A 57,671-nucleotide genomic window follows, 5' to 3' on the forward strand; every position below is an offset into this window, starting at 1 on the left:
TATGATAGTAGGTTGCCAACAGTTGCAAAATAACCCAACGGCGCATACGTTTATCTGTGTATTTGCTGAATAAGTGGTTTGCCAACAACATTTCATTCATGGTAGATGGTGCTTCAACGAAATACATGGAAGGACGAGTATTCATGATGCGTTGATTTTTATTGGCCAAATAGAAATGTCCAGCGTGTCCCAATTCATGTGCTAGGGTAAATACATTCCGCATTGTGTTTTGCCAAGTAATTAAGATATAAGGGTGTGCCCCATACGGGCTTGAGCAGAAGGCACCAGTTGATTTTCCGATGTTATCAGAAAGATCACACCATCGTTCGGTCAAACCTTTACTCATAATCTCACTATATTCTGGTCCCATTACTCGTAAAGCCTCAAGGATCATTTCACTAGCTTCTTCAAAACTAACTTGCGGACTGAACTCCGGATCAAGTGGAGCCTTCAAATCACAGAACAACACTTTATCTAGTCCAAGGACGCGTTTTTTGAGTTCAGCGTACCGACGCATATGAGGAGCAAGCTCTTTTGTAATGATATCAAGTTGGTTATTGTACATTTCTTCTGTAACTTGTTGCGGTTCTAATAGCATCTCTGTTACAGACTCATAGTTTCGTAAGCGGGAGAGAGCAACTTGCTTTTTAACCTCTGTTGCATAAGTTGCTGCAAAAGTATTTTTATATTGTTGTAAAGTTTGTACGAACGAAACATATGCTTTACGGCGTAAGTTTGTATCGGGTGAAAACTCATAACGCGTTTCAAATAGGGAAAATGAGTTTGGTAGTTCGTTGCCATTATCATCTTCAATTGACGCAAATTGCATGTCGGTCAGTTTGCTCATCCCGAAAATTTGATAGGGTGCGTTTAGCACTTCACCTAGAGCCGCAAGAGCTTCTTCTGTTTCAGGCGAAAGGGTATGTTTCTTCTTATTAATCAATTCTAGAAGGTTTTTTTCAAACGGCTTTAAGGCAGTCTCTTCCGTTATGTAGGTTTCAATTGTCCCATTTGGTAATGAGAGTACTTCGGAATCGATAAACGATAAAGCAGCACTGACCTTTGCTCTAAGAGCGGCAAGTCTAGCGGAGTTTGCTTGATTGGTAGGGTCCGTTCCGTCAGCCGATTGCTTTAAGCTAGCATAAGTCCCTACTTTAATGAGTTTCATACTAATTTGCTCTTGGGCAATTAAACAGGTAAGTAACGCATTTGCTCCTTGATGGAACGTTCCCTTGAATTGGGCAATATCCTTTATTGATTCTTCCATTTGAAGTAACTCTTGCTCCCAATCCTCTTCTGTTGCAAACAATCCCGTTAAATCCCAGGTTAACTCCTCTGGCACCTCAGAACGGGCAAGACGTCTCTCAATCGTTTTTTCCATAAGCCAATCCCTCCTTATAAATCTATCTTTATTCTATATTATTTGAAAATTTAGTGAAAGAAAATTATTTCGGAAATAGAAAGAAACCCCTTTAAATTCTGTAGGACAGTCCCCAAGTTTTTTAAAACACTAAAGCATTAAAGTGCGATAAAAATGTTTTTTCTTTATAGCGCTAAAGGTGGATTTTTTGTTTTGTCTACAAATTATGACAAATTTTCCATTATGTTGTGTGTCATAATGGTCAATAAGTTAAATGTGTGTTAATATTATTTATAATCAGATTATTTTAAAAATATAGAATTATCGGGCAGGTGTAAACGTGAATAAAGATTCTATTCTTCAAATAAAAGATTTAAAGGTTTCTTTTCAGGCTGGAAAGAAGCTTGTTCCTGCAGTAGATGGAATTAGTTTTGATTTAAGAGAAGGTGAAATTTTAGGAATCGTGGGGGAGTCAGGAAGTGGAAAAAGCGTCACTTCACTTGCGACAATGGGGTTGATTCCTTCACCACCAGGAAAGATCGAAAACGGAGAAATTCTCTTTGAGGGAAAGGATTTGAAGAACCTTCCTGAAAAGAAATGGCGGGAAATTCGTGGTAATCAAATATCAATGATTTTCCAAGAACCGATGACTTCATTAAACCCGTTATTCACGATTGGTAATCAGCTGATGGAAGCGATTCGGTTACATACTGACCTTTCTAAGTCAGAAATAAAAGTAAGATGTATTGAGCTACTTAAGCTAGTTGGAATCCCAAGGGCAGAAGGAATATTAAAGGAGCATCCACATCAGCTTTCTGGTGGAATGCGACAACGGGTCATGATTGCGATGGCAATGGCCTGCAATCCGAAGGTTCTTATTGCGGACGAGCCTACGACAGCACTTGATGTAACGATTCAGGCGCAAATTCTAGCCCTTATGAAGGATTTAAATAAAAAAACAGCAACGTCGATTATCCTCATCACTCATGATTTAGGAGTAGTTGCCGAAATTTGTGAACGGGTTATCGTTATGTATGCTGGTCAAATAGTTGAACAAGGGGATGTTCGAACCATTTTAAAGGATCCGAAGCATCCTTATACAAAAGGACTTCTAAAATCTGTACCTGATTTACGGGGCAAAAAAGACCGTCTTTATAGTATCCCAGGAAGCGTACCTCGTCCAGGAACCATCCATAAGGGCTGTCGTTTTGCGGCCCGTTGTGAAGAAGTTTTCGGTAAATGCCATGAAGAATCACCAGATTTATATAAAATGGGGCGAACAGGCCATGAGGTCCGATGTTTACACCATAAGTTAGAAGAAAGGAGTGACAAGTATGTCGGAGTTACTTCTTGAGGTTAATGGGTTAAAAAAATACTTTCCTATCACTGGCGGAGTATTTGGTCGGAAAATCGGAGAAGTCAAGGCAGTTGATGATGTTTCTTTTTATGTGAAAAAGGGGGAAACACTTGGGATTGTTGGAGAAAGTGGGTGTGGAAAATCAACCACTGGCCGGCTGTTAATGCGCTTAATTGAAGCGAGTGACGGAAGGATTGTTTTCGAAGATAAAGAGATTACCAGTATGTCAAAATCAGAGCTGCGTAAAACGCGCCGCGATATTCAAATGGTGTTCCAGGATCCGTATGCTTCACTTAATCCGCGCCATTCCATTCAGGAAATCCTTGAGGAGCCACTCATTGTTCATGGAATTGGGACGAAAGAGGAACGCAAAAAACGTGTTCTGGAAATGCTAGAGGTCGTTGGTTTAAGTAGCTATCATGCTAGAAGATACCCTCACCAATTTAGTGGTGGTCAGCGCCAGCGGATTGGGATTGCCAAAGCCTTAATGACGAAACCGAAGCTTATTATCGCCGATGAACCGGTTTCGGCACTTGATGTTTCGATTCAAGCACAAGTATTAAACCTGATGAATGACATTCAAAAAGAATTTCAGCTAACCTACATTTTTATTGCCCATGATTTAGGAGTCGTTCGGCATATTAGTGACCGTGTTGGCGTAATGTATTTAGGTAGATTAATAGAATTAGCTGATAGTGAAGATTTATATGAAAATCCGAAACACCCTTATACGAAAGCGCTGCTTTCAGCAGTACCAATTCCCGATCCAGATATCAAACGGGAAACCATTCTAATTGAAGGAGAGCTTCCGAGTCCAGCAAACCCTCCTTCAGGTTGTGCCTTCCATACGAGATGCTCCGAATGTATGGACATTTGTAAAACAACTAGGCCAACGGAGCGCAATTTAAATGGTCATTATGTAGCCTGCCACTTATATAACGAGTAGGTGAGCCGCATTGATGATAGATAAAAAATATATAGGGGGTAACAAGGCTTATGAAGAAAAACACCTTTAAAATGCTATTGACTGCGCTACTTGCCATCAGCATGTTCCTTGTTGGTTGCAGTAACAAAACAAATCAAAGCAGCGACGACGGCAAAAAGGAACCGAAACAAGAAGAAGCAACACCTAAGAAGGACACACTTGTGTACGGACGTGGCGGGGATTCCGTTTCTCTTGACCCAATCACTACTACAGAAGGGGAAACTTTCAAGGTAACGGAAAACATTTATGAAAACCTTGTCACTTTCGGTGAGCAGGACACAACGATTCACCCAAGTCTTGCTGAAGACTGGACAGTAACAGAAGATGGATTAACTTATGAATTTAAGCTTCGTCAAGGTGTTAAATTCCATGATGGAACTGACTTTAATGCAGATGCGGTTGTATTTAACTTTAACCGCTGGATGAATGGTAATGAAGACCAATTCCCTTACTACACAATGTTCGGTGGCTATAAGGGAGAGGAAGGTCATGTTATCAAAGAAGTCTCAGCAGTTGATGACCATACGGTTAAATTTGTGTTAACTAGACCACAAGCTCCATTCTTAAAGAACTTAGCTATGTCTCCATTCGGTATCGCGAGTCCGGCTGCTGTTGAAAAATATGGGGATGATTTCCGAAAAAATCCAGTTGGAACTGGACCATTTAAATTTGTAAGCTGGGTTGAAAATGACACAATCACTTTAGAAAAGAACCCAGAATACTGGCAAAAAGGTTTACCAAAGCTAAACAAAGTTATTTACCGTGTGATTCCTGAAAACACGGCTCGTCTAAACTCTCTTGCTGCAGGAGAAATTGATGTGATGGATGGATTAAATAACTCTGATGAAGCAACCGTTTTAGCAAATCCAGACCTACAAGTAATCGAACGTCCTTCCATGAACGTTGGTTACATTGGTTTAACAAATACACACAAGCCGTTTGATAACAAGCTTGTTCGTCAGGCTATCAACCATGCGATTGATAAGCAAGCTCTAATTGATGCATTCTATGGTGGTAAAGCTGAGCCAGCTAAAAACCCAATGCCACCAGCAATTTCAGGTTACAATGATGACATTGAGCCATACCCTTACGATTTAGAAAAAGCAAAAGCATTATTAGCTGAAGCAGGCTATGCAGACGGATTTAAGATTGATCTTTGGGCAATGCCGGTAGCACGTCCATATATGCCTGAAGCAATGAAGGTTGCGGAGGTTATCCAAGCTAGCTTGGCTGAAATTGGTGTAACGGCTAACATTCAATCTGTTGACTGGGCAACTTATTTACAAAGAGCTAAAAATGGCGAGTTTGATATGTTCATGTTAGGTTGGACCGGTGACAACGGGGATGCTGATAACTTCATTTATACATTATTAGATAAGGACAGCATCGGAAGTAACAACAGTGCAATGTATAGCAGTGATGAGCTTCATGAAGTGTTAATTCAAGCTCAAACAGAAACAGATGAAAACATACGTATTGAGTTATACAAAAAAGCTCAAGAAATTGTCCATGAGGACGCTCCTTGGGTTCCATTAGTACACTCTATTCCATTACTAGCTGCACATAAGGATGTATTAAATTACAAGCCGCATCCAACTGGTTCAGAATGGTTATTAAATGTAGAGTTTGCAAACTAATTTTATAAAAAATGCCTGCAAGGGGAGGGGTCAATCCCTCCCCTTGTTGACTATATTATTTGACAAAAAGTAGGTGGAGAGCATGTTTAATTATACGGTCCGCCGTTTGTTTTCATTAATACCGGTACTGTTTGGAATGACCCTAGTTGTATTTGCGATTATCCATGCCATTCCTGGAGATCCAGCACAAGTCATTCTTGGTCAGCGAGCAACTGCGGATTCAATTGCAGCATTAACGAAGCAATTAGGGCTGGATCGACCTTGGTATATCCAGTACTTTGAATACTTAGGAAACCTGCTGCAAGGTGATTTAGGAATCTCACTTCGGACAAGGGGTCCGATTAACGAGGAGATTTGGCCGTTTTTAGCAGCGACATTTGAATTAACCCTAGTGGCAATGATTATTGCGGTTATTATTGGTGTTAATGCCGGCATCATTAGTGCATGGTTTTCGAAATCATGGTTTGACTATGTTGCGATGGTCATTGCGTTAATTGGTGTATCGATGCCTATCTTTTGGTTAGGATTGATGCTGCAATGGGCTTTTTCTATCGAATTAGGTTGGTTACCTACGACTGGAAGGAATAATGTTCGGGATCCGATTGAGTCTATAACCAATTTATACTTAGTTGATACGTTAATACAGGGCCGATTTGATCAATTTACGATCGCATTTAAGCACATCATTTTACCAAGTGCTGCGCTGGCGACAATACCAATGGCAATCATTGCACGGATGACACGGGCAACCATGCTTGAGGTTATGAAATCGGATTATATACGGACTGCAAGAGCAAAAGGTTTAAAAATGTTTTGGGTTGTCTACAAACACTCATTAAAGAATGCAATTATACCCGTTTTAACAGTTATTGGTTTACAAACTGGACTTTTATTAGGTGGAGCGATTCTAACCGAGACCATTTTTGGTTGGCCGGGTATTGGAAGATATATTTATGACGCGATTAATTATCGTGATTATCCAGTTATTCAGTCTGGAATCTTAATTATCGCAGCGATTTTCGTATTAATTAACTTAGTCGTGGATTTACTCTACGTCGTGGTTGATCCAAGAATTAAATACAACAAATAGAAGGAGGGGACGGTTGTGGCAGAACTGGTGAAAAAACAGATTGACATTAAGGCAATACCAGTTGAAGAAGAAGAAAAGCTATTACCTCCTTGGAAGGAAGCATGGCTAGCTTTTTGTAAAAATCGAATTGCCCTTGTTGGTCTGGCGATTGTTCTTCTTTTCATTTGTATAGCCATTTTGGCGCCGTTGATCGCACCATACGAATTTGATAAGCAAAATTTAAAGGAGCGATTCATAGCTCCTTCAAGTGAACATTGGTTTGGTACAGATGACTTTGGTCGAGATATTTTTTCTCGAGTCGTCTATGGGGCAAGAATTTCCCTATGGGTTGGATTTTTCTCAGTGCTCGGATCAGTGATTTTTGGAACAGCCCTCGGAATTATCGCAGGATATTATGGTCGTTGGGTGGATGCCATCATTTCACGAATTTTTGATATTATGTTAGCTTTTCCTAGTATTCTCTTAGCTATTGCTGTTGTGGCGATTCTGGGCCCATCTCTACAAAATGCTTTAATAGCGATTGCCATCATTAATATTCCAAACTTTGGACGATTAGTACGCTCCAAGGTATTAAGTGTTAAGCAGGAAGAATACATTATGGCAGCACGAGCAGTGGGTATGAAGGATTCAAGAATTCTCATGCGTCATATTTTACCGAACAGTATTTCACCTGTTATCGTTCAGGCCACATTAGCGATTGCAACGGCGATTATCGAAGCAGCAGCTCTAGGGTTCCTTGGAATGGGCGCACAGCCACCAGCACCGGAATGGGGGAAAATGCTATCTGATTCGAAAAACTACATTATGAACGCACCATGGACACTATTTTTCCCGGGGATGGCCATTATGCTGACTGTTTTAGGATTTAACTTAATGGGTGACGGTTTACGTGATGTGCTTGATCCGAAAATGAAACAATAAAAAGGGACTCTTTGGGGTCTCTTTCATTTTTGATTGTATTTTATTCCGAATTTTTAGTATTATGAAGGTAATTACTATAATAAAATGTGGAAGTGTGGTGTCGCTCATTCAACCGAGAATTTTAATCGCTGAGGATGAGGAAGTTTTACGTGATTTGCTAGTTAAATATTTTCGTAGGGAAAATTATTTAATTGAAGAAGTCGATAATGGTGTCGATGCAGTAGAAAAAGCTATGATCAATGAGTATGATTTAATTATTCTTGATATATTAATGCCTAAGATGGACGGATTGGATGCACTGCAGGAAATAAGAAAGACAAGGGAGACACCTGTAGTTATTTTATCTGTAAAAGGCGGCATTTCCGAGAAGCGGGAAGCCATTAAAATGGGGGCAACGGATTATATTTTGAAACCATTTAGTCCCTCTGAATTTGTGAAAACAATTAAAGTAATTTTGTCTTCAGGGATGACCTAAAGACCGCTAAGCTTTTAATTAAGCTTTAAGCGGTCTTTTATTTTTTTTATTTGGATAAACTTGTAAAATCATTTGCATAATAAAACCATATTGATTTTTATTGAGGTGGAATATGGGGCTTATTCATGTCATTCAGCAAGTGCGTGCAGGTTTATATGATGATTTAGTTAGCGGGAGGAACGGGGAGGATAGTTGCCGAGATTGCGATGGTTTAGGCTATTATTATGATGGTTTTGAACTTTCGTTTATCAACAACTTTCATAAATGCGATAGCTGTAATGGCAGCGGAATTTGTTGAGAGAAAAGCAAAAAAAAGCTATTTACAATTAAGCTTCCCGGGAGTATGATAATGTTCATTCATAATTCCAAATCGCTTAATCCGTATGGAACGGGGGAACCAAACTGTGATCTTACTTGGTCGCTTGGGGTGAATCCTTGGTTTATCACTAAGGTAGGGCTACTCAAAAGGCCCGAATCCGTCAGCTAACCTCGTCAGCGTTTATTGAGGGAAGGTGCAGCTAATGAGACATGTGATGTAATGTCCACTAGGGCTAGACTTTGCCTTAGTGGGCATTTTTGGTCTGTAAAAATTGTTAGTACTTTTGAATGATGAGGTGTTCCATCTATGCCATCCACTATAAAGCGGATTCTCATTGGCCGTCCATTAAAGTCAAATGCACTTGGTGAACAAAAGTTAAATAAGTTTAAGGCGTTAGCCATTTTATCTTCAGATGCTTTATCTTCGGTTGCATATGGACCGGAGCAAATCTTGCTGGTCTTAGTTACGGTAAGTACGCTTGCCTATTGGTATTCGCTGCCAATTGCACTGGGGGTCTTAGTGTTATTGACAGCTTTAATCTTATCGTATCGGCAAATTATTTATTCATATCCACATGGTGGTGGAGCTTATGTTGTCTCAAAAGAAAATCTCGGTGTGAATCCTGGTTTAATTGCTGGTGGTTCGCTGTTGGTCGATTATGTTTTAACGGTAGCCGTAAGTGTTTCAGCTGGAACGGATGCCATCACCTCAGCAGTACCTGCCTTACATTCGCACACTGTCATCACTTCGTGCCTATTTGTTGTTTTTATTACTATCATGAATTTGCGTGGAGTCACGGAGTCAGCTTCCTTTTTAGCTTACCCAGTTTATTTGTTTGTATTGTCGTTAGCTATTCTAATCGTTGTTGGTCTTTATAAAATGGTAACAGGGCAAATATCACCGGAAATGCATGCCCCAATGGGAACACCAATTGCAGGAATCAGTTTATTTCTCTTACTAAAAGCTTTTGCCTCCGGAAGCTCCGCATTAACGGGGGTGGAGGCCATCTCCAATGCCATTCCAAATTTTAAGGACCCTGCCCCAAAGAATGCGGCTAAAACGTTGGCAGCGATGGGCGTGTTGCTAGCCTTTATGTTTTCAGGAATCGTTTTGCTAGCTTATTTTTATGGAGTATCACCGAAAGTGGAGGAAACCGTTGTTTCACAAATCGCTTCGGCAACCTTTGGAAGAAATATCGTCTACTACTTTATTCAAGGGTCTACGGCGTTGATTTTAATATTAGCAGCAAATACAGGGTATTCAGCGTTCCCAATGTTGGCCTACAGCTTGGCAAAGGATAAATATATTCCAAGAATGTACACGATTAGAGGTGATCGCCTTGGGTACTCCAATGGGATTATCACTCTGGGAGTTGCTTCGATCTTTTTGATTATCGCCTTTCAAGGACATACTGAGCAATTAATTCCGTTATACGCAGTCGGGGTGTTTATCCCGTTTACCCTTTCGCAATCGGGAATGGTTATAAAGTGGATTCGTGAAAAGCCTAAGGGATGGGTATGGAAACTATCTGTGAACTTTACAGGCGCATTCATTAGTTTTATTGTTTCGCTCATGTTTTTTTTAACAAAGTTTACCCAAGTGTGGGCTGTTTTAGTTTTTGTACCAATCATGGTCATTATTTTTCATCGTGTTAAGGGGCATTATGAAACAGTCGGGGAACAGTTGCGAATAAGTGCAGATGAGCCAGTAAAGGCAATAGAAGGGAACGTCATTATTGTTCCTGTGGCGGGAATAACGAAAGTGGTCGAAAACTCCATTAATTATGCGAAGTCGATCACCGATCAAGTTATTGCTGTATATGTTGCCTTTGAGCGTGAGGATCAAAGGATTTTTGAGGAAAAGTGGAAGAAATTCCATCCAGAGATAAGACTAGTTACTCTACATTCCCAGTATCGAAGCCTACTACATCCGTTAACGAAATTTATCGATACGGTAGAACACAAGGCAAGTGAATCTGGTTATTGGGTGACCGTTCTTATACCACAGTTTATCACTAAAAAAAGCTGGCACAATATATTGCATAACCAGTCGAGTTTATTAATTAGGACATATTTAATTTTTAAAAGAAATATTGTAATCGCAACAGTACCATATCATTTTAAAAAATAGCCAAGAAGTAAAGCGGGGACCATTCAATTGGCCCCTGTTTTATTTTGTATAGCGATTTGCGTAGGTTGAAGCAACAAAGGCATTTGGTTTAATTTTCGGCTGGAGTCCCATAGATTCGATTCTCTCGACCATTTCGCTTACAAATGCACTAGTCTTGTTCCGCTTCCCTAATCCTATATCTATATGACCCTCCATCGTAAAAGAGGACCCTTGGTAAATATAAGGGAGGATAAGGTCAATCAATTCTGTTTTCCGTTCCTCTGAAAACATCGCCACAATTTCCTCGGTTAGGCTCAATTCCAATGATATCCGTTCATGTAAGTGTAGCATTTTTCTCGGGATGATGACCCTTCGGATACATGCCCAAACGCCCTTTCCCTCATTTTGAATGACAATTCCGGTTATAAAAACAGTATGCTTCCGATGTACTTGTGAATCAGTTCCAACCATAAGCCGAAAATTCCCAACAGGGTTCAGCTTGATAAATTTTTTAATCCTTTCAAAAACATCCTCAAAACTCATGTTTTTATCCTGAAGGTTTTGAAAATAATAGTCGATCATTTGATAGCACCACAGCTTTCCATTAGCCTTTCTAATATTTTATGGAAAGGGTATGGCCGTCGTGCTAAATGTTGCGGAAAAACTAGTCTAGGATAACATTATCTTTTTGAGTGCTGGCAGCTTTATCATATTTAAAAAACCATCGATGAGACCATTTGGCCATATAGAGGGTAAGAAAGATGGTAATCCAAGAGACATACCACGCCCAATGGACGTAAGTAACTAAATCGGTATATTTTTCAATTAAAACTTCTGGAATAACAAGGCCAGTGGTAAATATTGTGGAATAGACAAATCCAACCACCTTCCGGCTTGATTTCGGGTAAAATAGGACAAAAAATGCCGATATAACAGGATAGACAAAGAATTCAAAGGTGAAGCTTGTTTTATTGACAGAAGCTAATTCACGATAAGGATATTCTAGTAAGCCTAATTCGACCGTTATTAAACCTAAAAACCAGGTAAAAAATTGCTGAAATAAAAAAATAATACTCGCCTCTCTCAAACGTTTTTTAGGTAAATAAACGACTGAAATGAGGGTTATCCCCCAAACGGAATAAAGCATGGTAAGATTTGATATCATCATCGATCACCCGACTTTTTGTAAAGTTGTTTTTTTCAACAGCCACTGGACATATAGTTTGCAGAGCCAAAGTTCAACTGTAAAATTAAAGTAACTTCGAATAAGTGCGTTTACACTTACTTTAGATAATAAATTTGTGTATTTCCCGAGTAGAAACATAATTAGAATAAACCCGGAAACAGAAAAAAAGTAATGCCAAGCTCTTCTGAGTGATGTGGCTCTTTCAGGGAACCATTTGTAAAATAACACCGCTGCAGTAGGATAAACCAAATATTCCATTGTAAAGCCAATCTTTGTCGCATTAGGGAATAAACGGATTGGAAATGAAAGTAGATCAAAGGCTGTTAAAGTAATACTAAAAAGCCAGGTTAAGGTTTGAAAAATGAAAAAAACGGCGATAAATTCTCGAATTCGATAGCGAGGGACAGTTATTAATAGTATGAAAGGGCAAATAACCCATAATGCCAAAATGACCAAATAGTCGAAACTCATAGAATCCCCCCTTAATGAAATAATATGAGCAATACTTGTTTACAATATTCGACAGAACGCTATTTTTAATAAAAAAAGACTCCATGAAAAAAATGGAGTCATAGTGTAGTTCTATTCTCTTGTTAGGCGAATAAATTCTTCAACATCTTTTACGGATAAGGCAACGCCCTTTTCCCAGAAAGATTCTTTCGTAATATCTTCACCCAGATGCTTCATGGCTAAATCTTCAGCGGTCATAGAGGCTGTATCACGCAGTAAAGCCATGTATTTTTCCTCGAATCCTTCACCTGATTCTATGGCTTTCGCATAGATGCTGAGTGAGAATAAATAGCCGAATGTATAAGGGAAGTTATAGAATGGTACATAAGTAATATAAAAATGTAACGTCGATGCCCAAGTTCTTGGATCATACTCCTCTAAAGCCCCCGCATAAGCTTCCTCTTGAGCCTGTACCATTAATTCATTTAGTCTAACTGCGGACACCATTCCCTTTTTACGTTCTTCATAAAATCTTGTTTCAAAAAGGAAACGGAAATGAATTCCCATAAAGAAAGTGATACTGCGCTTAATTTTTTCTTCGAGAAGGTAAATTTTCTCCTCATTGGATTTAACTTCTTTCACTGCAGCATCAAAGACAATCATTTCGGCAAAGGTGGAAGCCGTTTCTGCGACATTCATCGCATATTGACGATTTAGACCATGAACGGGACGCATAGCATAAGAATGGAAGGCATGGCCTAATTCATGGGCTAAGGTAGCCATATTGCCAATCGTACCACTATAGGTCATAAAAATTCTTGATTGTTCCGATATTGGAAGTCCAGTACAGAATCCACCGACGCGTTTGTTTGGACGGTCCTCGGCTTCAATCCAGCCATCTTCAAAGGCTTTCTGAGAGAAGTTTTTCAGCTCGGATCCGAATTGACCAAAATGTTTTAAGATAAATTCGGCTGATTCCTGGAAGGAAATTTTTTGTGTACTCTTAGAGATAGGCGCTAGCATATCTTGATAGGACAATTTCTCTTTACCAAGTAATTGAGCTTTTTGATTTAAGTATTGAACAAATGGTTGCTTATGTTTGGAGATAGCGCCCCACATAGCATCTAGAGTTTCTTGCTTCATTCGGTTATATTGAAGGGGCTCTTTTAGGACATGATCCCATCCGCGTTTTTTATACACTTGTAGCCGGAATCCGGCAAGGTGATTAAGAATTTTAGCGAAAAGATCTTCTTTTTCTTTCCAGGCGGAATCCAAGGCATCGTAGGCTTGTTTCCTGATGGTTTCGTCTTGATTCGCTTTTAAATTATTAGCTTGTCCAACCGATAAAAGTTTTTCTTCTCCGTCTAATTGGACTTTTACTTTCATATCCCCAACAACAGAATTGTATAAATTTCCCCATGCCTCGTACCCGTCGGAGGTTAGGGCGGTAATAATCGCTTCCTCTTCTTCGGAAAGCTTTTGTCTGGATTGGTCACGCCATTCATTTAAGACAAACTGAAACGGTTGGAGAGATTCGGTTTCTAATAGTCCGCTCCAAACATTATCATCCGTTTTGGTTAAGGTTTTTTGTACTTTTTGCATAGAGGTATTAAAGCGGGCTTGATGTGTTGTAACCTCACCCTGCAGCAAAGACGCCTTTTTGTCAGTTGTATTTTGTGCTAACAAGCAGCCGATAAAGGAACGGGCTTGTCCAATATGGTTTCTTATATTTGTAATTTCTTCTAGGATTGCAGCAATCTGAACAGCATCAGCAATGGATTGTGGTACTTGAAAGTTCTGCACATTTTGTTCAAAGCTTGAAAGTATTGGTACTAATTGATCTAAGTGCTCACGAAGCTGTGGAGATTCACTCCCGCCTGGGAATATGACCTCCAAATCCCATACTTCGGGATACATAACCTTTGTCATCAAAAGATCCCCCTATATTTTTAAAAATTTCTGAATACATCAACTAGTATATCATACACTCCATGTATTTCGGTATTCTAAATATTTTCATTCCCCTATTAAACCTAAATTCCCCAATATATCCCACAAAAAATGAAAGAGGAAAAATTACATCGAGAGTCGAAATAATAAATGATTAGTATTAAGGTAAAATGTGAAGGGAGAAAATTTTATGAGTAAACCTATATTAGTTTATCGAGGCGAGTATTTAGAAAGTACACATGAAGTCCATATTGCTGTCGTCGATGCGGAAGGGAACCTATTGTATTCATATGGTAACCCGGACCGTTTAACATTTCCACGTTCTTCAATGAAACCATTCCAAGCTGTTCAACTTCTAGAGACAGGGGCAGCAGATGCTTTTCATTATTCAGCCGCTGAAATCTCTTTAAGTTGTGCTTCACATAGCGGGGAGACATACCACCGGAGCACTGTGTTAGATATTTTAAACCGTGTTGGACTTGAAGAAGACCACCTTCAATGCGGAACCCACATACCGAGGGATATGGAGAGTTATAAACAACTGATTCGCGAAGGGAAGGAGCTTACACCTGTATTTAGTAATTGCTCTGGCAAACATTCGGGGATGTTGGCATCTGCCGTTCATATGAACGAAGATGTTTCCAGCTATCGGGATATCCATCACCCTTTACAGCAGCGAATCCTGGAGGTCATCGAGGATGTCTGCAGTTTTCCAAAAGAGCAAATCGAAATCAGTGTGGATGGTTGCGGGGTTCCCGTTCATCAATTGCCCCTACGAAACACGGCACTTGGCTTTGCACGGTTAGCTAAGCCTGAAGTTTTTTCGAATCGAAATAGGGCAGAAGTATTGAAAACGATTCGCGATGCAATGATCAAGCATCCAGAAATGGTTGGGGGAACCAATCGTTTTGATACTGATTTAATGAGAGTGTATAATGGTCGCTTAGTAGCTAAAGCAGGGGCTGAGGCAGTTCAATGTATTGGCGACCTTGAAACAGGTATTGGTATTGCGATCAAAGTAGAAGATGGTAGTCCCCGTGCAACTAGTGTTGTGGCTATGGAAGTGTTAAGACAGTTAGGAATTGGTGATGAAGAGTTGTTTACAAAGTTAGATGAATACGTTCATGCACCCGTACTTAATGCACGCAATGATAAAATTGGCGTGATAAAGGCGAATTTTCAACTTGAAAAAGCTGCTGTCCAATTAAGCTAATAAGTAGAGACACACCTTATGTCGGTGTGTCTCTTGCTAATTTTTCATTTCTCGAGATTTTCCTCACTGACGCTTCATTACTTCAAAATTATCAGACATTCTTGTCATCAATGCCGCCATTTGAGCGCGGGTTGAGTTTGCTCCCGGACGAAATGTCCCTTCCTTATAGCCTGTAAGAAAACCTTGTTGGCTAATGGCTAAGATATTATTGTAATGGCTATTATTGGGTGTGACATCGGTAAATGGGCTTATCTCATCTGAAGGGGCTGCATATTTGAAAATATTATTAAGCATCGATGCCAATTGTGCCCTTGTGACTGGAGCATTTGGGTCGAAGCGAGTTGGACTAACCCCTCTAACCATGCCAAGCTCTCTGGCCACTTCAATTTCCCTCCGAGCATTATGCTTTACTGTATCCGAGAATTGGTAATTAGAAGGCGTTACGTCTTCGTATCCAAGGGATCTTACTAAAATTTGAGCAGCCTGTGCTCTTGTGAGCGAAGACCCTGGAGCAAAAGAGGTGTTCGTTCGTCCGTTCATCCAGCCTTTTGTGGAGACATGCATAATCTCATTTTCCGCCCAAAATCCATTAGGGACATCGGTGAAAAATCTTTGATTTAGCCAGCGGGTGTAGTAATCCCATGTATCCTCGGTTTCATGATATAGCGCCCAAGATCCTGTCCCTTTAATTTGGTATTTGGTCGGTAGACGGAGCTTTGCTTTTAATGAACGTTCATTTTCATACCAAATCACATAGTTTCCTTCGGTGAGTTTTAATGTGCCGACAAATTCGTATTGATTTTTCGGAATGGTGAATGTTGCATATGGAGTTTGAGATTTTTCCTCAAAATAATACGTTCCATTGAACTTGCTGACAAGTGGATTAACCCGTGTACTAGAAAGTCCTCGTCCAGTTACTTGATGCCCTTCCGTTGTAGGTCCGTCTAATTTCCATAACCGCCCATAAAAAGGCATGCCATAGACAATTTTATTTTTGGGAACACCTTGATTGATTGCATACTGAATCGACCGTTCTGAAAATGACAAACTGGCAACGGGACCAATCGGGCTATCTGGGGCCTCCCAGCTTTCGTCATAGGCCATAATCATTAAATAATCGGCATAATTGGATAAGGTTTTATAATCGTAAAAGCCGTGCCAGCCAGTTTTATAGTTATTTGGATTCGCCGCAACAGATACCGAAACTTCCTTGGCTTTAGGAATCTTTTCCCTAAGAAGTCGGATAAACTCATTATGGTCATTTCGATAATCTGCTCCTACCCCTTCAATGTCGACATTAACTCCATCCAGATTATATTGTTCAATGGCATCAGCGATGTCACGGGCAAGTTTTTCACGATTTAGTAATCCGTTGATTCCGGCTGTCCGATGCCAATGGTTGGCTAAGAAGGGGACAACCTTTACGCCACGTCGATGCATTTCATTGATAAAGGATGTTTGCAATTTCCAGGTAACTTCTAATTCTCCCTTGTCATTTACATCGAAATAATTGGGGGAGACAACGTGTAAGCTTCCTTTTGTTTTATTCACCTGACCTACATAGGTGCTTGGGCTTCCAAAATAAATATAGGACATATTAAATAGTCCTGAATTTGCATCTATTTCTGAATAGGATGACGGGAAAAGAATCAATCCGAATAGAAAGAGGCTAAGGATGAATTTTTTCAATTTATTCGCCTCCTTGGGAAACCGGATAGCGAGCTTTAAAGGTAATCCAGTTTTCTGTGGTATTTACTTCATATAAAAGGCCCCCATACGAAAAGGTCCGGTCGGTTAATTCTTCTAATTGTGAATTAGGACCAACCCCTATTTCTGAAAAAATTGCATCAATTTCGTGAAAATCAGTTCCTGGATTGGTGATTAAAAAAACCTGCCACCAACTGGTTAACATTTTAAGAAAATCGCTGCTATTCTGTCCTGTACCGTTAATGATAATCTCCGTAATTTGATTTTCATCCAACGTATGTATTTCCAATTCAAGATTTTTCTTCAACAGCGTGACGAAATGCAAGGGATTATCCTTAGCTGTAAATTCTTCTATATAGTTATCCCCAGTTTGCTCATCAGAAATAGCGTTCCATCTTTCTTTAAAATCAGTCATAAATAGCGGAAAAACATCTGATGTAGGTGGATTATTAAGAGATGGAGGCTCGTTTGCTAACCTTAGATAACCCCCGTTTTGTTCAGTATTGTTTATCTTTTTGTAGTCGGTTTCTTCCATATCGTTTCGATTATTTTGACAGCTACATAGTAAAATAGTTAAGAGAGATAAGTATAGCAACCTTTTTAACATGTAAAATGACCCTTTCTCTTTGAGATATTGTTGTTATTATTAGCGAACTTATCGAAAGTAATGTACCTATACAAATTTGAAACAGGAGGATAAACTAGGGATAACCGACTTGGAGGGGAGAGGAAGAAATGAAAGTGGAAGAAGGATTTGCCCGGGTCACCGGCGGAAAAGTATGGTTTCGGAAGGTAACTGCCGAAAAAGAGAAGGGTGCCCCATTGTTAGTGTTGCATGGCGGACCAGGGTTCTCTTCCTTACCATTGCATCGTTTAGATAAGCTGGCGAAGGAAAGAACGGTCATTTATTATGACCAGCTTGGAGCTGGGTATTCAAAAGGTCCAACAGACACAACTTTGTGGAATTTGGACCGATATGTTGTGGAGTTAGGACAGGTTCGCGAAGAATTAGAATTGAAAGAGGTTCATATTCTGGGGCATTCTTGGGGTACGACATTACTTGCCTCTTACCTGTTAACGAAACCTACTGGCGTGAAAAGTGCGATTTTTTCAAGCCCTTGTTTAAGTGCTCCTCTATGGGCAGAAGATGCTAAACGTTTATTAAAACAATTGCCAGAGGAAGTGCAAGAGGTAATTTCCCGTAGTGAAGAGGAAGGTACAACCGATACAGAGGAATATAAAGCGGCGATGAAGGAATTTTCGAAACGATTTATTTGCCGAATTGAAGTTGCTCCAGAGGAAAGAGCGAAAACATCCGAGCTTGGAAATTTAGAAGTTTACAATACAATGTGGGGGCCATCAGAATTTTGTGTGACTGGCAATCTAAAGGAATTTGATTGTACGCCGCGTTTACATGAAATTCGTACACCTTCCCTGTTTCTTTGTGGGAGATATGATGAAGCGACACCGGAATCGACCGCTTATTTTAGTAACTTAGTAAAAGGTTCGAAACTGCATGTTTTTGAGGAAAGTGCTCATTCTCCATATCGCGAGCAGCCAGAAGAATATATTAAGGTTGTTAATGATTTTTTAATAACGAATGAATAATAAAAAACTGCCACAAGAGAAAACTTGTGGCAGTTTTTTATTATTGTTCAGTAATGGCTGATTCAAAATAGTGATATTTGCTTCGATCAATCGGAGTAAAACCGTCCGGTGTATAAAAACGCAATAAGTCACCATTTACGACTTTGTCAGAAAGCAATAATTTTTGTTCGACGCTCTTTTGAAACTTTTGTGCTTCTTCTAATTTGTCCTCGGCTAATTCTAAGCCGGTAGTCGAGTCGTAGAACTTGTCGTCTATAGAAGTAATCGTAGAGCTTACGAAATTTCCATTACGGAATGGTACAAGATCATCATGTTGTTCTGATAAAAGGTCAGTTCCAAATTGAACATATTCTTTCGTATTGATTCCTAATAAATGAAGAAGGGTTGGTAGAATATCCACTTGACCACCATATTCATGGTTGATGCCACCTTCTACACCCGGTACACGGATAAAGAATGGAACGCGCTGTAAGCCTGTGTTTTCAAATGGTGTAATTTCCTTGCCGATAACCTGTTCCATCGCTTTTTTATGATTTTCGGAAATTCCATAATGGTCCCCGTACATAATGATGATGGAGTTATCATAAAGTCCTGATTCCTTCAGGTATTCGAAAAATTGTTTCAATGCCTCATCCGCATAGCGAGCTGTCTGGAAGTATGAGTCGACTGATTTATCTCCTGTTGTATGAGGAGCAATGGTCGCTAATTCTTCCTTAATCGGATAAGGGAAATGGTTCGAAACAGTAATAAATTTAGTATAGAACGGTTGAGGTAACGATTCTAACATTGGAATCGATTCTTGGAAAAATGGCTTATCCATTAAGCCGTATTCAGCAAGGTCCTCAGGTTTCATTTCATAGTAATTGGCGTCAAAGAAATTTATATAGCCAAATGATTTATAAATTTCGTTACGATTCCAGAACGTTCCGGAGTTGCCGTGGAACACAGCAGATGAATAACCGTGTTGTCCAAGAATTGCCGGAGCTGCTTGATATGTGTTCAAGCCTTTTGTTGTAAAAGCTGAACCTTGTGGTAATCCAAACAACGAGTTTTCTAACATGAATTCCGCATCAGCGGTTTTCCCTTGGGCTGTTTGATGGAAAAAATTGTCGAAATACATGGTATTCTTTTCGTTCACTAAGGAATTAAGGAAAGGAGTAACTTCCTCGCCGTGCAACTTATAGTTAATTAAAAAGTTCTGCATAGATTCTAAGTGTAAATAAATTACATTCATGCCTTTACCTTTTCCAAAGTAAGCTGGATTTGGCTCAGCATAGTTGGATTTTGTAAAGTTGATAACTTCTGTAATGTCATTGCTGTCTGCTAATACACGTTGTGCAGAAGCTTTTGTACTTTGGACTGCATCATAAATGGTATAGTTGTACATCCCTAAATATTTTACAATATAATTTCGGTCAAAGCCTCTTGTTAATAATTGTGGACGGTCGGTCTCGGCTAATGCTAAATTCACACTTGAGATCGCAAGGGCAAATGAAAATAAAGCCGCAACTTTGAAACGATTCATATCCGCAACTTCTTTTTTTACTACTCGGAAAACAATTAATCCGAGTAAAATAAAGAAATCGAGAAAGAATAAAATATCATATGGTTTTAATAGAGAAACCACACTGCCACTAACGTCACCAAAATTCTGTGTTTGGGTTAAGGTTGGCAACGTTATAAAATCATTAAAGAACCGGTAATATAAAATGTTAGCATATAAAAGAAACGACATGAGAAAGTAACTGATTAATAGCCAAGTATATTTTTTACGGCCTTTAAAGAAGAACGCCAACCCTAAAAATAACAATGACGATCCTAACGGATTTAAAAATAATAGAAATTGCTGCAGACCGTTTTCAATTCCCAGATTAAATTGAGTTAATTGAACGAAATATGTTTTCATCCAAAGGAAGAATACCGCAACAAAGAAAAAGCCAATATATTTATGAAAAATACCTTGACCTCGTGATAAAAAGTTATTCATATATTGCACCTACCTTCTAGCACACTATTATGACATAGATTTAAATACTTTCCTATAAGATATTTGTACCAAATTTTCCATCTAACCACTTTACTGGAAAACTTCAACAAACCAAATAACAGCATCAATCCAAATGAAAATGATACCACCACCAATAGTAAAATGTCAATACACTTTAGCGCTTTAAAGGATGTGGGGACAGTCCCCACATTCTTTAAAGCGCTAAAGTTTTTTTGTTTGTTTAGGAGGAAATTCGGATGTGTTTGGTAAATTATAGTTATGAAAAGGGGGATTGACTAGTGGGAAAAAGGCATGAGGTGTTATTTAATCAGTTAGAGAGTTATCGCAGTTATATCTTGGGTGTGGTGGATAGCGTTACTACTGAACAGGCAGAGGTGGTACCATCCGGGTTTAAGAATAATATCCGTTGGAATTTAGGACATATTTACCTAGATCAGTATTTATGGATTCAAGCGGTTACAAAGGAAAAGGCAGCCGTTCCAGAACAGTACCAAGCATGGTTTGGTTATGGTAGTTCACCGGCAAACTTCTCAAATGAAACTCCAAGCTTCGAGGAATTAAAGGAATTGTTGAGAGATCAACCAAGGCGCATAAAGGAAATGTATGGCCATAGACTGGAAGAAGAATTTGCCCCAACGGAAATGGGGATGTTTACGATCGAACAAGTATTGATTCGAACCATATTCCATGAAGGCATGCATCTTCAAACGATATTAGATATTAAAAAGCTGTTATAAAAGTCAGAGACATGCTCACAATAGGTATATAGGAATAGTTTCTTTGAAGGGGTAATGAATATGAGACGAAATGATAAAGATAGAGAACCTATGTTTCAAAGTGGTGAGGAAATCAGTCGGTTGGAAAAGGGGCTATATGGACTTGACCCAGAAACCAGTCTTCTTTCCGTAAACTTTGCAACGGAAGAAAATTCCTATCTAAATGAGCATTATAACGGCGGAGAAGATTTTAATCATTAAAAAGTATTCCCAAAATCCAAGTTATTGGATATAATACCAATAATTTTAAATAGTTAAAAACAGTGAAGAGAAAAAGTAAAACGACCTTATTTTAAGACAGAGAGCTTCGGTAGCTGAAAAGAAGCTAAAATATTCGTTTGAAAAATGGCCTCTGAGTTCCGTACTGAACGATTTAATAAAATCAAGTAGGCTGCGGCGAGTGTTGGTACTCGTTATAAAAACCACAGTATCAGAGTTTAGAAATGTGTAAACTTTCGTACTTGCTGAGGCTAATAGTGTGAACTATTGGTGAAAAAAGGTGGTAACACGGGAATATACCCTGTCCTTTTCTATTTATATATAGAAAAGGACGGGGTTTTTTTATTTTTAAAAGGGGAGGAATTGGAATGAGTGTATTTATTGGAGGAGCATGGCCTTATGCAAATGGCTCATTACATCTTGGGCATATTGCGAGTCTGCTGCCAGGGGATATATTGGCACGCTATTTTCGGTTAATAGGCGAAGAGGTTTTATACGTTTCGGGAAGCGATTGTAATGGGACACCAATCGCTATCAGGGCGAAACAGGAGGGAGTTACTGCGGTTGAAATTGCTGACCGTTTTCATGAGGAGTTTGCTGACTGTTTCTCAAGACTGGGATTTTCATATGATTGTTATTCAAGAACAGATGGCGAGCACCATCATAAAATCGTTCAACAGATTTTTTTAAAGCTGCTCGGGGAAAAATTACTCTATAAAAAGGAAATGGAGCAGGCTTATTGTGAAGTGGATCAGCAATTCCTTCCGGATCGTTACGTTGAGGGAACCTGTCCAAATTGTGGAGAAGCAGCACGTGGTGACCAATGCGATTATTGTTCAGCTATTTTAGATCCGTTGGATTTGCTAGATAAAAAGTGCAAGCTTTGTGGGAATGAACCGGTTATTAAAGGAACTGAGCATTTCTATTTCTCTTTGAGTTCATTCCAAAAGGATTTGGAGGAATATGTAACGAAGGTTAGAGAGGAAGGGGGATGGCGTCAAAATGCGATTGGACTAACCGAACGGTATCTCCAAGAGGGTTTACATGACCGGGCAGTTTCAAGAGATTTGCCACTTGGTGTGAGTGTACCGGTTGCGGGATACGAGGATAAGAAGATTTATGTGTGGATTGAGGCCGTTTCAGGTTATTTCTCCGCTAGTAAGCTGTGGAGTAAAGAAACAGGGAAAGATGATTCCACTTTTTGGTTATCGGATACAAAAACGTATTATGTCCATGGAAAGGACAATATTCCATTTCATACCATTATATGGCCGGCAATTCTAAAAGGAATCGGTAATCCAGGCCTTCCGAAGCATATTATTTCAAATGAGTACTTGACACTTGAGAAAAAGAAAATTTCAACAAGTCGAAACTGGGCTGTTTGGGTTCCTGAATTTTGGAAACACTATAATCCGGATTCGATTCGCTATTTTTTAACCATTAATGCTCCGGAAAAGAGTGACTCCGATTTCTCTTGGCGCGAGTTTATTTTTAGCCATAATAGTGAACTCCTTGGTGGGTATGGAAATCTAGTGAATCGAAGCTTTAAATTTATTGAAAAATCTTTTGGTCGGAAAATGGATGGTTTTGCAGTTGATTCGGTTTTTGAAAAAAGAGTAGAGAGCCTTTATGGAGAAGTGGGTACCTTGATTGAGAACGGCTCATTAAAACTGGCGTTAGAAAAGATTTTTGAAGTTGTCCGAGGAGCCAATAAGTATTTTGATGAGAGGCAGCCTTGGAAACAAGTCAATATGGACCTAGAAGGATGCAAGGAAACGCTTGGTACTTGCGTTTTCATTATTGCTAACTTGTCACAGCTACTTTCACCATTTATACCGTTCTCAAGTGAAAAGGTAAGAGATATGCTAGGAATTTGTGATTTGAGCTGGAATATGGTGAACATTACATCAGTGGAACTCCGAACGATCGAGCCATTATTCCAGCGAATTGATGTTAGTAAAATCGCAGAAGAATTAGAAAACCTAAAATCACAAATTAATAGTTGATTCATTTTGATGGGAAGCTATGTAAAATAGCTTCCTCCTTTATTTGTAATAAAATCTTGCCAAACAATGGAAAATAGATTATATTTTAATTGACCAGTGTTCAATGAATGGAGTTGAATAAATTGTCCCCTAGAAAATCAGCACAGAATGAACTTTCCAAGACAGTCATTCTTGATGTCGCCCGAGATATGTTTGCCAAAGAAGGCTATGCCTCACTTTCCATGCGGAAGATTGCCCAAAAATTAGGATGCAGCCATGGAGCTATTTATTACCATTTTAAAAATAAGGCAGAACTCTTTTTTGAAATTATTAAAATTGATTTTGAAAAATTGGATAGAGTGCTTGATGACGTTATGGAAAATAAGAATCTTTCTAAGGAAGAAAAGCTTTTCCAATTACTATATCAATACATTAAGTTTGGCCTTACCAATCAAAATCATTATGAAGTAATGTTTCTTGTTAGGGACGATGATGTGAAAAGCTATCTTGAAGAAGGTCCGAACAAAAGTCTTCAGTTGTTTGGTGAAGCGGTTACGTCATTAGTTATTAGACCGATCACAACAAAGGAAATCTATTCTTTGTTTTTGAGTCTTCATGGATTTGTGACTCATTATTGCCGGTCCGAAACAAGGTTTGATGATATCGAGATTCTGGCAAGGGCGCATGTACAATTTTTAATAAAAGCTTTGCAATAATGAAGAAATGACTTTCTGGAGTCATTTCTTTTATAAACAAATTTATTGAACAGTGGTCAATAAAAATCGGAGATGATGATAAATGAAAAAAGCTTTAGTATTAGGAGCTACAGGTGGGATGGGGTTTTCTTTGGTAGAGGAGTTAGTCAGTCGCAATATTGAAACGATTGCTTTTGCAAGGTCAAAAAATAAACTGGAGCAATATAGCCGAGAATGGGGTACTTTAGCCTCTATTTATGTAGGAGATGTCTTGGATCAAGCTCAGCTAGCTGATGCTATGTCGAAAGTGGACCTTGTCATTCATAGCATTAATATACCTTATCAAAATTGGGATCCGACTTTAATGCAAATCCTAACGAACGTCTTAGTGGAATGCGGCAAGCAGAATAAACCATTCGTCTATGTTGATAATATTTATGCATATGGTGCTCAGAAACATAAGGTCCAAGAAAATACAGAAAAAATCCCCAATACAAAAAAAGGAAAATTGCGCTTACAGCTGCAGGAAAAGATTGAATCCAGTGGCGTCCCATATCTAATCGCCCATTTTCCAGATTTTTATGGACCGAAAGCTGAGAGTACCATCCTTCATTATACGTTTGGACAAATGCAAAAGAAAAACTCTGCTGGCTATATAGGTCGACCAGACCTGAAAAAGGAGTTCATCTATATTAAAGATGCTGCCAAAGCCTTAGTTGAGCTCGCATTAAGAGAAGATGCTTATGGAGAAGAGTGGACGATTCCGGGTGCCGGGACCATCACTGGCAACGAAATTGCCAAGATTGCCTCAGAACATCTAGGTAAAAAGATTAAACTAAAACCAATCCATCGCTGGATGATTAACTTAATCGGACTATTCAACCCGTTCATGAGAGAATTTTCCGAAATGATGTACCTAAACGAAACTCCTGTACACCTAGACGGCACCAAATACGAAACTCGAATCGGCACACTCCCCCGCACTCCATACCAAACCGGAATCAAAAACACACTAACACTTTAACGCGTTAGCGCTTTAAAGAATTCGGGGACTGTCCCCACATGCTTTAAAGCGCTAAAGCGATTTTATTTTATTTTTAGGATTTGGAAGTGTTGTTGGGCTAGGTCTTTGAATTGGTCAGGTTGGATGTCTTGTTTGTTTAGGTTGCCTTTTTCCCATTGAGTTAGGGCGTTGTTGGTAAGAGTGATGTTGCCGTCAACTGTCAATTTGGTTATTAGTGGTGCCTTATTTAAGGATGATAATGGACTTTCGTTAATCAGTTTTTGAACCTCGTTCATTTCTGAGATGTCTTTGATTGGTTGATGGGAGAAAAAGGCATAGCCATTTTTCCATTCGGTATCTTTATGTCTTAATTTCATTTCGAACATGAAGTTTCCATGTTCGCTTTCTAGTTTATCAATACGAAACTCCCCATTAAAGGAACTCACCATTTCGCCGCTTAATGGAACAGGTCTTAAAGGAAGATTACCCCCAAACCCTGTATCAACAACATATAATAGCCCTCCATGATTTAAAAGGACAATGACGTGAGTACGACCAATTGCCGCGAATTGTCCCTTATTTTGGTCAAAGACAATAGCTCGGGCAATTTGAACATCAAACCCATTTTCACGAAGAAAATAATAGAGTATCGTATTTAGCTCATAGCATAAGCCGCCTTCGTTACGAACTAGAATTTTCTGGACCAAATTTTCTTTATTAATATCGGCCGGAGTTTTAGCGATGACTTTTAAATTCTCAAAAGGAATGGTTGTAGCGATTTTTTCAAGAAGTTGCCCAAGTGTTTCAAACGTTATTGTTTCATCCATTAATAATCCAATCCGTTTCCGAAATAAATCGTTTAATTGATTCATTTACAATCCTCCCCACGAAAATTCTTCTAATATGTTACTCCATTCTAATAGTTTAATAAATCTTTCGATATAATAGAAGAAACAATTCCAAAAAGGATGCGATTACCATGTGTTTAGTATTATTTTCCTATCAAACTCACCCCACCTATCCACTAATCGTCGCGGCAAATCGCGATGAGTTTCTTAAACGTCCAACAGCATCGGCTCATTTTTGGGAGGACCATCCTAAGATTCTGGCCGGAAGGGATTTAAAGCAAATGGGGACCTGGATGGGAGTCAACACTTCTGGAAGATTCGCAGCATTGACCAATTATCGGTACCCAAAGGAGATTACAGAGGGGAAACGCTCACGTGGCGAGTTAGTGGGCAATTTCCTAAATTCTGAAATAAACCCGAAAGAATATATGGAAAAGCTAATGGATTTGCGTGACCACTACCCAGGCTACAACCTTCTAGCTGGTACAATCGATGAACTTTACTATTACTCCAACATTGGAAATCAGGTTCAAAAAATAATGCCGGGCATTTATGGAATTAGTAATCATTTAATTGATACGGACTGGCCAAAAGTGCAACGGGGTAAACAAGGATTACGTAATCTGACATCGTCAACAAAAGATGAGATGAGCGAGCAACTGTTCACTTTGTTGCAAAATAGTGACCCTGCACCAGATGAACGCTTGCCTAGAACCGGGGTCACCTTAGAGTGGGAAAGAATTCTGTCACCAATTTTTATCAGTACGGATGGTTATGGAACACGTAGTTCAACTGTCTTAATGGCTACAACTAGGGAGATTTTTTATAAGGAGCGTGTTTACACAAACGAAGATGTTAGTGACTCCGAATTTTTCATAAACCTTTAATATTATCGAACAAGCTCCAATATAATAGCGAAAAGGAGTGAGCAAATGAGTCAGCCTATTCTAGATATGGATGCAACAACCTTAGCAAAAAAAATAAAGTCTAAAGAAATTACGTCTGTCGAGGCAACAAACACCTATATTGAACATATCAAAAGGGTTAATCCGACCTTAAATTTTCTAGTAGAAGACCGATTTGATCAAGCACTTAAAGAAGCCGCTGTTTATGACCGTCTCCTCGAGGAAGGGAGGGGAGGAGGGAGGCTTTTTGGCGTTCCCATTTCAATGAAGGAATGTTTCGATGTCCAGGGAATGAAAACGACAGGTGGTTTAGTTCGTTTGAAAGACCATATTTCGGAAGAGGATGCACGAGTTGTGGCCAAACTTCGAGCAGAAGGGGCCATTATATTAGGTAAAACGAACACGCCAACGCTTTGCTTTTGCCAGGAAACCGATAACAAATTATACGGCCGAACGAATAATCCTTGGGATAGTACACGGACGACGGGCGGTTCAAGCGGTGGTGAGGCTGCTTGCATTGCGGTAGGGGGTGCTGCGGTCGGACTTGGTTCAGATATTGGCGGCTCGATTCGTTTTCCGTCCCATTTTAACGGAGTGATTGGCTTTAAATCAGGTGCTAAGCAAGTCTCACAAGTAGGGCATTTCCCAGCGGTAACCGACCCTTACCAAGAAAAAATGCTCGGTATTGGCGCCATTGCAAAATCGGTCGAGGATGCCGAAATAATCAATGAAATTATTGCAGATGCAATACCTACTGAAATGGACATGTCTTCGTTTACCGTAATCATTCCGCCTATTCATCCGAAAGTTCCTGTGGGCAAAGATACATGGGAGCTTGTTGAAAAAGTCCAAGCCTGTCTGTCTAAAGAGTTTTCGATATCTTCTACCTTTCCACCTTATTTTGAAAAATTGGCTACCATGTGGCAATTGGTCATGTCTATTGACGGTGGAGTGGGAGTGGCGAAACATGCCTTTGGTGATAATAAACCGCGTCCAATCCGAGAGTTTACTAAAGACCTAGTTTTCAAGGATGCTGAAATTCATCGATATTTAACCTGGGGATTAATTGGTGTGAATCTGTTTAAACCTAAAGGCAAGGTGCTGGAGCAATTGAAAACGGACCTGGCCGATGCCGAGGAACAGTGCCAGGCGTATTTTGAAAACAAGGTGCTCATCGTTCCCGTTTATCATGAACCTGCACTTCCTCATGGAAAGGTGTATGGAGAAATCTTTTCGATTCGTAAGACATATCAGCAATATATGCCTTATGTCGCCATTGCTAATACACTCGGATTACCTGCGCTAACCATACCGGTCGGAGAAAATGAACATGGCTTGCCGATTGCTGTCCAAGTAATTACTTCGGTCGGGCAGGAAAATGCTCTATTTCGCGTAGGAAAAATCTTGGAGGGGAACTTTCGGGGATATAAGAGATGTGTTTAGATAAAAAGTGGAAAATAGCGGACATTAAACTCTGTCCGCTATTTCTTTTGAGCGGTTTTTTACTAAGGTTTCAATATCACCTTAATACAATCATCCTCATGTCCATTAAAAATTTGATAGCCATGACTAGCTTCAGAAAGAGGAATCTTGTGGGTGATAATTTCCTTCGGATCAAATTTATTTTCGACAATCATTTTATATAATTCAGGCATAAAATGTCTTGCTGGGGCCTGTCCCATTTTTAGTGTAATATTTCGCGAAAAAAATGCCCCCATTGGGAAAAGATTGTAATTTCCTCCGTAAACTCCAGTAATCTGAACAGTCCCGTATTTACGAACAGCTTTTGTCGAAATTTGGATAGGACCGAGCGTACCCCCTTGAAGCTTTAATTTTTGCTCCAGCCACTCCAATGGCGATTTTTTTCCATCCATTCCGACACAATCGATCACGATATCGGCCCCACCTTTGGTAATCTCCTTCAAATGCTCGCCCATATCTGGATACTCGGTAAACTCAAAGGTCTCGACTTTATTCATTTTCTTAGCATGATCTAACCGATAATTTAAGTAATCAACGGCAATGACCCGGGAGGCACCCTTCATCCATGCAAACTTTTGTGCCATCAAACCAACAGGTCCGCAGCCCAATACCACAACTACATCCCCTTTTTTCACTCCTGCATGCTCAACACTCCAGTAGGCAGTTGGCAAAACATCAGATAAAAAGAGTAATGATTCGTCCTCGAGCTCACAAGATTCCGGTATTAAAAATGGTGTCGCATTCCCAAAAGGGACCTTTAAATATTCTGCTTGTCCACCAGGATGGTTACCGAATTTCTCAGAATAACCAAAATAGCCTCCTGAATCATAATGTGGATTTGAGTTATCACATTGACTCTCCATCTTATGCTGGCAATAATAGCATTGGCCACAGGTTACCGTAAAAGGGATAACAACGCGATCGCCTCTTTTTACATAAGTGACACCTGGTCCAACCTCTTCCACAATGCCCATTGGTTCGTGACCAATAATATAGCCAGGTGGGAGCGGGAAGTTGCCTTGATAGAGATGTAAATCAGACCCGCAAATTGCAGTGGAAGTAATTTTGACAATAATATCTTCTTTATGCTCAATATTAGCATCCTCAACTTCGTCGACGACAACATGATTAGGTCCTTGATAGGTTACTGCCTTCATATACACACTCCTTTAAGATAAATACTCCTTTATTAATGTTTCCAAATGGTAATTTAATCATCCTAGTTGAGATCAGTTGTATTTACAATAGTCGTTCAAAAATTGGACAAACAGGACTGTAAATATGCTTTTTTTGACACTATTGGGATGATGTAAATCACTAAACAGGGCGCTCAAAAGTGCTATTTTATATATGAGAAACATTTTCAGTGAAAATATGCCATCCAATCCTGGAGGAGATAACAAATGAGTGAAATCATTAATAATCGCGAACAAGAAACCTATATAAATACAGAAAGACTGGATCAACTAAGGCAAATCTTTAAAGACCTTCACAATGGAAGAAGCTTAGATGAGGTGAAAGCGCATTTTAATGCTTTTATTGGAAAAGTGACGGTGGAAGAAATCTCCCAGCTCCAGCATGATTTTCTGGAAGATGAAGGGCTTTCCATTAAGGATGTACATCAGATGTATGCTGACCATTTAGATTTTTTTAAAGGAAATGTTGAAGAAGAAGGTCAAAATAAACAGGACCAAGAAGACCAACCAGGGCACCCTGTTCACACGTTTAAGCTAGAAAACCGTGAACTGGAAAAACTCGTTCAAACAAAATTGCAGCCTCACCTAGAGCAGTTTATTAAGGAAGACAATGCTGAAATTATATTTAAACTATTAGAGGATATAAATCTCTTACTTGATATTACGAAACATTTTAGCCGTAAAGAAAATTTAATTTTCCCTTATTTGGAGAAATACGGGATATATGGACCAACGAATAATATGTGGCGAATTGATGATTTTATTGTTGATGCCATTAAAGATGCTCGGCAAAAGTTAATGAATGATCAAGGTGACAAACAAGCTATTGTAGCGGTTCTCCATTATGTTAGTGAGCAGGTTATTTCAATGATTTATCGTGAGGAGAATATCCTTTTCCCGATGGCACTAAATAATTTTACCGAAGATGAATGGGTGAAGATTGCTCATGAAAGTGATGAAATCGGATATTGCTTGATTGGACCAGCCACTGTTTGGAAACCGGAAAGAAAGGCATTGGATGAGAAGGCGATTTCAGAAGGTTATATTAAAATGGAAACAGGAATTTTATCATTAAAGCAGTTGGAGTTATTGTTAAATCATTTGCCTGTTGATATTACGTTTATTGACCAGGATGATGTGGTTCGCTATTTTTCACATGGTAAGGAGCGGATTTTTGCGCGAACGAAGGCGGTAATTGGCCGTACGGTACAAAACTGTCACCCACCAAGAAGTGTACACGTAGTGGAAGAACTATTAGCGGATTTCAAATCAGGTAGAAAGGATAGCGAAGATTTTTGGATAAAGGTTCAGGACAAATTTGTCTATATTCGTTACTTCGCGGTCCGTGACGAAAACGGCGAATATATCGGTACCCTAGAATTTACCCAAAACATCGATTTGATTAAAGCGATTGAAGGAGAGAAACGAATCCTCTCTTAAGAAAAAAAGTCACCATTTCGGTGACTTTTTTCTTATAGACCTAGAATTTCTGCAATTCTAGCTTGGTTAAAGCCAAGAATGACTTCCTCGCTGTTGTCATCTTTAATAACAGTAGCCGGCGTTGCCGCTGCGCCAAGGGCGATTAATTCTTGTAAAAATTGGTCATTTTTACGGATATCGCGTTCTTCAAATTCAACCCCGTTTTCCTTTAGCCATAGTTTTTCCGCATGACAAGGTGGGCAAGTTTCTTGTGTATAAATAATCACGTTTTTCATCTCGATACCTCCAATTCCGATTGAATATGTCTATTTTACATAAATGGAGAAAAAATATCCCTAAATTTGCCTGCAAAACCCTTTCTCGATAAGAGCTTGTTGTAAATGGGAATAGGTTTTTATTTTTGTAAAGTCTAGTCCGAGTTTAATAATGGTTTGGGCAATTTCCGGACGAACGCCAGTGAAAATGACTTTTATCCCAATAAGTTCTAATGCCTGAGCGATTTTGAAAAATTGATCAGCCACAATGGTATCAAGCATTGGGACACCAGATAAATCAAAAATGATACAGGATAAACTTAGCTTATCCCCTTCTGATAAGGAAACTTCCATAATTAATTTTGAACGGTGGATATCAATTTCTCCAACTAAAGGAATGACTGCAATATCATTTACGATAGGGACGACAGGGACAGAGCGTTCATCTAGGGCAGTATTGGCCACTTTTATTAGCTGTTGATTATGCTTTTCAAATATTTCCCCATAGATACCAAAGATTTGATCAATTAACGGGTCGATAATCTTGGACACATCTAGCATGGTAATAGCTGCAAAGTGTTTTTGCTCCAGTTCCTCTGTGAAGACATCCCAGATGACCGTTCGGTAGGCAGATATGGCTCTAAGTGCCTCTGCTAGTGGCACCTCATATTGAATGGCTAGTTCGGCACCTCTTATACTCCACTGTTCGATATTTTTTGTGACAATCTCAATGTCCCCATAAAGTGCCTGACCAAAATAATGGATTAATTCTCTTCGATAGTCTAGGCGTTCTGTAAGTGGAGATCCTGCTTCGTTTAGTTCCTTGGTGTATTTCGAATGATGGTGCATAGCGATACTTTTGGCGATGGCTAAATCATTTTCAATGATTTTTTTTCCAATATAACGAAGTTCTTCTTTCACGTTTCTTCCCACCCTAATAAGATAGTGTCTATATACTAAATATATTATCATGAATTGATTCTCTAAATCTTTTAAACGTTTCATGCTAAAATAGTTATCGAGAAGATTAAGTTTTTCGAAAGGAAGAAAAAGGTTTGAAAAAATTCAGATTGGTGATCCCCATTTCCTTATTTGTGGCCTTTTTAGCCTTGTGGATGCTCGCAAAGGAATATGCAGAAATTGACCTAGGAATCAGAATTATCATTGCTGTGGGTGCCGCGATTTTATCAGGTGGGATATCGTTTTTATTATTTAGCTTGGATAAGGAAGACCGAAAATAAAAATAGCCATCAAAAGTCACTATACTTTTGATGGCTATTTTGTTGGAGATTAATCATTGAATTTCGGGTTCGGGCCATATTCATTCTCGTAAGGATCGCTATCTAAGACGGTAAAGACAAGGAGAACGATGGCTCCGATTATTGGAATCAAAACAATTAATATCCACCAACCGCTACGATTTGTGTCATGCAGCCTTCTTACGGTGACCGCAAGGGAAGGTAATAAGATAACTAATGAATAAAGACCGGTTAAAACGGAAGCTAATCCAATAGTCCATTCCACAATAGACAGAATAATGGAAATGATTAAGTTAACCAGGTAAAACATCCAGTATTCTTTTCGTCGCGCCCTGCCGCTAAAGCCAACATAATTTTGCATGACTTTCAAATACCATTCCATAAGATTCCTCCTTTGTGTGATAGTATTTCCTAAAATGTTTCTTTAAAAAATAACTTTTTTAGGGGATTACATCCTAGATTGGAGTAGTTTTTATGTTTTAACTACTCTTTTTTTTATATTCTGGTTTTCATGAATTGATGCCTAGAGGATTAGTTTTAATTAAATAAATATAATCCACATCTAACACTTTAGCGCTTTAAAGGATGTATATTTTTTAAAACACTAAAGTGTTTTGTTGATTGAGTTGAGTTGGTGGATTTTTTGTTGGTGAAAGTGTATTTTGTGATGTAACTTTTTTTGAAGATCGGTGCAAATGCAGGAGCCTAGAAGTAAAGCATGATAGTTCATTCGAAAGATGTGCCATTTTAAGGAAAATTTCAAAAGGATAGACATAAATAACCCTCCTAAACTTCATTTGCTATAACCTTCGCAATAAGCCGTAACTTTCTGGGGCTTGAATTTTTTTACCGGCGTGTAATGTTAACCTATTATAATATTTGGTTGACAATAAAAAAAAAAACTATTACTCTTGGATTATTGAATTATTAGGAGTGAGAAATGAATGAGATTTAAGACAATTGATTTAACATTAGTAGGAATGTTCGTTGCTTTAATGGCGGTTGGAGCGAATATTACTTCATTTGCACCGTTTATGGTTGTTGGGGGAGTACCGATAACTTTACAAACTTTTTTTGCTATATTAGCGGGAGCAATTCTAGGTAGTCGCATCGGATCCATTGCCATGATTGTCTACATGCTTGTCGGGTTAGTTGGTGTTCCGGTTTTTGCAAAATTCGGCGCTGGTATATCGACCTTTGTTAGTCCGACATTCGGGTTTATCCTTTCCTTTATCCTAATCGCCTTCTTTGTTGGAAAGATCGTTGAAAAAAAACGCAGCTTGAAGGCATTTATTATGGCTGCTCTCATAGGATTGGTCGTAAATTATTTGTTTGGGACCAATTGGATGTATTTCGCCTATAAAATTTGGGCAGCAGCGCCGGAAGGGTTCACCTACGAAATGGCTTGGTTATGGATGGTGCCACCACTACCAAAGGATATTATTTTAGCCGTATTTGCAGGTGTGATGGCATATCGTTTAGAAAAAACGGTTCTCTCTAAAGGGCAATTTAAACACTTGAAAAATGTTAGTTAAGTAACAGACCTATCTTAATGGAACTGAAACTTCCACCAAAAGATAGGTCTTTATATGTGTTTATACCTGATACCTATCATGTTTATCTTGTAAAATCTCCCATCTATCTCTAAAATATAGATTAAGTCAAGTACTAATGAAAGGGATTAATCCTATGGGAATGAACGGCTCTAATATACTTACTCAACTTGAATTAAGGGTTTTATTAGATAAGTATGTCAAGGAACTTTTATGTCATTACCAAGTGATCATAGAAAATAACCCTGATGCCTTTTTGGTAATTGACCGGGAGGGTTATTTATCGTTTCTAAACCCTGCATGTGAAAAAATGATAGGTTTTTCTTTAGATGAACCATGGACAGTTACATATAATCAGATTCTTACTACTGACGCTTGGGGTAAAGCGAACAGATATTTTCAACAATCCCTAGAAGGAAAAGTCGGCAATTTTGACAGTTCCTTTTTATCAAAAGAGGGGCAACGTATCGAGGTTAATATTACGAAACTTCCCATTAGTGTCCAAAATGAAATTATTGGTGTAGTAGTGATTGCAAATGATATTACCCAATTAAAGTTAAATAAAAAAAGCTATCGGGATGCACAACAAGTCTATAATTTCCTCGCACACAATTCATTGGATCTGATTACGAAAACAGATCTAAAAGCAAAGTTGAAATTCGTTTCAGCTTCGTCCTTACATATTACTGGCTATTCGCATGAAGAATTAATTGGAAAGTCCTTTTTTGAATTGGTACATCGGGATGATCGTGATTTAGCGAAACAAAACTACTTTAACCTATTAAATAGTGGATTTAAGCGTGATACCTTTCGTATCCAGAAAAAAGAAGGTACCTATATTTGGATGGACGTTGAGTTTGTCCCAATTATTGATGATGATACTGAACAGTTAAAAGAAATTATTAGTGTCGCTAGGGATATTACTGAATTGAAAAAAGCCGAAAATGCTATTAGTGAAAGTGAACAACGGTATCGCAATTTGGTTGAGTATTCTCCTGATGCAGTCGTTATCATACGCAATGGCCTTATTTTATATATCAATGACACCGGTGTGGAATTGTTTCAAGTAGAGAGTCGTGATGTGATGATTGGTAAGGATTACTTTGAACTCCTTGAACCAGAAAAAAATAACATGCTGGAGAAAAAAATGGCTAAGAAACACCTGGCCATTGATTTTATGGAGCAGAGATTAATTTTACCAAATGGTAATCTATTAGAGGTTGAAGTGAAGGGCATCCCCACGATCTATCAAAACGAATCAGCTATTCACCTTATTATCCGCGATATTTCCGAACGCAAAAAAACCCAGGAGTTGATGATCAACTCGGAAAAATTATCGGTAGCGGGAAAGCTAGCTGCTGGGATAGCCCATGAAGTTCGCAACCCATTAACGGCAATAAAGGGATTTATTCAGTTGATTGAGCATAAATACCAAGAAGACCACACCTATTTTGATATCATTTCTTCAGAAATTAACCGAATTGAAATTATCCTTAATGAACTCCTTATATTGGCGAAACCACAAAAGTTAAAGTTTGAAAAATGTCGCCTAAGAGTCGTTTTGGATCATGTCGTTACCCTAATCAATACGGAAGCAATTATGAATAATGTTGAAATTGATACTCAATACGAATTTAAAAATCTCTGGATCAATGGCGACGAGAATCAATTAAAACAGGTTTTTATTAATATCTTAAAAAATGCTATCGAGGCAATGCCTAAAGGTGGAAAAATAACCGTTGAGGTTAAAGAGTTTGAATATAAAAAAGTAAAAATCCAATTTATTGATTGTGGTATAGGAATTCCGAAGCGGTTATTAGATCGAATTGGTGAGCCGTTTTTTACAACCAAACAAGGTGGAACGGGCCTTGGATTAATGATTAGCAAAGAAATCATTGAAAATCATAATGGAAGTTTTTCTATACAAAGTGGGGAAAACGGAACAACGGTTGAGATTGCTTTACCAATTTTATAGACAAAAGGCGAACAGTGAATTTAGAAGCTGTTCGCTTTTCTATATGGGGAACAGAAGTTGCTAATTATCATAGTCTAAAAAAGGGATACTTCGTGAATAGTCAATAAAATGAAACGGGTGATCATGATGAAAAAACCAATCATCGGGGTAACAGCGCATGTGGAATTAGATTATAAACATAGTTTGGCGAGCGACTATATAAAGGCGATTATCGGGGCAAATGGGGTGCCAGTGATATTACCGATTTGGCTAGATCATGATGTTAATCAGTTGGTTGATACGTTAGACGGGGTAGTCATAACGGGTGGTGGAGATATTGACCCTACTATCTTTGGGGAAGAACCTCATCCGCAGTTGGGAACGATTTCCCCCGGAAGAGATAGCTTTGAAATGGCAATCATACAATCTTTTTTAAAAAGAAATAAGCCGATTCTAGGAATTTGCCGTGGGATGCAAATTTTAAATCTTACCTTTGGTGGCGACATGTTTCAGGATATTTACAGTCAAATTGATCAACCTTTACTACAGCATAGCCAAAAGGCAAATCGAACTCACCGTGCTCACTATGTAGAGGCTCGGGAAGGCAGTCTAATGGCCAGATTAGCAGGAGAGACCAAGTTTATGGTGAATACGTTTCATCATCAAGCCGTTCGAAATGTCCCTTTACCATTAACAGTGTCAGGGGTAGCATCAGATGGTGTGATTGAAGCAATTGAAAGCAAAAAGCATCGGTTCGTGCTTGGGGTTCAATGGCATCCTGAAAGCTTGGCAGTAGCAGGGGATGAGATGAATCAGCGGATATTTACTGAGTTCGTAAATAACTGCAAATAATAAAAATGGAAGCGAACAGCACCTGGTACTGTTCGCTTCTGTGTTTTTTATAAGTAAGGACTTTCGTGTTTTGCTTTTAACTGTCTCCAGCGACGTTCAATCTCTTCATCGAACATTTGGAGCATTTCCTGGCTATTTTCGTTTAATAAATGCTTCGTTTTGCCCATCAGTTTCAGCCACTCGCTAGATTGAATCCGTTTGTTTTTCTCTTCAGGATCATAGGTAATCGTTGTCATTCCACGCTCTACCTCATAGAGTGGGAAGAAACAGGAATTAACCGCAGCTTCCACGATTGTTTGACCTAGTTCTTCTTTAGACTTCCAGTTAAGTGGGCATGTGATTAAAATTTTACCATACACCATCCCGACGTTGTTTGCATACCATTGGGCTTTGGCAGCCTTTTTCAATAAGTCGCGGTCGAATGCTTCAGACCCGGTAAATACATAAGGAATATGGGTTGCAGCCATAATTTGCGCAGTATCCTTATGATGGAATGGCTTTCCGTTTTGGAAGCTACCGACATTTGAGGTGCTCGTCATATGACCCATTGGAGTCGAGTAGGAAAGTTGACTACCCGTATTCATATAACCTTCGTTATCATACTCAAGAATAATCATTTTATGATTGCGCAGCGCTGTACCAATCGCTGGCCCCATGCCAATATCCATTCCGCCGTCGCCGGTAATCATTACGAAAGTAAATTCATCACTTAATCCAAGTTTATCAAATTCACCGCGGCGCTTACGTTCATGGAACATTTCCACTAGACCTGACATGGTTGCTGATCCATTTTGGAATAGATTATGGATATAAGTCGCTTTATGAGAACTATAAGGATAGCCCGTCGTTACGACCATTGCACAGCCAGTGTGGAAAAGGGCAACGATATCACCTTCAATTCCTTTAAAGAACAATTCAAGTCCAGAAAAAATTCCGCAGCCTGGACAAGCACCATGGCCCGATGCCAGACGCTTTGGTTTTTTCGTTAAGTTCCGCAGTGGTGGGATTTTCACATTCAACTCGCCCGTCTCCTCATTTGGAGTGACTGTGATAAGACCAGTATTTAAGTCTTCTTTTTTCAGCGGATTAAGTACTCGTTTTGGTGCTAAATCTTTTCTGCCAGGTGTATGACCAAAATAGTCAAATGGCTTTTCAACAAAGGATTGTTCTGCTGCCTCTAATGCAATTTGGAAAAAGTGCTCCGCATCATCTGCATAGAAATCCTTACCGCCTAATCCATAGACGCGGTTAACAACTTTAGTCGTCACATTTCCATAAGTTTGTAATGCAGCTCTAATTTCCAGCGCCATGTTTCCACCGCGAGCTCCATAAGAGTCAGCACGGTCACCAATCGTTACGGCCTTTATGTTTCGTAAAGCCTCTACAATTTGCTTTTGCGGGAATGGGCGAATCATATTTGGCGAGATGACTCCAGCTTTAATGCCCTTCGCACGAAATGCGTCGGCGACATCCTTACAAACCTCGGCTGCTGAGTTTAGCATAAACACAGCAATTTCTGCGTCTTCCATGCGATATAAATCAAGGATTGGGTATTCGCGGCCAGTAAGCTCTGCATATTCCTTCGAGATTCTTTCAAAAACTTCTTCCGCTTTGTACATTGCTTCCGATTGCTGATAGCAGTTGTTGATATAATCAGGTTCATTCATGTAAGGTCCGATGGTGACTGGATTTTCACGATCTAAGGCGTGAGCGAACTCAGTCGGAAGTTCACCAATAAACTTTTGAACATCAGCACGGTTTTTAATGACTTGAACCTTCCGCTTTTGGTGAGAAGTAAAATAGCCATCAAATGAAACAATGACAGGTAAACGTACTTCAGGGTCTTCTGCTAGTTTAATTGCAAGAATGTTCATATCATACACAATCTGTGGGTCGCGGGCCATTAGGATTGGCCAACCGGTATTAAGCGCAAAATACAGATCGGAATGGTCACCGTGAATATTTAATGGTCCTGAAACGGAACGGTTTACTAGGTTTAATACCATCGGGAAACGTGTTCCTGATTGCACCGGCAACTGCTCCAGCATATAGAGGAAACCGTTCGCACTAGTCGCGTTAAAGACACGGCCACCGCCTGTTGAGGCACCGTAGCATATTCCAGCTGAACCGTGTTCACCATCAGCCGGGATTAACACGATATCATGCTCACCCTTAGCCTTCATTCCATCTAGGAACTGGGCAACCTCAGTTGAAGGGGAGATAGGAAAATAACCCATGACATGATAATTAATTTGATGGGCAGCATAAGCAGCCATTTCATTTCCAGATTCAAATACAACGGTTTGTTCAACCGAACCAGTAGGAACGGTCAGTTTTTCACTTGTTAATTCAATCGACATAAGGTTCCCACCTTTCATTAATTTTGTGCTACTAAATCAAATATATGAGGTACGCGATTTTGTTCAGCGTAGCCGTCATTGTATTCTCTTTCACTAGAAAGCGCTTCCACAGGACACGCAGTTACACACTTCAAACAGCCCTTACAATATTGATAATCAATTCCTTTTAAGAACATTTGTGGTCTACCACGCTTATCAGCTTTTTCTTCCCAAACGAAACAGAAATCTGGGCAGGCGGTGTCGCAGGCAGCACAGTTAATACATTTATCCTGATGAAAATGCGGCAGCATCCCCGCGCGTGAAATACTTAAATCTTTTAAAATACTATTTCCCGGATTCGTTATCATTCCGCCAAGAGGCTGTGTTTCGTATCCGAGAATGGGCTCTGGTCTTGAAAATGGCTTTGGTTCCGTTCCCGATTCCGGAAGGTAAGTCTTAAATTCTACTTCATTATAGCCACGGTCAAAGGTTCTTAGATTCGGTTCGACAAGGTGAGGGTACTTTTTCTCAAATGTTTTCTTAATCGTATTCCTCATGGACTCTGGGTCTAAGAAATCTAAAATTCGGTATAGAGCACCGAGCATGGCAGTGTTAACCTTTGTTTGTTCCTCCAAGGCAATTTCAGTTGCGTTCACAACAGCAATCGTTCCGCCTAAGATATTCATTTGTTTTTTGAGTTCTTCAGGAGTTTTTTGTGAGTTTACTAGGATGGTACTGTCTGGATAAATCCCGCTTGTACAATTAACCGTTTTAAAAAGGGCATCATGGAAAATGCCTACAACATGAGGACGTTCAATAGGTGTGGTATCTCGGATGTTCGTCTCCGGTTCACAAAAACGAATATGTGCTTTAACAGGGGAGCCTTTTTTCTCAGAACCGTATGAAGAAAATCCTACTCCGTTCAATCCATTGCCGACAACCCCATCTTCTGAGAGCAGTTTACCCGCTAAATTGGCTCCCAATCCGCCAATTGATTCAAGACGAATTTCATAGAACCCTAGTTCATTTACTTTTGGTAGCTTCGCCAAAAGGATTCCTCCAATCTGTATCAGTTTTAGGTAGAAAGAATAGTATAAATTTTCTATAAATTTATATGTTAAATTGTAACAGGGTATGAAAATAATTACAACAGTAATTCCAATACAAGAAAGATTTAGAGGTTAATTACTGAAACGAAAGGGGTTCTAGCTGAAAACTGATATATTACAGTATATGATTTATTATATAACAGTAAAGATAGCCCTACTATTCTTATAGTGACAATCCCCCTCAAAATAGAGTAAAATTATTCCTTAAAGTAAGGGGGAATAAGTATGAAGAGTAGAACTTCAGTTATGATCAGTATCGTTTTAGCGATGCTAGTAGCATCCATCGATACGACAATCATGAATACAACGATGCCTGTAATTGCCAAGGAATTAGGCAGACTTGATTTATATGCTTGGTCGTTTGCTGCATATATGATTGCAACCACAATCTTCTCACCGGTAGCAGGACGTCTGTCCGATTTATTCGGGCGGAAAAAGGTATTTGCATCCGGAATCATCATCTTTCTAATCGGATCACTCCTCTGCGGATTATCCGCCAATATGGTTCAATTAGTTATTTTCCGCGGGCTTCAGGGAATTGGAGCAGGGTTCATGATGCCGTTTCCTGCGATTATTGCCGGAGATTTATTTTCAATTGAAAAACGTGGGAAAATTCAAGCTCTATTTACGGGTATGTGGGGACTTTCAGCAATTCTTGCGCCAATGTTGGGGGCGTTTTTCGTGGAGGTTCTGACATGGAGATGGATTTTCTATGTTAATCTGCCCATTTGCTTAATTGCCTTCCTCATGCTGCTACCGTATGATGAAAAATACGAGCCGAAAAAGGCAAGTGTTGATTACATCGGAGCTATCTTATTTGGGGTTGGGGTAACCTCTTTGCTTTTAGTAACGGTCGTTAAGAGTAGTCAATGGATTTATTTTATTTTTGGTGCATTAGTGCTTGTCGGCTTTTACTTTTTTGAGAAAAAACAAATTTCACCAATTGTTCCATTTTCGATGTTTAAAAATCGAACAATTGCCTGGATAAACACAAATGGATTTGTCGGGAATATGGCCTTATTTGGAACTTCGAGCTATATTCCACTGTTTTTGCAAAACGTCGGGAAACTATCATTATTTATGAGCGGTGTTGCCCTTTTAAGTTCTGCCATCGGTTGGATGGCGATGTCGGTACCTGCAGGGAAGTGGATTTTAAAATATGGTTACCGAAGATTGTTTATTATTGGAAATGCCCTCTTGCTTATATCCGGTTTTTTCTTGATGCAGTTAAATGAAAATCATGGCTTTTGGTATGTGTTTTTCGTGTTAATTATACAGGGTGCGGCATTTGGTCTGTTATCAACAGTTAGTGTCATCGGCGTTCAGCAGCTGGTTGGTCCACATGAGAAAGGAATTTCAACTTCTTTCCTTATGTTCTGCCGGAATACAGGAACGGCAATTGGCGTAACCATAATGGGAGCCTTATTAATCAGTGGTGGATCCGATTATATGGAAGGCATCCATCGATTATTCTTATATGGATTTTTTGGTAGCATTTTAGCTGTCTTCACATCGTTTTTTATAAAAAACGATAAGGCTGGACAGGGTGAAATAGTTGTGAAAAGTAAGTTAGGGTAATGAATGGGATGTCCGTTAAAGGGCATCTTTTTTATTAGGATTTGTGAAGGAACTTTGTACTGTTCATTCATTCCAATCAAAATAGTTTAAATTTTGCTATAATAATATTTAAATTATTAAGGTTTTGAAAGGTGATTTCATCGTGACTAGTATTTTGGCTCGCAATAATGTAACGATAATAGGAGAAGGAGATAAAACCATTATTTTCGGCCATGGATTTGGCTGTGACCAAAATATGTGGAGATTGCTAGTACCTTATTTTCAAGATGAATATCGATTAATTTTATTTGATTACGTTGGTTCGGGTAAGTCCGAATTAAGCGCTTATAATCTTAAACGCTATGGCAATCTTGTCGGGTATGCACAAGATGTTTTGGAAATTGTTGATGCATTAAAGTTAGAAAAGCCCATTTTTATCGGACATTCGGTTAGCTCGATGATTGGCATGCTGGCGTCTATTGAACGACCAGATGTTTTTGAAAGTCTTGTTATGATTGGTCCATCCTCTTGTTATTTGAACGATTTGCCAGCGTATGTGGGTGGGTTTGAGAAAAAGGAAATAGTAGAGCTACTCGATATGATGGAGATGAACTTTATCGGTTGGGCAAGCTATTTGGCACCCATTGTCGTGAATAACCCCGAACGACCGGGGCTTGCTAAGGAGGTAGCGACAAGCTTTAGCTCATCTGATCCGGCCATTACACGTGAATTTGCTGAAGTGACCTTCTTTTCTGACCATCGAGAGGACCTGGAAAAGTCTGATGTTCCAACATTAATATTGCAATGTTCAGATGACAGTATCGTTCCAATCGAAGCAGGGGAGTATTTGCATCTAAATTTGAAGAATAGCACGTTTCAATTAATGGAGGCGAAGGGCCATTATCCTCATTTAAGCCATCCTGAAGAAACGGTCTATTATATTAAAAAGTTTCTATCATCCTATTAATAGTAGAGGAGGGGCATAACTAAATGGAAGAGCGTTTGGAGCATGTCCCTTGTGGTTTTGTATCAATCACAAGTAAAGGCATCATAACCTTGGTAAACCAAACCTTTTTGGATATGGTTGGCTACGAGAAAAATCAATTATTGAACCAGCATATTGAATCAATTATGTCAGGGGCTAATAAATTTCTATTCCACACCTACTTTTATCCTTACATTCAATTGTATGGTCATGTTGATGAACTGTATTTGACGATTAGGAATAGTAAAGGTGAGGATTTACCCATTCTTCTAAACGGAAAACGAAATCGGATAGGGGATTCTGAGTTCATTGATTGTGTATTTGTTAAAATGGACAAACGAATCGATTACGAAAATGAACTTCGAAATGCTAAAAGGCAAATTGAAGAGGCTTACCGTGCAAAGGATGAAGCACTTGCAAAATTAGAAGTCCTCCATAAGGATGTCGAAGCGAAGCAAACGGAATTAATGGCCTTAAATAAGGAGTTAGTAAGATTAGCAACATCCGATCCCCTAACTGGACTGAAAAATCGCAGGTTTCTCTTTGAAACCATAGATAAGTATATTGCAGAATTTACAGTAACAAGTACCCCATTTTCTATACTTATCATTGATATTGACTATTTTAAAAATGTCAATGATACATGGGGGCACCTGGTTGGTGACCATATATTACGCGAATTGGCAAAGATTATGCAGGCAGGATTACGAAAAGAAGATATCCCCGGTCGCTATGGTGGAGAAGAGTTTATGATTCTGTTACCGAATACTAACGCTGAAGCGAGTAAAATGATAGGAGAGAAAGTTAGGCTTGCCGTCGAGACGGCCGTTTGGGACCAATGCTCTGTGACGGTAAGTATTGGTGCAGCCACCTTCAGTCCTGAAGATACCAATCTAACCATCATTTCAAATGCTGATAAAGCCCTTTATACCTCGAAAGCGAATGGGCGAAATTGTGTTACCCATTCACTTGAATTGTTTTAGCGTCTAGGAAAGGGAACAGCCGGTCACTGTTCCCTTGAATGATTATCTTAAAAAGATAAGTATTTATGATGGTCAATTCGATAGACTTCTTTGGGACACCTATCTATCATCGCTTTACATAAAACTTTATTATCATCTCTTTCTACAAAGTCAAACTACACTGCTAACCTCTTAAACGGCTTCGTCAACCTTTATTAATGCTAAATAAGGCATCTTCCCACTAAAAATAATTCCAGAATAATATTATTCAGAAAATTGTTGAAATCATTTATAGTATTCCATATAGTTGAAATTAAAGAAATGTTCCAAAATATTTCCGAAAATGAATATATTAATAAGTAAACTTATAAATGAGGTGCTGTTTAGTGGATTCGCAGATTTCGAAGTTAGTAGAGGACCTATACCCTTCAATGGTTGAGTGGCGACGTGATTTGCATAAGCATGCTGAATCTGGGTGGCTCGAATTTCGAACAGCTTCATTAGTTGCAGCCATGCTTGATAGCTGGGGCTTTGAAGTGAAGGTAGGGCGTGAGGTGATTAAATCAGAAGCACGCATGGGTGTTCCATCTGATAAAGTATTGAAGCAGCATTTTGATCGAGCTTTACAACAAGGGGCAAACCCAAACTGGCTCCCTGCTTTTGAAGGCGGTTTTACAGGAGTAGTGGGAATTTTAGACACGAAACGCTCCGGACCAACCATTGGAATACGCTTTGATATGGACGCCCTAGACCTGTATGAATCTGAGGAGGGTGAACATTTTCCTGTAGTAGCGGACTTTGTTTCTATTAATAAAGGAATGATGCATGCTTGTGGCCATGATGCCCATACGTCTATTGGGTTGGGTCTTGCCAAAGTGCTAATAGAGATGAAGGATCAATTAAACGGGAGAGTGAAAATCATTTTTCAACCAGCTGAAGAAGGGGTTCGTGGCGCGAAATCAATGGTGGAAGCTGGCGTTGTCGATGATGTTGATATTTTTGTAGCGTCACATATTGGAACAGGAGTCCCATTAGGTGGATTCATCAGTGGTACGAAGGGATTTTTATCAACATCGAAAATGGATGTGACCTATACTGGGGTGGCAGCCCATGCTGGAGGAAAACCTGAAGATGGGAAAAATGCCTTGTTGGCAGCATCAACTGCTGTATTAAATTTGCACGGTATCTCTCGGCATAGTGAAGGAAACTCTCGTATTAATGTTGGAGTTTTACAAGCAGGAAGTGGTCGCAATATTATTCCTGCAATCGCCCAGCTCAAAATAGAAACAAGGGGCGAAACATCCGAGGTGAATGAATACATTTTAAAAAATGCCATCCAGATTATTAAAGGAGCCGCCGTGATGTATGATGTGGATGTCTCCTACGAAATTGTTGGTGAAGCAAGATCCTGTGATTCGAGTGAAGAGCTGATGGCCTATATTGGTAGAGTAGCAGAAAACGTGCCAGAGATTGAGTTTATTCAAAATGATATGCCATTTGCAGCGGGATCGGAGGATGCAACCTATATGATGGAAAGAGTAAGGCGGAATGGTGGGGTAGCCTCTTATGCCATCTTTGGTACGACCCTAGAAGCGGGGCATCATCATGAACGTTTTGATATTGATGAATCGGTTATGAAGATAGCCGTCAAAACCTTAGCAATGGTAATAGCCAATAGTGATCATTTAGAAAAATAACTTGATGTCGGGGTGAATTTAATGAGAACAGCAGATTTAGTTTCGGAAATGAACGAGTTAATCGAGAAGAAAAGAGACCGTTATATTGATATTAGTGATAAAATTTGGGCTTGCCCGGAAACGAGATTCCAAGAGTACCAGTCATCGGAAATACTATGTCAGGCTTTGGTTGCTGAAGGTTTCCAGGTTGAAAGAGAAGTTGGAGGGATTAAGACGGCTTTTATAGGGACCTATGGTTCTGGAAAGCCCGTTATCGCACTTCTTGGAGAATTTGACGCTTTATCTGGATTAAGTCAAAAAAGCGGGGTAGCGGAAAAAGAGGCTTTAGTAGAGGGTGGAAATGGCCATGGTTGTGGACATAATTTATTAGGGACTTCGCCGTTAGCCGCTGTGGTTGCGATTAAAGAATATATGAAGGAACATCATCTTCAAGGGACGATTAAATATTTTGGCTGTCCAGGGGAAGAAGGTGGCTCTGGAAAAACCTTTATGGTTAGAGAACATTTATTTGATGATGTTGACTGTGCTCTTACTTGGCACCCAAATTCATTTAATGGCGTATTTACAGTATCTTCCTTAGCCAATTATCAGGTTTATTTTAAATTTAAAGGAACGGCGTCACACGCTGCTAATTCTCCTCACCTAGGCAGAAGTGCACTAGATGCTGTGGAGTTAATGAATGTGGGTGTGAACTATTTGCGTGAGCATATCATACCGGAGGCAAGAGTCCATTACTCGATTGTCAATGCAGGTGGAACGTCCCCAAATGTGGTTCAAGCGGAGGCAGAGGTATTGTATTTGATTAGGGCACCAAAATTGGCAGAAGTGAAAAGCATTTATGAAAGAGTGGTAAAAATTGCTGAAGGTGCGGCTCTTATGACGGAAACAACCGTAGAGGTAAAATTTGATAAGGCCTGCTCTGACTATAACCCTAATACCGTACTTGGAAAAGTGGTGCATAGCCAGTTAGAATCTGTGGGTGAAACTACCTATACAGAAGAGGAAATCCAATTTGGCCGAAGTATTCAACAAAAAATTACAAAAGAAGATGTAGAAAACGCCTTACAGGAAATGAAGAAAACGTCTGTAGCATTATCAACCCATAAGAAGAAAGAATTGCAGGAGTTCCCGTTTTGTGTGGATGTGTTGCCTTTTAAGGAAACCGACGCGATTCTGTTCGGATCAACCGATGTGGGTGATGTCAGTTGGGTCGTTCCAACGGCACAATTCTATAGTTCCTGCTTTGTGTTTGGGACTCCATTACACACTTGGCAGCTTGTTTCTCAAGGGGCGACTTCGATTGCTCATAAAGGAATGCTTCAGGCAGGTAAAGTATTGGCAGCTTCAGCAATTGAATTATTTAAGGATCCATCAATTATTCGACAAGCAAAAGAGGAGCTTGATTTGAAATTGGCGGAATCACCGTATTTCTGTCCGATTCCTGAGGGAGTAGAGCCTTCACCGTTAAGATAGATTAAATGAGTACTGCCGGAGAATCATTGCTTTGATTCCCCGGCTATTTTGTTAAAAAAAGTTGAGTTAGTTGGAAAAAGAGATTTAAGCGAGATATGATAGAAAAAATATCTTTTGGGTGATGCTTATGTTTTTAAAACGAGTAACATTATTGCGGGAGAAAGTATCGACCTTTCGGATGTATCCTTTTTCCATACCAGCCATTCGAGGGTTGGAGGAGCTAGAAATTCCTAGTAATGTCACGTTTTTTGTCGGGGAAAATGGGTCAGGTAAATCGACCTTACTAGAAGCAATTGCGGCACAAATTGGTTTTAATAAAGCGGGCGGGGGACAAAACAATCGGTTTGAAATAACGGACACAGTCTCTCCTTTGGGTGATTATCTGCGATTATCCTGGCTACCTAAGATAAGTAACGGTTTTTTCTTGCGGGCGGAAACATTTTATGATTTTGCTTCCTATTTGGAGCAACTTCAACAGGATAATCCGGGTGACGACGTTTTTGCTGCTTATGGGGGAAAATCATTACATGAACAATCACATGGGGAATCATTTCTATCCTTATTTAAAAACCGATTTGGCCAAAAGGGTATCTATTTATTGGATGAGCCTGAGGCGGCTCTGTCACCTGCAAGACAACTGGCTTTGCTTAAAATCATCCATGATTTAGAAAAAGAAGGAGCCTCACAATTCATCATCGCTACCCACTCACCAATACTATTAGGCTATCCAAATGCAACCATCCTTCAATTCGATCACGAAACGGGAATAACAAAAGTAGAATACGAAGAAACCGAACACTACCAACTAACCAAATACTTCCTCACCAACCGACAAGGAATGTTAAGACACCTATTCCAAGACTAACAAGATACCGCTTTAACGCTTTAAAGCATTCGGGGACTGTCCCCTAGTGTTTTTAAAAAAATACACGTGCTTTAAAGCGCTAAAGCGGTTTCGCTGTTTTAGTCTTCTAGATAGGTAATTTTGCCTTCTTCGAGTGTTTGGATTCTGGCTAGTGATTCTACACGAAGTCCTTTTTCACGAAGCTGTTTTCCTCCTGGCTGGAAACATTTTTCAATTAAGATCCCAATCCCAGCAATTTTTGCACCTGATTGTTTCACAATATCAACTAATCCAAATGCTGCTTGGCCATTGGCTAGGAAATCATCAATAATGATGACGCTATCTTCCGATGAAAGGAATTGTTTAGACACGGAGATCTCGTTCGTTTCATTTTTTGTAAAGGAATGAACAGACGAGGTTAACAAACCTTCTGATAGAGTCAAAGACCTTCTTTTTCTTGCAAAAATAACTGGGACTCCAAGTTCAAGCGCCGTCATTAATCCAGGGGCAATTCCGGATGATTCAATGGTTACTACTTTTGTTACGTTGTCGTCTTTAAAACGTTGGGCAAATTCCTTCCCAATTTCAAGCATAAGTTGAGGATCTATTTGATGATTAATAATCGAATCAACCTTTAAGACATCTTTAGATAGTACCTTTCCTTCCTTTTCTATCCTTCTCTTCAATAATTCCATGATGTTCCTAACCCCCTCTTAGTGTAAAAAGAAAAAACCTAAAAGTCATTGCACTCTTAATCTATCGAGTGAGCCATGACCTTCAGGTTTTATAGAAGGAACGGAATTACTATTTCATCATGAAATGAATGAAATTCCACATTGCTCACTCATAGTCAGAGTATTTACGGTACTCCGGTAGAAACTTGCTGGCCATATCCCAGCGATTATATGAGTGAAGTATTCTAATATAGTTTTGAAAAGAATTATAGGACCTAATGCTTCATTTGTAAACCAAATAATACTGGCAATATCCTTTAGTGCTTTAAAGCGTGTGGGGACTGTCCCCTAGGTTATTAAAACACTAAAGCGCTAAAGTGATGGTTGTCATTTTTCTGGTTTGGTCATATAATGAATAATAACAATTTTGAAATTTTTAAGGAGGTGGAATTGAGATGAGTCGATCTGTTGGTTTGCAAGGACAATATTTAGAGTTTATCTATATTTGTCGTGCAATTTTTCATGATGTGGTTAATAACGGGACCAGTCTGCCCTTTTTTAGCCAAATGAATATGAAAAACCAACAGTAAGAGGTCTCAATTCCTAACTCGATGAATAAATCGGTGGCAAAATGAGAGCTATTTAGCTCTTTTTTTGTTAGCTTGCTTTTGCATCCCATAGAAAGATCCTGCCTTGAACAGGGGATATCTATCTTTTTTGCTAAAGCGCAATGATGTTATCGATAAGCCATGGAAGGCGTCTACTCTTCCATGGCTTTTTTATTTTTTGCCTCTTACTGAAAACTAATGAATCGGAAGGAAGAGGAATATGATTTTATGTAGTGTTCAACAATTAACCAAGATGTTCGGTGGCAATATCATTTTTGAAAATTTATCGCTGGAAATTCAAGAAAAAGACCGTATTGGCCTTGTAGGTCGGAATGGCAGTGGAAAAACGACAATTTTTAAATTGTTAGCAAATGTGGAAGCACCTGATACTGGGCAAATTCATCTGAAAAAAGGAGCAAAGGCTGGCTATTTGGCGCAAATCCCGCAATATCCAGAGGGAACCACAGGTCAGGATGTCCTTCAATCGGCTTTTACTGAGCTTTACAAAATAAGCCATCGCCTTCGAGAACTAGAAGAAAGTATGGCCATAACAATTGATGAAAACCAATTAGCCAAGGACCTTCAAGAATATGGCCGCCTACAGGATCTCTTTACCCTTTCAGGAGGCTATGAAGTGGAAGCCAATATTGCCAAGGTGGTAAATGGGGTGTCTATCGGGGACTTGCTAACGAAGCCATTCAACAGATTAAGTGGTGGCGAACAAACAAAAATTTGCCTAGGGCTCATCCTTCTTCAGCAGCCTGAGCTGCTACTCTTAGACGAACCGACGAATCACCTCGATATAACTGCGGTCGAGTGGCTTGAAGAATTTTTAAAAGAATACGAAGGAACGGTAGTGTGTATTTCGCATGATCGCTATTTCTTAGATCATGTTGTGACTAAAGTATATGACTTAGAAGATGGTGAACTAACGGTTTATCACACCAATTATTCGGGTTTTGTAAAGGAGAAAGAAGAACGTCTGCTCCAAGAGTTCCAAGCCTATCAGGAACAGCAAAAGAAAATCAAAAAGATGAAGGAAGCCATAAAGCGACTTAGGGAATGGGCTAATCAGGCGAACCCACCGAATGAAGGGCTTCATAAACGGGCTCGTAATATGGAGCGCGCCTTACAGCGGATGGAAATGCTAAAACGTCCAGTTCTGGAGCGAAAGCAAATGGGCTTAGAATTTGAAAAAACTGAGCGCAGTGGCAAGGATGTTTTTACATTAGAAAATGTTTCAAAAGCATATGGAGAGAAAAGGCTGTTTAACGAAGCCAACCTGCTCGTACAATATTTGGATCGAACGGCGATTGTCGGTCCAAACGGGGCTGGAAAATCGACGATTATTAAGATGATCCTCGCTGAAGTGAAACCGGATGCAGGAGGAGTTAAACTGGGGAGTAATGTTAAAATCGGCTACCTATCGCAGCACTTTACATTTTCTGACCCGAACAGGAGGCTGATTGATGCCTTTCGAGACGAGGTTCATTTAGCAGAAGGTGAAGCACGTCATATACTAGCGAAATTTATGTTCTATGGGCCTAATGTCTTCCGCAAGGTTGGTCAGTTAAGCGGCGGTGAAAAAATGAGGCTCCGATTAGCACAATTAATGCATCAGGATCTTAATTTCCTTGTGCTAGATGAGCCGACAAACCATTTGGACATAGATTCGCGCGAAGTGTTAGAGGATGCATTAGAGGATTTCAAGGGGACGATTTTGGCGGTATCCCATGACCGATATTTCTTAAATAAGCTTTTCCCAAAAACGTACTGGCTTGATAATCAAAGGCTCCACTATTTTGACGGCAACTACTCCTGGGCAAAAAAGAAGCTTGAGGAGCAAAATGCAAGGTTAGATTTCGAAAAAGAAATGCCTACGGTGAAGGCTAAGAAAGAGACAATTAAGACCTTGCCACAAGGACAATGCAGTCAAAAACTAATTGATGAACTGGAAATGACTTTAGAGCATATTGAAGAACAGTTAGCCCAGCTAGAAGTTGAATTAACTCAGGAAACCGATTTACAAAGGCTACAAGAGATTTTTGCAGAAAAACAAAAGCTAGACACAGAACGTGAAAAAATGTATGAACAGTTGGAGAAATTAATTTAAACGAAACAGCGAGAAATTCAATCTAATATGGAAAAAATAAGGAGGTTGGTGACAGGCACCATATTTACACCTATTTGTAGTATACTACAGCTAAAGGAGGGGTTATGTTGAGAAAAGGATTAGTTGGATTTGGTATTGTGGTCGTTATTCTTGTTATTTTTGGTGGGATGTTGGCGTCTAGTTATAATGGTTTTGTTAATTTAGAGGAAAATGTTAATCAGTCATATGCCCAAATCGAAAATCAGCTCCAAAGGAGACTGGATTTAGTACCGAACCTAGTTAATACGGTAAAAGGGTATGCCGCCCATGAAAAGGAAGTCATTGCATCTATTTCCGATGCACGTGCAAGATTAGCCGGTGCTAGAACGGTGGAAGAAGAGGCGACAGCTAATGAAGAACTTTCAGGTGCTTTAAGCCGCTTACTAGTCGTTGTGGAAAATTATCCTAACCTGAAAGCTGATCAGCAGTTCACCCAACTGATGGATGAACTTGCCGGGACGGAAAACCGCATTTCCGTTGCGAGGAAAGATTACAATGACCAAGTGGCTGTGTATAACAAAAAAGTAAAGCAATTCCCTGGAGCGATTATGGCTAATATCACTGGATTTGATGAGAAACAATATTTTAAAGCCGATCCTCGAGCAGCAGAAGCTCCAGAAGTTGATTTTGGAGGAAACGGGTGATGAAAGCGAATCGGGCATTCTGCTTTCTACTGGCGTTTTTCACCTGTTTTCTATATGGGGGAAATACGTTTGCCAAGGATTTACCTGTTCCAACTCCTGTTGGTGACATCTATGTACAAGATTTTGCCCGAGTTTTAGACGTAAGTGAAGTAAATGAGCTAAGAGGAATTGGCAGGGCACTTGAGGACAAAACAACTGCGCAAATTGCTGTATTAACCGTTGGTACAACAGGAGATCGAACGATTCAGGAATATGCAAACGAAGCGTTTCGTCAATACGGGATTGGAAACAAGACAGAAAATAACGGGGTTCTCCTTGTATTAGCGATGGATGACCATCAAGCATGGATAGAGGTGGGATACGGCTTAGAGGGAAGAATACCTGACGGAAAAGTCGGGCGAATTCTTGATCAATATACCGTTCCCTATTTGAAAAATCAACAACCAGACCAAGCTATAGTAGAAACCTATAAAGTGCTTACGAATGAAGTTTTAAGCGAGTACGGTTTAGAGGATGAACAACTAAATCCAAGCCAAGCACCACTAGATGAACACCCAGTATCTACCGACCAAGGTGATGGTATCCCTGCCTGGCTGATTATCATACTAGTGGTAGTATTGCTTTTTCTTGATTTTAAATTTTTTGGTGGATTCCTCACGCAAATGCTTTTATCCATCCTTATGAGAGGTGGCGGTAGAGGCGGAGGAGGAGGTGGCGGCTATCGTGGTGGTGGTGGTGGCTCCTCCGGTGGCGGTGGCGCTGGCAGAGGTTGGTAGAAGAAACGAGTGAAAATAAAAACAATTTTGACAAACTAATTTTTTGAAAGTTTATGATATAATTTACTCTGACTAAACTAACCATTAAGGGGTAATCGCTATGTCTATTTTAAAAGATTTGTTTATTGGCCTTTCCCAAAACCAATTTCTGAATAGTGCTGCTAAGAAGTATGGCTTAAAAATGGGAGCGCAAAGCGTCGTAGCGGGAACAAATATTGAAGAAACAATCAAAAGCATTAAAGACCTTAATTCTCATGGAATTTCTTGTACTGTCGATAATTTAGGGGAATTTGTTTTTAAAAGAGAAGAAGCGACAGAAGCAAAAGAAAACATCCTTGCTGTGATTGAAGCCATTCATGAACATAAAGTGGATGCCCATATTTCATTAAAGCCTACACAGTTAGGATTAGATATCGATTTTCAATTTTGTTTAGAAAACTTAAGAGAAATTGTTGACAGAGCAAATCAATATGAAATTTTTGTGAACTTTGACATGGAGGATCACGGTCATCTTGACCCTTCCTTTGCTATTCTGGACGAGCTTGCAAAAGAATATGATAATGTCGGAACGGTTATTCAAGCATATTTCTTCCGCGCTCAAGAGGACATTGAAAAATATAAGGATTTCCGTCTTCGTATTGTAAAGGGTGCCTATAAAGAGCCCGCTGAGTTGGCTTATCAAGATAAGAAAGATATTGATGCCAATTTTATTAAACTTATCGAGTGGCATTTATTAAATGGGAAGTTTACATCAATCGCAACTCACGACCATAATATTATCAATCATGTGAAAGCGTTTGTAAAAAAGCATGACATTCCAAATGATAAGTACGAGTTCCAAATGCTTTATGGTTTTAGAAAAGATATGCAATTGAAACTGGCTAGCGAAGGCTACAATTTCTGTACCTATGTTCCATTCGGAAATGACTGGTATGGCTACTTCATGCGCCGACTTGCAGAAAGACCGCAAAACCTAAATCTTGTCGCGAAACAAGTGTTTAACAAAAAAACGAACACAGTCATTGGCTTAGCTGCAGGGGCGTTTATACTAGGTAGATTAACAAAGAAAAAATAATAAAGATAATCGGGAATGGTGCCTGTTAGCGCCATTCCCTTTTTCAATCAAACGTTTGATTAGAGGTGATGAATGAAATGAACAGCATTTCCCTTAGCTCACTGTTAGATGTAATTGGGGAATTATTTTCCGACGAGATATCTATAGCCGTTTCGAACACGAAAGAATATATCTATTATCGGCCAAGTAAGCGAATTGATTTGAAAATCAGTTCGGGAGACCCCATTAAGGAAGGGACGATAGCCTTCAAAGCCTTAAATATGCAGTCAAAGGTATCGGAGTTCATTCATCGTGATATTTTTGGCGTTCCTTATCATGGGATGGCCGTGCCATTTTACCATAATGGACTAATAGAGGGCTGTGTAACAGCTATTTATCCGGCATTAACAGAAGGAAAATCTGTTGTGACCGTAAAAGCAACAGATGGATGGATTCCAATGCCTTTTTCCGAGGTTGTTTATTTGGAAGCAAAGGATAAAAAGACCTATGTTTATGGGGAAAGTTTGTCTGGAACCCATAAACACGCGCTGCAGGAATTTGAGTATTTGTTGCCAAAGGATAATTTTATCAGGTGTCACCGTTCTTATATTGTAAATGTCAATCATATTGAAATGATCTATCCTGACACCCATTCAACGTTTGTTTTGTCAATGGATAACGGTCAACGAGTGCCAGTGAGCCAATCCTATTCAAGCTATTTTCGAAAACTTTTAGGATTCTAATCTTTTCTGCTTTAACGTCTGAATTTGCTGTTTTATCCGAATTATTCATAACCTAATCCAAAAAATCCTATCGCCATGCTTTAAATAGTTAAAATATTTCTATATTTATAAAAAGTGAGGGGATTTTGATGAGAAAAGGAATGGAGCGGATTAGGGACCTGCGTTTACAAGACCGTGTTGTCACTCCTGAACAAGCAGCATCATGGATCAGGAATGGAATGACCCTAGGATTAAGTGGTTTTACCCGTGCAGGAGATGTTAAGGCGGTACCGTTTGCCCTAGTCAATCGGGTCAAAGAAACAGGAGAAGATTTGAAAGTCAATGTTTATACAGGTGCCTCACTAGGTTCAGATGTTGATAAATTATTTGCTGAAGCTGGCATTTTGAATAAAAGATTGCCATTTCAAGCTGACCCAACGATGCGAAAAGGAATTAACCAAGGCGATTTTTTATTTGTTGATCAGCACTTGTCTCATACGGCAGAGCTGATTCGTGCAGATGTGATGCCTATTGATATTGCAATTTTGGAAGCGGTTGCAATAACCGAGGATGGATTGGTCATTCCGACAACATCCATCGGAAACTCACTAGCCTTTGCTTTAAATGCAAAGACAATCATAATCGAAATTAATATGGCACAATCTCCGCAGCTTGAAGGCTTGCATGATTTATATGAGCCAGGGAAACAGGGAGAAAGAGGACCAATCCCTTTATCGAAACCAAATGACCGAATTGGTACAATTGGCATTCCGGTTGATATCAATAAAGTCAGAGGAATTGTGTTCACCGACCAATTAGACTCCCCTTCCACTATCGTCCCTCCGGATGAAGAGACTGTGATGATGGCGGGGCATTTAATCGAATTTTTACGCACTGAAGTAAAGAGTGGCCGCCTAACGGAAAAATTAGCGCCGCTACAATCGGGAATTGGTTCGGTTGCTAATGCCGTTCTCCATGGAATGCTAGAATCAGAGTTTAAGGATTTGGAAGTCTATTCCGAGGTGCTCCAGGATGCCGTTTTTGATTTGATGGATGAGGGTAAAGTTCAATTTGCTTCTTGTTGTTCAATCACCCTTTCTGAAAAGAAGATGGCACAGGTTTTTGCCAATTTTGATCAATACCGAGACAAATTAATCATGAGGCCGCAGGAGCTATCGAATCATCCAGAAATTATTCGACGCTTAGGGCTAATCTCGATTAATACTGCCTTGGAATTAGACATCTACGGGAATGTCAATTCAACCCATGTGTTAGGGACAAAAATGATGAACGGAATAGGCGGTTCAGGGGATTTTGCTCGTAATGCACGGCTTGCTATTTTTGTTACCAAATCGATTGCCAAAGGCGGAAATATTTCGAGTATTGTTCCGTTTGTTTCCCATGTTGATCACACCGAGCACGATGTTGACGTAATTGTGACAGAGCAGGGCTATGCGGACTTGCGCGGATTAGCTCCCCGTGAACGAGTAGAACTAATTATTGAAAATTGCGCTCATCCAACTTATAAGGAACAGCTTCGCAACTATTATCAGGAAGCTCTGGTAAGAGGAGGACAAACACCACATGTTTTAGAAAAAGCATTATCATGGCATATTAATTTTGCTAAAAATGGCACGATGTTGGAAAAGGAATTAGCGACTGTATAAATGGCAATCTTCTTTTGTTCTAATTCTCGAGGATAAATAGGGTATAATTAGGCTAATTAGAACGAAAGAAACTGGTGATTTTCATGCGAATTGGTAAATTTGCAAATCAAAATCAACTAAGTGTTGATACCATCAGGCACTATATGGACCTTGGGCTAGTTGTACCTGAAAAAAAGGGTGGTCAATATGATTTCGATGATCGCTGCCAAATGGATTTAGACCTTGTATTAGAATTGAAAGCAATGGGCTTTTCACTGCAAGAAATTAAAACGATACTGCTTTACCGAAATATTGGAAACCTCGAGGCTTACGAGGAAAATACCTACTACCAATCGATATTCAATGAGAAATATCAGAAACTTGATGAAGAAATCGCTGCTTTAGTGGAAATGAAAAACAAACTATCCATGAAATTAGAAGAATTAGCAGTGGAATCTTCTGCTGAGAATGTCGTGTCAGGACTGAATATGAAGGCATTGGATTTATTGAAATGCCTAAATTGTGGTGGTGAACTCGATCTAGAAGATGGAAGAATTCACCGGAATCAATTAATGGAAGGAAGACTTACCTGTGTCTGTGGGGAAGAATATGTCGTAGATTCCGGTATCTTGATCGTGGGAACACCGCACGAAACAAACACTAATCATCTATCGGCTGAAAATATTGGGAATTATATTCAGGCAACCGATTCCTCTTATCTAGATAATCTCCATAAAGGCTTGCAACGAGGGAGTCGCAAAATGGCAGAGTTGAACTTGCATCAGAAGGTAATGTTGGAATTGGGATCGGGAGCTGGATTTTTCTTGCGAACCATTTTTCGGCAATTACCGGAGGATTGCCTATATATTGCCGTTGATCATAATCTGAAAAGACACCAGTTCCTTAAACATTTACTTGAACGAACTGGGATGAAGCGAAATGTTCTGTTTATTTGTACAGACTTTAAGAAAATTCCAATAAAGGATCAGACCGTTGATATACTACTAGATATCGCGGGAACTAGCAACTATAGTTTTGAGCATGAAGAATTTTTGCTAAGTGAAGTGGATGCTTTATTAAAACCCGTTGGATATTTATTGGCTTCGTTTATTGTATTCCATAAATTTAGTCCGAAGGGGAAGATAGAAATCCCGTTGCGAAAGAATTTCACTGATTCGAAAATCAAGGAAAATATTATGAAACTTGGCTACACGGTGATCGAAGAAACGAAAACTTCTCCTGTTCAGAAAGGTGGCCAATTTGAGGATTTTTTTGTTGAGGGAGAAGAAGTTTATACATATGCGTTTTTTGGAAAAAGGTTGGGTTAACCCCAGCTTTTTTTCATTTTGCTTCAAAAAATCGACAAACCTCCTATTGTGATAGGGTTAACCCTCTGCCATACACTTTGGGTATGAAGTAATAAGGAGGATGACGATGAAAAATAATGAATTTCGAAATTTGCTTCTATATTCGGCAGGGAAAACAGTGTCGGTATTTGGAGCGTCTATGTATAACTTTGCTGTCGGCTTATATGTATTAAAAATAACCGGTTCAGCATTAAGTTTTGCCGTGACTTTACTATTAGGGATTTTGCCGATGATTTTAATCAATCCATTTGCAGGGGTGATTGCCG

Annotated in this window: 53 protein-coding genes, 2 riboswitches and 1 other annotated feature (2 of these 56 running past the window's edge); of the genes, 37 read left to right on the forward strand and 16 right to left on the reverse strand. The window is 39.4% G+C overall.

Features of this window, described 5'->3' with window-relative positions:
* Positions 1-1,381: the 5' portion of an oligoendopeptidase F gene (pepF, locus tag ACX9YW_RS04965; RefSeq protein ID WP_460342700.1), read on the reverse strand. It extends 434 nt beyond the left edge of the window; 1,381 of the gene's 1,815 nt are visible here — the first part of the coding sequence; it begins with the start codon at positions 1,379-1,381; its stop codon lies off the left edge, out of view.
* A gap of 319 nt (positions 1,382-1,700) precedes the next feature.
* Here pepF and ACX9YW_RS04970 point away from each other — a divergent pair, with 319 nt between their 5' ends.
* The 8 genes from ACX9YW_RS04970 (at position 1,701) to ACX9YW_RS05005 (ending at position 10,274) form a co-directional block, all read left to right on the forward strand.
* Entirely contained in the window at positions 1,701-2,714 is a 1,014-nt protein-coding gene (locus ACX9YW_RS04970; protein WP_460342703.1) for an ABC transporter ATP-binding protein, read from the forward strand.
* On the forward strand, positions 2,695-3,663 hold the full coding sequence (locus ACX9YW_RS04975) for an ABC transporter ATP-binding protein (RefSeq protein WP_460342706.1): 969 nt from the start codon (positions 2,695-2,697) through the stop codon (positions 3,661-3,663). Before ACX9YW_RS04970 ends, ACX9YW_RS04975 begins: the two co-directional genes overlap by 20 nt.
* A gap of 50 nt (positions 3,664-3,713) precedes the next feature.
* The gene (locus tag ACX9YW_RS04980; RefSeq protein WP_460342709.1) at positions 3,714-5,339 is read left to right on the forward strand and encodes an ABC transporter substrate-binding protein; all 1,626 of its coding nucleotides are present in this window, start codon (positions 3,714-3,716) and stop codon (positions 5,337-5,339) included.
* An 82-nt stretch (positions 5,340-5,421) separates the two neighbouring features.
* On the forward strand, positions 5,422-6,429 hold the full coding sequence (locus tag ACX9YW_RS04985; protein ID WP_460342712.1) for an ABC transporter permease: 1,008 nt from the start codon (positions 5,422-5,424) through the stop codon (positions 6,427-6,429).
* Between the two features lie 39 nt (positions 6,430-6,468).
* On the forward strand, positions 6,469-7,350 hold the full coding sequence (gene nikC, locus ACX9YW_RS04990; RefSeq protein ID WP_460343228.1) for a nickel transporter permease: 882 nt from the start codon (positions 6,469-6,471) through the stop codon (positions 7,348-7,350).
* Positions 7,351-7,447: 97 nt separating this feature from the next.
* Positions 7,448-7,825 (forward strand): response regulator transcription factor, encoded by a 378-nt coding sequence (locus tag ACX9YW_RS04995; RefSeq protein ID WP_460342715.1) that lies wholly within the window; start codon positions 7,448-7,450, stop codon positions 7,823-7,825.
* Between the two features lie 112 nt (positions 7,826-7,937).
* The gene (locus tag ACX9YW_RS05000; protein WP_460342718.1) at positions 7,938-8,123 is read left to right on the forward strand and encodes a hypothetical protein; all 186 of its coding nucleotides are present in this window, start codon (positions 7,938-7,940) and stop codon (positions 8,121-8,123) included.
* 63 nt (positions 8,124-8,186) lie between these two features.
* Positions 8,187-8,339: riboswitch (cyclic di-AMP (ydaO/yuaA leader) on the forward strand.
* A 111-nt stretch (positions 8,340-8,450) separates the two neighbouring features.
* Positions 8,451-10,274 carry an APC family permease gene (locus tag ACX9YW_RS05005; RefSeq protein WP_460342721.1) on the forward strand — a complete coding sequence of 608 codons (1,824 nt, stop codon included), beginning with the start codon at positions 8,451-8,453 and terminating at the stop codon, positions 10,272-10,274.
* 39 nt (positions 10,275-10,313) lie between these two features.
* On the opposite strand, the gene ACX9YW_RS05010 is transcribed toward ACX9YW_RS05005, so the two are convergent.
* The 4 genes from ACX9YW_RS05010 to ACX9YW_RS05025 all read right to left on the reverse strand — a co-directional run bounded on the left by ACX9YW_RS05010 (position 10,314) and on the right by ACX9YW_RS05025 (position 13,818).
* The gene (locus ACX9YW_RS05010) at positions 10,314-10,835 is read right to left on the reverse strand and encodes a ribonuclease H-like YkuK family protein (RefSeq protein WP_460342724.1); all 522 of its coding nucleotides are present in this window, start codon (positions 10,833-10,835) and stop codon (positions 10,314-10,316) included.
* 82 nt (positions 10,836-10,917) lie between these two features.
* Entirely contained in the window at positions 10,918-11,421 is a 504-nt protein-coding gene (locus tag ACX9YW_RS05015) for a CBO0543 family protein (RefSeq protein ID WP_460342727.1), read from the reverse strand.
* Positions 11,422-11,424: 3 nt separating this feature from the next.
* Entirely contained in the window at positions 11,425-11,910 is a 486-nt protein-coding gene (locus ACX9YW_RS05020) for a CBO0543 family protein (protein ID WP_460342730.1), read from the reverse strand.
* 111 nt (positions 11,911-12,021) lie between these two features.
* Positions 12,022-13,818: a M3 family oligoendopeptidase gene (locus ACX9YW_RS05025; RefSeq protein WP_460342733.1), complete on the reverse strand. Its 1,797-nt coding sequence runs from the start codon at positions 13,816-13,818 to the stop codon at positions 12,022-12,024.
* A gap of 211 nt (positions 13,819-14,029) precedes the next feature.
* On the opposite strand from ACX9YW_RS05025, the gene ACX9YW_RS05030 reads away from it, so the two are divergent.
* The gene (locus tag ACX9YW_RS05030) at positions 14,030-15,052 is read left to right on the forward strand and encodes an asparaginase (protein ID WP_460342736.1); all 1,023 of its coding nucleotides are present in this window, start codon (positions 14,030-14,032) and stop codon (positions 15,050-15,052) included.
* 63 nt (positions 15,053-15,115) lie between these two features.
* On the opposite strand, the gene ACX9YW_RS05035 is transcribed toward ACX9YW_RS05030, so the two are convergent.
* Positions 15,116-16,741 carry a glycosyl hydrolase family 18 protein gene (locus tag ACX9YW_RS05035; protein ID WP_460342739.1) on the reverse strand — a complete coding sequence of 542 codons (1,626 nt, stop codon included), beginning with the start codon at positions 16,739-16,741 and terminating at the stop codon, positions 15,116-15,118.
* A gap of 1 nt (position 16,742) precedes the next feature.
* Positions 16,743-17,366 carry a hypothetical protein gene (locus ACX9YW_RS05040; protein WP_460342742.1) on the reverse strand — a complete coding sequence of 208 codons (624 nt, stop codon included), beginning with the start codon at positions 17,364-17,366 and terminating at the stop codon, positions 16,743-16,745.
* A 128-nt stretch (positions 17,367-17,494) separates the two neighbouring features.
* On the opposite strand from ACX9YW_RS05040, the gene ACX9YW_RS05045 reads away from it, so the two are divergent.
* On the forward strand, positions 17,495-18,367 hold the full coding sequence (locus tag ACX9YW_RS05045; RefSeq protein ID WP_460342745.1) for a proline iminopeptidase-family hydrolase: 873 nt from the start codon (positions 17,495-17,497) through the stop codon (positions 18,365-18,367).
* A gap of 40 nt (positions 18,368-18,407) precedes the next feature.
* Here the strand turns inward: ACX9YW_RS05045 and ltaS are convergent, their stop codons facing one another.
* Complete coding sequence (gene ltaS / locus ACX9YW_RS05050) at positions 18,408-20,354, reverse strand: lipoteichoic acid synthase (RefSeq protein WP_460342748.1); 1,947 nt, start codon at positions 20,352-20,354, stop codon at positions 18,408-18,410.
* Positions 20,355-20,653: 299 nt separating this feature from the next.
* On the opposite strand from ltaS, the gene ACX9YW_RS05055 reads away from it, so the two are divergent.
* The 5 genes from ACX9YW_RS05055 (at position 20,654) to ACX9YW_RS05075 (ending at position 25,074) form a co-directional block, all read left to right on the forward strand.
* A complete protein-coding gene (locus tag ACX9YW_RS05055) occupies positions 20,654-21,112 on the forward strand; it encodes a DinB family protein (RefSeq protein ID WP_460342751.1) in 459 nt (152 codons plus the stop codon).
* 60 nt (positions 21,113-21,172) lie between these two features.
* On the forward strand, positions 21,173-21,352 hold the full coding sequence (locus ACX9YW_RS05060; protein ID WP_460342754.1) for a hypothetical protein: 180 nt from the start codon (positions 21,173-21,175) through the stop codon (positions 21,350-21,352).
* A 53-nt stretch (positions 21,353-21,405) separates the two neighbouring features.
* Positions 21,406-21,682 (forward strand) — a binding site (T-box leader).
* Between the two features lie 56 nt (positions 21,683-21,738).
* Positions 21,739-23,376, forward strand: coding sequence for a methionine--tRNA ligase (gene metG, locus ACX9YW_RS05065; RefSeq protein WP_460342757.1), 1,638 nt, complete (start codon positions 21,739-21,741; stop codon positions 23,374-23,376).
* 122 nt (positions 23,377-23,498) lie between these two features.
* Positions 23,499-24,071, forward strand: a complete 573-nt coding sequence (locus tag ACX9YW_RS05070) for a TetR/AcrR family transcriptional regulator (RefSeq protein WP_460342760.1) — start codon at positions 23,499-23,501, stop codon at positions 24,069-24,071.
* Between the two features lie 82 nt (positions 24,072-24,153).
* Positions 24,154-25,074, forward strand: coding sequence for an SDR family NAD(P)-dependent oxidoreductase (locus tag ACX9YW_RS05075; RefSeq protein ID WP_460342763.1), 921 nt, complete (start codon positions 24,154-24,156; stop codon positions 25,072-25,074).
* A 62-nt stretch (positions 25,075-25,136) separates the two neighbouring features.
* Here the strand turns inward: ACX9YW_RS05075 and ACX9YW_RS05080 are convergent, their stop codons facing one another.
* Complete coding sequence (locus tag ACX9YW_RS05080) at positions 25,137-25,925, reverse strand: arylamine N-acetyltransferase family protein (RefSeq protein WP_460342766.1); 789 nt, start codon at positions 25,923-25,925, stop codon at positions 25,137-25,139.
* A 107-nt stretch (positions 25,926-26,032) separates the two neighbouring features.
* Here ACX9YW_RS05080 and ACX9YW_RS05085 point away from each other — a divergent pair, with 107 nt between their 5' ends.
* Both ACX9YW_RS05085 and ACX9YW_RS05090 read left to right on the forward strand, forming a co-directional pair.
* Entirely contained in the window at positions 26,033-26,788 is a 756-nt protein-coding gene (locus tag ACX9YW_RS05085) for an NRDE family protein (protein ID WP_460342769.1), read from the forward strand.
* Positions 26,789-26,833: 45 nt separating this feature from the next.
* Positions 26,834-28,249 carry an amidase gene (locus ACX9YW_RS05090; RefSeq protein ID WP_460342772.1) on the forward strand — a complete coding sequence of 472 codons (1,416 nt, stop codon included), beginning with the start codon at positions 26,834-26,836 and terminating at the stop codon, positions 28,247-28,249.
* 62 nt (positions 28,250-28,311) lie between these two features.
* On the opposite strand, the gene ACX9YW_RS05095 is transcribed toward ACX9YW_RS05090, so the two are convergent.
* Complete coding sequence (locus tag ACX9YW_RS05095; protein ID WP_460342775.1) at positions 28,312-29,445, reverse strand: zinc-dependent alcohol dehydrogenase; 1,134 nt, start codon at positions 29,443-29,445, stop codon at positions 28,312-28,314.
* Positions 29,446-29,691: 246 nt separating this feature from the next.
* On the opposite strand from ACX9YW_RS05095, the gene ACX9YW_RS05100 reads away from it, so the two are divergent.
* Entirely contained in the window at positions 29,692-30,924 is a 1,233-nt protein-coding gene (locus ACX9YW_RS05100) for a DUF438 domain-containing protein (protein WP_460342778.1), read from the forward strand.
* A 32-nt stretch (positions 30,925-30,956) separates the two neighbouring features.
* Here ACX9YW_RS05100 and ACX9YW_RS05105 read toward each other — a convergent pair whose 3' ends face one another.
* Positions 30,957-31,199: a glutaredoxin family protein gene (locus ACX9YW_RS05105; protein ID WP_460342781.1), complete on the reverse strand. Its 243-nt coding sequence runs from the start codon at positions 31,197-31,199 to the stop codon at positions 30,957-30,959.
* A gap of 60 nt (positions 31,200-31,259) precedes the next feature.
* Positions 31,260-32,099 carry an STAS domain-containing protein gene (locus ACX9YW_RS05110; RefSeq protein WP_460342784.1) on the reverse strand — a complete coding sequence of 280 codons (840 nt, stop codon included), beginning with the start codon at positions 32,097-32,099 and terminating at the stop codon, positions 31,260-31,262.
* Positions 32,100-32,233: 134 nt separating this feature from the next.
* Between ACX9YW_RS05110 and ACX9YW_RS05115 the strand changes: the two genes are divergently transcribed.
* The gene (locus ACX9YW_RS05115) at positions 32,234-32,419 is read left to right on the forward strand and encodes a histidine kinase (RefSeq protein WP_460342786.1); all 186 of its coding nucleotides are present in this window, start codon (positions 32,234-32,236) and stop codon (positions 32,417-32,419) included.
* A gap of 49 nt (positions 32,420-32,468) precedes the next feature.
* Here the strand turns inward: ACX9YW_RS05115 and ACX9YW_RS05120 are convergent, their stop codons facing one another.
* Complete coding sequence (locus ACX9YW_RS05120) at positions 32,469-32,819, reverse strand: DUF805 domain-containing protein (RefSeq protein ID WP_460342789.1); 351 nt, start codon at positions 32,817-32,819, stop codon at positions 32,469-32,471.
* 562 nt (positions 32,820-33,381) lie between these two features.
* Between ACX9YW_RS05120 and ACX9YW_RS05125 the strand changes: the two genes are divergently transcribed.
* From ACX9YW_RS05125 to ACX9YW_RS05135, 3 genes are all read left to right on the forward strand, one after another.
* Positions 33,382-33,972: a biotin transporter BioY gene (locus ACX9YW_RS05125; RefSeq protein ID WP_460342792.1), complete on the forward strand. Its 591-nt coding sequence runs from the start codon at positions 33,382-33,384 to the stop codon at positions 33,970-33,972.
* Positions 33,973-34,126: 154 nt separating this feature from the next.
* Positions 34,127-35,965: a PAS domain S-box protein gene (locus ACX9YW_RS05130; RefSeq protein WP_460342795.1), complete on the forward strand. Its 1,839-nt coding sequence runs from the start codon at positions 34,127-34,129 to the stop codon at positions 35,963-35,965.
* A gap of 123 nt (positions 35,966-36,088) precedes the next feature.
* Positions 36,089-36,796 (forward strand): gamma-glutamyl-gamma-aminobutyrate hydrolase family protein, encoded by a 708-nt coding sequence (locus ACX9YW_RS05135; RefSeq protein WP_460342798.1) that lies wholly within the window; start codon positions 36,089-36,091, stop codon positions 36,794-36,796.
* Between the two features lie 47 nt (positions 36,797-36,843).
* Here the strand turns inward: ACX9YW_RS05135 and ACX9YW_RS05140 are convergent, their stop codons facing one another.
* Entirely contained in the window at positions 36,844-39,156 is a 2,313-nt protein-coding gene (locus tag ACX9YW_RS05140) for a thiamine pyrophosphate-dependent enzyme (protein WP_460342801.1), read from the reverse strand.
* Positions 39,157-39,173: 17 nt separating this feature from the next.
* The gene (locus ACX9YW_RS05145; protein WP_460342804.1) at positions 39,174-40,184 is read right to left on the reverse strand and encodes a 2-oxoacid:acceptor oxidoreductase family protein; all 1,011 of its coding nucleotides are present in this window, start codon (positions 40,182-40,184) and stop codon (positions 39,174-39,176) included.
* A 285-nt stretch (positions 40,185-40,469) separates the two neighbouring features.
* Here ACX9YW_RS05145 and ACX9YW_RS05150 point away from each other — a divergent pair, with 285 nt between their 5' ends.
* The 6 genes from ACX9YW_RS05150 (at position 40,470) to ACX9YW_RS05175 (ending at position 47,783) form a co-directional block, all read left to right on the forward strand.
* Positions 40,470-41,822: an MDR family MFS transporter gene (locus ACX9YW_RS05150; RefSeq protein WP_460342807.1), complete on the forward strand. Its 1,353-nt coding sequence runs from the start codon at positions 40,470-40,472 to the stop codon at positions 41,820-41,822.
* Between the two features lie 139 nt (positions 41,823-41,961).
* The gene (locus ACX9YW_RS05155) at positions 41,962-42,768 is read left to right on the forward strand and encodes an alpha/beta fold hydrolase (protein ID WP_460343231.1); all 807 of its coding nucleotides are present in this window, start codon (positions 41,962-41,964) and stop codon (positions 42,766-42,768) included.
* A 23-nt stretch (positions 42,769-42,791) separates the two neighbouring features.
* The gene (locus ACX9YW_RS05160) at positions 42,792-43,769 is read left to right on the forward strand and encodes a sensor domain-containing diguanylate cyclase (protein WP_460342810.1); all 978 of its coding nucleotides are present in this window, start codon (positions 42,792-42,794) and stop codon (positions 43,767-43,769) included.
* Positions 43,770-44,134: 365 nt separating this feature from the next.
* Positions 44,135-45,445: a M20 family metallo-hydrolase gene (locus ACX9YW_RS05165; protein WP_460342813.1), complete on the forward strand. Its 1,311-nt coding sequence runs from the start codon at positions 44,135-44,137 to the stop codon at positions 45,443-45,445.
* 21 nt (positions 45,446-45,466) lie between these two features.
* Positions 45,467-46,918, forward strand: a complete 1,452-nt coding sequence (locus tag ACX9YW_RS05170) for a M20 family metallopeptidase (RefSeq protein ID WP_460342816.1) — start codon at positions 45,467-45,469, stop codon at positions 46,916-46,918.
* A 127-nt stretch (positions 46,919-47,045) separates the two neighbouring features.
* Entirely contained in the window at positions 47,046-47,783 is a 738-nt protein-coding gene (locus ACX9YW_RS05175) for an AAA family ATPase (protein WP_460342819.1), read from the forward strand.
* Positions 47,784-47,881: 98 nt separating this feature from the next.
* Here the strand turns inward: ACX9YW_RS05175 and ACX9YW_RS05180 are convergent, their stop codons facing one another.
* Entirely contained in the window at positions 47,882-48,457 is a 576-nt protein-coding gene (locus tag ACX9YW_RS05180; protein ID WP_460342822.1) for a xanthine phosphoribosyltransferase, read from the reverse strand.
* Positions 48,458-48,589: 132 nt separating this feature from the next.
* Positions 48,590-48,691: riboswitch (purine riboswitch) on the reverse strand.
* A 200-nt stretch (positions 48,692-48,891) separates the two neighbouring features.
* Here ACX9YW_RS05180 and ACX9YW_RS05185 point away from each other — a divergent pair.
* The 9 genes from ACX9YW_RS05185 to ACX9YW_RS05225 all read left to right on the forward strand — a co-directional run.
* Positions 48,892-49,026: an RAxF-45 family protein gene (locus ACX9YW_RS05185; protein WP_460342825.1), complete on the forward strand. Its 135-nt coding sequence runs from the start codon at positions 48,892-48,894 to the stop codon at positions 49,024-49,026.
* A 238-nt stretch (positions 49,027-49,264) separates the two neighbouring features.
* Positions 49,265-51,157, forward strand: a complete 1,893-nt coding sequence (gene abc-f, locus ACX9YW_RS05190) for a ribosomal protection-like ABC-F family protein (RefSeq protein WP_460342827.1) — start codon at positions 49,265-49,267, stop codon at positions 51,155-51,157.
* Positions 51,158-51,261: 104 nt separating this feature from the next.
* Positions 51,262-51,840 carry a LemA family protein gene (locus tag ACX9YW_RS05195; RefSeq protein ID WP_460342830.1) on the forward strand — a complete coding sequence of 193 codons (579 nt, stop codon included), beginning with the start codon at positions 51,262-51,264 and terminating at the stop codon, positions 51,838-51,840.
* Positions 51,840-52,616: a TPM domain-containing protein gene (locus ACX9YW_RS05200; protein WP_460342833.1), complete on the forward strand. Its 777-nt coding sequence runs from the start codon at positions 51,840-51,842 to the stop codon at positions 52,614-52,616. Before ACX9YW_RS05195 ends, ACX9YW_RS05200 begins: the two co-directional genes overlap by 1 nt.
* A gap of 100 nt (positions 52,617-52,716) precedes the next feature.
* Complete coding sequence (locus ACX9YW_RS05205; RefSeq protein WP_460342840.1) at positions 52,717-53,691, forward strand: proline dehydrogenase family protein; 975 nt, start codon at positions 52,717-52,719, stop codon at positions 53,689-53,691.
* A 77-nt stretch (positions 53,692-53,768) separates the two neighbouring features.
* A complete protein-coding gene (locus ACX9YW_RS05210; RefSeq protein ID WP_460342843.1) occupies positions 53,769-54,413 on the forward strand; it encodes a LytTR family DNA-binding domain-containing protein in 645 nt (214 codons plus the stop codon).
* A 128-nt stretch (positions 54,414-54,541) separates the two neighbouring features.
* Complete coding sequence (gene scpC, locus ACX9YW_RS05215) at positions 54,542-56,059, forward strand: succinyl-CoA:acetate CoA-transferase ScpC (RefSeq protein ID WP_460342846.1); 1,518 nt, start codon at positions 54,542-54,544, stop codon at positions 56,057-56,059.
* Positions 56,060-56,142: 83 nt separating this feature from the next.
* Complete coding sequence (locus ACX9YW_RS05220) at positions 56,143-57,366, forward strand: MerR family transcriptional regulator (RefSeq protein WP_460342849.1); 1,224 nt, start codon at positions 56,143-56,145, stop codon at positions 57,364-57,366.
* A 106-nt stretch (positions 57,367-57,472) separates the two neighbouring features.
* Positions 57,473-57,671: the 5' portion of an MFS transporter gene (locus ACX9YW_RS05225; protein ID WP_460342852.1), read on the forward strand. It continues 1,043 nt past the right edge of the window; only the first 199 of its 1,242 coding nucleotides appear in the window; the start codon lies at positions 57,473-57,475; its stop codon lies off the right edge, out of view.

The sequence above is a fragment of the Pseudoneobacillus rhizolycopersici genome (assembly GCF_054786815.1).

Coding starts and splice junctions, on each gene's coding strand:
- ACX9YW_RS04975 (WP_460342706.1), top strand. CDS start 2,695: ATGTCGGAGTTACTTCTTGAGGTTAATGGGTTAAAAAAATACTTTCCT.
- ACX9YW_RS04980 (WP_460342709.1), top strand. CDS start 3,714: ATGAAGAAAAACACCTTTAAAATGCTATTGACTGCGCTACTTGCCATC.
- ACX9YW_RS04985 (WP_460342712.1), top strand. CDS start 5,422: ATGTTTAATTATACGGTCCGCCGTTTGTTTTCATTAATACCGGTACTG.
- ACX9YW_RS05000 (WP_460342718.1), top strand. CDS start 7,938: ATGGGGCTTATTCATGTCATTCAGCAAGTGCGTGCAGGTTTATATGAT.
- ACX9YW_RS05005 (WP_460342721.1), top strand. CDS start 8,451: ATGCCATCCACTATAAAGCGGATTCTCATTGGCCGTCCATTAAAGTCA.
- ACX9YW_RS05010 (WP_460342724.1), bottom strand. CDS start 10,835: ATGATCGACTATTATTTTCAAAACCTTCAGGATAAAAACATGAGTTTT.
- ACX9YW_RS05015 (WP_460342727.1), bottom strand. CDS start 11,421: ATGATGATATCAAATCTTACCATGCTTTATTCCGTTTGGGGGATAACC.
- ACX9YW_RS05020 (WP_460342730.1), bottom strand. CDS start 11,910: ATGAGTTTCGACTATTTGGTCATTTTGGCATTATGGGTTATTTGCCCT.
- ACX9YW_RS05025 (WP_460342733.1), bottom strand. CDS start 13,818: ATGACAAAGGTTATGTATCCCGAAGTATGGGATTTGGAGGTCATATTC.
- ACX9YW_RS05030 (WP_460342736.1), top strand. CDS start 14,030: ATGAGTAAACCTATATTAGTTTATCGAGGCGAGTATTTAGAAAGTACA.
- ACX9YW_RS05040 (WP_460342742.1), bottom strand. CDS start 17,366: ATGTTAAAAAGGTTGCTATACTTATCTCTCTTAACTATTTTACTATGT.
- ACX9YW_RS05045 (WP_460342745.1), top strand. CDS start 17,495: ATGAAAGTGGAAGAAGGATTTGCCCGGGTCACCGGCGGAAAAGTATGG.
- ltaS (WP_460342748.1), bottom strand. CDS start 20,354: ATGAATAACTTTTTATCACGAGGTCAAGGTATTTTTCATAAATATATT.
- ACX9YW_RS05060 (WP_460342754.1), top strand. CDS start 21,173: ATGAGACGAAATGATAAAGATAGAGAACCTATGTTTCAAAGTGGTGAG.
- metG (WP_460342757.1), top strand. CDS start 21,739: ATGAGTGTATTTATTGGAGGAGCATGGCCTTATGCAAATGGCTCATTA.
- ACX9YW_RS05075 (WP_460342763.1), top strand. CDS start 24,154: ATGAAAAAAGCTTTAGTATTAGGAGCTACAGGTGGGATGGGGTTTTCT.
- ACX9YW_RS05080 (WP_460342766.1), bottom strand. CDS start 25,925: ATGAATCAATTAAACGATTTATTTCGGAAACGGATTGGATTATTAATG.
- ACX9YW_RS05085 (WP_460342769.1), top strand. CDS start 26,033: ATGTGTTTAGTATTATTTTCCTATCAAACTCACCCCACCTATCCACTA.
- ACX9YW_RS05090 (WP_460342772.1), top strand. CDS start 26,834: ATGAGTCAGCCTATTCTAGATATGGATGCAACAACCTTAGCAAAAAAA.
- ACX9YW_RS05095 (WP_460342775.1), bottom strand. CDS start 29,445: ATGAAGGCAGTAACCTATCAAGGACCTAATCATGTTGTCGTCGACGAA.
- ACX9YW_RS05100 (WP_460342778.1), top strand. CDS start 29,692: ATGAGTGAAATCATTAATAATCGCGAACAAGAAACCTATATAAATACA.
- ACX9YW_RS05105 (WP_460342781.1), bottom strand. CDS start 31,199: ATGAAAAACGTGATTATTTATACACAAGAAACTTGCCCACCTTGTCAT.
- ACX9YW_RS05120 (WP_460342789.1), bottom strand. CDS start 32,819: ATGGAATGGTATTTGAAAGTCATGCAAAATTATGTTGGCTTTAGCGGC.
- ACX9YW_RS05125 (WP_460342792.1), top strand. CDS start 33,382: ATGAGATTTAAGACAATTGATTTAACATTAGTAGGAATGTTCGTTGCT.
- ACX9YW_RS05130 (WP_460342795.1), top strand. CDS start 34,127: ATGGGAATGAACGGCTCTAATATACTTACTCAACTTGAATTAAGGGTT.
- ACX9YW_RS05135 (WP_460342798.1), top strand. CDS start 36,089: ATGATGAAAAAACCAATCATCGGGGTAACAGCGCATGTGGAATTAGAT.
- ACX9YW_RS05140 (WP_460342801.1), bottom strand. CDS start 39,156: ATGTCGATTGAATTAACAAGTGAAAAACTGACCGTTCCTACTGGTTCG.
- ACX9YW_RS05150 (WP_460342807.1), top strand. CDS start 40,470: ATGAAGAGTAGAACTTCAGTTATGATCAGTATCGTTTTAGCGATGCTA.
- ACX9YW_RS05160 (WP_460342810.1), top strand. CDS start 42,792: ATGGAAGAGCGTTTGGAGCATGTCCCTTGTGGTTTTGTATCAATCACA.
- ACX9YW_RS05170 (WP_460342816.1), top strand. CDS start 45,467: ATGAGAACAGCAGATTTAGTTTCGGAAATGAACGAGTTAATCGAGAAG.
- ACX9YW_RS05175 (WP_460342819.1), top strand. CDS start 47,046: ATGTTTTTAAAACGAGTAACATTATTGCGGGAGAAAGTATCGACCTTT.
- ACX9YW_RS05180 (WP_460342822.1), bottom strand. CDS start 48,457: ATGGAATTATTGAAGAGAAGGATAGAAAAGGAAGGAAAGGTACTATCT.
- ACX9YW_RS05185 (WP_460342825.1), top strand. CDS start 48,892: ATGAGTCGATCTGTTGGTTTGCAAGGACAATATTTAGAGTTTATCTAT.
- abc-f (WP_460342827.1), top strand. CDS start 49,265: ATGATTTTATGTAGTGTTCAACAATTAACCAAGATGTTCGGTGGCAAT.
- ACX9YW_RS05195 (WP_460342830.1), top strand. CDS start 51,262: ATGTTGAGAAAAGGATTAGTTGGATTTGGTATTGTGGTCGTTATTCTT.
- ACX9YW_RS05200 (WP_460342833.1), top strand. CDS start 51,840: ATGAAAGCGAATCGGGCATTCTGCTTTCTACTGGCGTTTTTCACCTGT.
- ACX9YW_RS05205 (WP_460342840.1), top strand. CDS start 52,717: ATGTCTATTTTAAAAGATTTGTTTATTGGCCTTTCCCAAAACCAATTT.
- ACX9YW_RS05210 (WP_460342843.1), top strand. CDS start 53,769: ATGAACAGCATTTCCCTTAGCTCACTGTTAGATGTAATTGGGGAATTA.
- scpC (WP_460342846.1), top strand. CDS start 54,542: ATGAGAAAAGGAATGGAGCGGATTAGGGACCTGCGTTTACAAGACCGT.
- ACX9YW_RS05220 (WP_460342849.1), top strand. CDS start 56,143: ATGCGAATTGGTAAATTTGCAAATCAAAATCAACTAAGTGTTGATACC.